The sequence below is a fragment of the Fluviicola sp. genome, assembly GCF_029266855.1.
Lineage (GTDB): Bacteria > Bacteroidota > Bacteroidia > Flavobacteriales_D > Crocinitomicaceae > Fluviicola.
In genome coordinates, this window is the sequence record NZ_JAQSWB010000005.1 from 173,014 (window position 1) to 230,684 (window position 57,671).

General features: G+C 40.7%; 49 protein-coding genes and 1 tRNA gene (2 of these 50 only partly in view). 33 read left to right on the forward strand and 17 right to left on the reverse strand.

All coding sequences use genetic code 11. The features are described from left to right. Nucleotides 1–846: the 5' end (the start) of a methionine--tRNA ligase gene (metG, locus tag K0S23_RS12410; protein WP_300357830.1), read on the reverse strand. The gene continues 1,218 nt to the left of window position 1, outside the view; only the first 846 of its 2,064 coding nucleotides appear in the window; its start codon is at nucleotides 844–846; the stop codon falls past the left edge of the window. 213 nt (nucleotides 847–1,059) lie between these two features. Between metG and K0S23_RS12415 the strand changes: the two genes are divergently transcribed. The 12 genes from K0S23_RS12415 to K0S23_RS12465 all read left to right on the forward strand — a co-directional run bounded on the left by K0S23_RS12415 (nucleotide 1,060) and on the right by K0S23_RS12465 (nucleotide 12,752). After that, on the forward strand, nucleotides 1,060–1,782 hold the full coding sequence (locus K0S23_RS12415) for a hypothetical protein (protein ID WP_300357832.1): 723 nt from the start codon (nucleotides 1,060–1,062) through the stop codon (nucleotides 1,780–1,782). A gap of 72 nt (nucleotides 1,783–1,854) precedes the next feature. Further along, the gene (locus tag K0S23_RS12420) at nucleotides 1,855–2,253 is read left to right on the forward strand and encodes a hypothetical protein (protein ID WP_300357834.1); all 399 of its coding nucleotides are present in this window, start codon (nucleotides 1,855–1,857) and stop codon (nucleotides 2,251–2,253) included. A 12-nt stretch (nucleotides 2,254–2,265) separates the two neighbouring features. Further along, nucleotides 2,266–2,727, forward strand: coding sequence for a hypothetical protein (locus K0S23_RS12425; protein WP_300357836.1), 462 nt, complete (start codon nucleotides 2,266–2,268; stop codon nucleotides 2,725–2,727). Between the two features lie 112 nt (nucleotides 2,728–2,839). Further along, nucleotides 2,840–3,856 (forward strand): hypothetical protein, encoded by a 1,017-nt coding sequence (locus tag K0S23_RS12430; protein WP_300357839.1) that lies wholly within the window; start codon nucleotides 2,840–2,842, stop codon nucleotides 3,854–3,856. A 78-nt stretch (nucleotides 3,857–3,934) separates the two neighbouring features. Beyond that, nucleotides 3,935–5,365: an exodeoxyribonuclease VII large subunit gene (xseA, locus tag K0S23_RS12435; RefSeq protein WP_300357841.1), complete on the forward strand. Its 1,431-nt coding sequence runs from the start codon at nucleotides 3,935–3,937 to the stop codon at nucleotides 5,363–5,365. Between the two features lie 156 nt (nucleotides 5,366–5,521). Then, nucleotides 5,522–5,728, forward strand: a complete 207-nt coding sequence (xseB, locus tag K0S23_RS12440) for an exodeoxyribonuclease VII small subunit (protein WP_300357843.1) — start codon at nucleotides 5,522–5,524, stop codon at nucleotides 5,726–5,728. An 85-nt stretch (nucleotides 5,729–5,813) separates the two neighbouring features. Beyond that, nucleotides 5,814–6,032 (forward strand): FeoA family protein, encoded by a 219-nt coding sequence (locus K0S23_RS12445; RefSeq protein WP_300357845.1) that lies wholly within the window; start codon nucleotides 5,814–5,816, stop codon nucleotides 6,030–6,032. After that, nucleotides 6,033–7,976: a ferrous iron transport protein B gene (feoB, locus tag K0S23_RS12450; RefSeq protein WP_300357848.1), complete on the forward strand. Its 1,944-nt coding sequence runs from the start codon at nucleotides 6,033–6,035 to the stop codon at nucleotides 7,974–7,976. Further along, complete coding sequence (locus tag K0S23_RS18560) at nucleotides 7,976–8,098, forward strand: FeoB-associated Cys-rich membrane protein (protein ID WP_366944313.1); 123 nt, start codon at nucleotides 7,976–7,978, stop codon at nucleotides 8,096–8,098. The genes feoB and K0S23_RS18560 overlap by 1 nt, the downstream gene beginning before the upstream one ends. Nucleotides 8,099–8,142: 44 nt before the next feature. Beyond that, nucleotides 8,143–8,655 carry a LemA family protein gene (locus tag K0S23_RS12455; protein ID WP_300357850.1) on the forward strand — a complete coding sequence of 171 codons (513 nt, stop codon included), beginning with the start codon at nucleotides 8,143–8,145 and terminating at the stop codon, nucleotides 8,653–8,655. Further along, on the forward strand, nucleotides 8,652–10,346 hold the full coding sequence (locus tag K0S23_RS12460) for a DUF2207 domain-containing protein (protein WP_300357853.1): 1,695 nt from the start codon (nucleotides 8,652–8,654) through the stop codon (nucleotides 10,344–10,346). The genes K0S23_RS12455 and K0S23_RS12460 overlap by 4 nt, the downstream gene beginning before the upstream one ends. A gap of 147 nt (nucleotides 10,347–10,493) precedes the next feature. Continuing rightward, entirely contained in the window at nucleotides 10,494–12,752 is a 2,259-nt protein-coding gene (locus tag K0S23_RS12465; RefSeq protein WP_300357856.1) for a VWA domain-containing protein, read from the forward strand. Between the two features lie 63 nt (nucleotides 12,753–12,815). On the opposite strand, the gene K0S23_RS12470 is transcribed toward K0S23_RS12465, so the two are convergent. Genes K0S23_RS12470 through K0S23_RS12480 form a run of 3 tightly spaced genes read right to left on the reverse strand, consistent with a single transcriptional unit; the run spans nucleotide 12,816 to nucleotide 15,269 of the window. Beyond that, the gene (locus K0S23_RS12470) at nucleotides 12,816–14,510 is read right to left on the reverse strand and encodes a carbamoyltransferase C-terminal domain-containing protein (RefSeq protein ID WP_300357858.1); all 1,695 of its coding nucleotides are present in this window, start codon (nucleotides 14,508–14,510) and stop codon (nucleotides 12,816–12,818) included. A gap of 26 nt (nucleotides 14,511–14,536) precedes the next feature. Beyond that, nucleotides 14,537–14,935 (reverse strand): RNA-binding S4 domain-containing protein, encoded by a 399-nt coding sequence (locus K0S23_RS12475; protein ID WP_300357860.1) that lies wholly within the window; start codon nucleotides 14,933–14,935, stop codon nucleotides 14,537–14,539. Then, nucleotides 14,919–15,269, reverse strand: a complete 351-nt coding sequence (locus K0S23_RS12480) for an MmcQ/YjbR family DNA-binding protein (protein WP_300357863.1) — start codon at nucleotides 15,267–15,269, stop codon at nucleotides 14,919–14,921. The genes K0S23_RS12475 and K0S23_RS12480 overlap by 17 nt, the downstream gene beginning before the upstream one ends. Nucleotides 15,270–15,305: 36 nt before the next feature. Between K0S23_RS12480 and K0S23_RS12485 the strand changes: the two genes are divergently transcribed. From K0S23_RS12485 to ispG, 3 genes are all read left to right on the forward strand, one after another. Continuing rightward, the gene (locus K0S23_RS12485; RefSeq protein WP_300357865.1) at nucleotides 15,306–16,241 is read left to right on the forward strand and encodes a zinc-dependent peptidase; all 936 of its coding nucleotides are present in this window, start codon (nucleotides 15,306–15,308) and stop codon (nucleotides 16,239–16,241) included. A 146-nt stretch (nucleotides 16,242–16,387) separates the two neighbouring features. Beyond that, nucleotides 16,388–16,690: a helix-turn-helix transcriptional regulator gene (locus K0S23_RS12490; protein WP_300357867.1), complete on the forward strand. Its 303-nt coding sequence runs from the start codon at nucleotides 16,388–16,390 to the stop codon at nucleotides 16,688–16,690. Between the two features lie 38 nt (nucleotides 16,691–16,728). Further along, nucleotides 16,729–18,639, forward strand: coding sequence for a (E)-4-hydroxy-3-methylbut-2-enyl-diphosphate synthase (gene ispG, locus K0S23_RS12495; RefSeq protein WP_300357870.1), 1,911 nt, complete (start codon nucleotides 16,729–16,731; stop codon nucleotides 18,637–18,639). A 161-nt stretch (nucleotides 18,640–18,800) separates the two neighbouring features. On the opposite strand, the gene K0S23_RS12500 is transcribed toward ispG, so the two are convergent. Genes K0S23_RS12500 through K0S23_RS12520 form a run of 5 tightly spaced genes read right to left on the reverse strand, consistent with a single transcriptional unit; the run spans nucleotide 18,801 to nucleotide 25,813 of the window. After that, on the reverse strand, nucleotides 18,801–19,676 hold the full coding sequence (locus K0S23_RS12500) for a class I SAM-dependent methyltransferase (RefSeq protein WP_300357873.1): 876 nt from the start codon (nucleotides 19,674–19,676) through the stop codon (nucleotides 18,801–18,803). 6 nt (nucleotides 19,677–19,682) lie between these two features. Beyond that, the gene (gene mnmG, locus K0S23_RS12505; RefSeq protein ID WP_300357875.1) at nucleotides 19,683–21,554 is read right to left on the reverse strand and encodes a tRNA uridine-5-carboxymethylaminomethyl(34) synthesis enzyme MnmG; all 1,872 of its coding nucleotides are present in this window, start codon (nucleotides 21,552–21,554) and stop codon (nucleotides 19,683–19,685) included. A 43-nt stretch (nucleotides 21,555–21,597) separates the two neighbouring features. Then, a complete protein-coding gene (gene ybeY, locus K0S23_RS12510) occupies nucleotides 21,598–22,038 on the reverse strand; it encodes an rRNA maturation RNase YbeY (RefSeq protein WP_300357877.1) in 441 nt (146 codons plus the stop codon). Beyond that, nucleotides 22,038–22,451 carry an ATP-binding protein gene (locus K0S23_RS12515; protein ID WP_300357879.1) on the reverse strand — a complete coding sequence of 138 codons (414 nt, stop codon included), beginning with the start codon at nucleotides 22,449–22,451 and terminating at the stop codon, nucleotides 22,038–22,040. Before K0S23_RS12515 ends, ybeY begins: the two co-directional genes overlap by 1 nt. Before the next feature lie 26 nt (nucleotides 22,452–22,477). Then, a complete protein-coding gene (locus K0S23_RS12520) occupies nucleotides 22,478–25,813 on the reverse strand; it encodes a hypothetical protein (protein WP_300357881.1) in 3,336 nt (1,111 codons plus the stop codon). 230 nt (nucleotides 25,814–26,043) lie between these two features. On the opposite strand from K0S23_RS12520, the gene gltX reads away from it, so the two are divergent. From gltX to K0S23_RS12535, 3 genes are all read left to right on the forward strand, one after another. Next, on the forward strand, nucleotides 26,044–27,555 hold the full coding sequence (gene gltX, locus K0S23_RS12525; protein WP_300357884.1) for a glutamate--tRNA ligase: 1,512 nt from the start codon (nucleotides 26,044–26,046) through the stop codon (nucleotides 27,553–27,555). After that, nucleotides 27,552–27,914 carry a dihydroneopterin aldolase gene (folB, locus tag K0S23_RS12530; protein ID WP_300357886.1) on the forward strand — a complete coding sequence of 121 codons (363 nt, stop codon included), beginning with the start codon at nucleotides 27,552–27,554 and terminating at the stop codon, nucleotides 27,912–27,914. Before gltX ends, folB begins: the two co-directional genes overlap by 4 nt. A gap of 38 nt (nucleotides 27,915–27,952) precedes the next feature. Further along, nucleotides 27,953–28,023 (forward strand) — tRNA-Cys (locus K0S23_RS12535). Nucleotides 28,024–28,248: 225 nt separating this feature from the next. Here the strand turns inward: K0S23_RS12535 and K0S23_RS12540 are convergent. Together K0S23_RS12540 and K0S23_RS12545 are read right to left on the reverse strand one after the other, a co-directional pair. Further along, nucleotides 28,249–29,901: a S8 family peptidase gene (locus K0S23_RS12540; RefSeq protein ID WP_300357888.1), complete on the reverse strand. Its 1,653-nt coding sequence runs from the start codon at nucleotides 29,899–29,901 to the stop codon at nucleotides 28,249–28,251. A gap of 120 nt (nucleotides 29,902–30,021) precedes the next feature. After that, nucleotides 30,022–30,783 carry a response regulator gene (locus K0S23_RS12545; RefSeq protein WP_300357891.1) on the reverse strand — a complete coding sequence of 254 codons (762 nt, stop codon included), beginning with the start codon at nucleotides 30,781–30,783 and terminating at the stop codon, nucleotides 30,022–30,024. A 660-nt stretch (nucleotides 30,784–31,443) separates the two neighbouring features. Between K0S23_RS12545 and rpiB the strand changes: the two genes are divergently transcribed. Beyond that, nucleotides 31,444–31,878, forward strand: a complete 435-nt coding sequence (gene rpiB, locus K0S23_RS12550) for a ribose 5-phosphate isomerase B (RefSeq protein WP_300357894.1) — start codon at nucleotides 31,444–31,446, stop codon at nucleotides 31,876–31,878. A gap of 90 nt (nucleotides 31,879–31,968) precedes the next feature. After that, complete coding sequence (locus K0S23_RS12555) at nucleotides 31,969–33,423, forward strand: M28 family peptidase (protein ID WP_300357896.1); 1,455 nt, start codon at nucleotides 31,969–31,971, stop codon at nucleotides 33,421–33,423. Here K0S23_RS12555 and K0S23_RS12560 read toward each other — a convergent pair. Continuing rightward, the gene (locus K0S23_RS12560; RefSeq protein ID WP_300357898.1) at nucleotides 33,407–34,636 is read right to left on the reverse strand and encodes a peroxiredoxin; all 1,230 of its coding nucleotides are present in this window, start codon (nucleotides 34,634–34,636) and stop codon (nucleotides 33,407–33,409) included. The two genes, K0S23_RS12555 and K0S23_RS12560, sit on opposite strands and share 17 nt — an antisense overlap. 99 nt (nucleotides 34,637–34,735) lie before the next feature. Between K0S23_RS12560 and K0S23_RS12565 the strand changes: the two genes are divergently transcribed. The 6 genes from K0S23_RS12565 to K0S23_RS12590 all read left to right on the forward strand — a co-directional run bounded on the left by K0S23_RS12565 (nucleotide 34,736) and on the right by K0S23_RS12590 (nucleotide 39,798). Further along, complete coding sequence (locus K0S23_RS12565; RefSeq protein WP_300357900.1) at nucleotides 34,736–35,269, forward strand: RNA polymerase sigma factor; 534 nt, start codon at nucleotides 34,736–34,738, stop codon at nucleotides 35,267–35,269. Next, nucleotides 35,262–36,194: a gliding motility-associated C-terminal domain-containing protein gene (locus K0S23_RS12570; protein WP_300357903.1), complete on the forward strand. Its 933-nt coding sequence runs from the start codon at nucleotides 35,262–35,264 to the stop codon at nucleotides 36,192–36,194. The genes K0S23_RS12565 and K0S23_RS12570 overlap by 8 nt, the downstream gene beginning before the upstream one ends. Before the next feature lie 169 nt (nucleotides 36,195–36,363). Then, nucleotides 36,364–36,768, forward strand: a complete 405-nt coding sequence (locus tag K0S23_RS12575) for a GNAT family N-acetyltransferase (protein WP_300357905.1) — start codon at nucleotides 36,364–36,366, stop codon at nucleotides 36,766–36,768. A gap of 8 nt (nucleotides 36,769–36,776) precedes the next feature. Continuing rightward, nucleotides 36,777–36,935: a hypothetical protein gene (locus tag K0S23_RS12580; protein WP_300357908.1), complete on the forward strand. Its 159-nt coding sequence runs from the start codon at nucleotides 36,777–36,779 to the stop codon at nucleotides 36,933–36,935. 95 nt (nucleotides 36,936–37,030) lie between these two features. Further along, entirely contained in the window at nucleotides 37,031–38,356 is a 1,326-nt protein-coding gene (locus K0S23_RS12585) for a tetratricopeptide repeat protein (protein WP_300357911.1), read from the forward strand. Nucleotides 38,357–38,583: 227 nt separating this feature from the next. Continuing rightward, the gene (locus K0S23_RS12590; protein ID WP_300357913.1) at nucleotides 38,584–39,798 is read left to right on the forward strand and encodes a hypothetical protein; all 1,215 of its coding nucleotides are present in this window, start codon (nucleotides 38,584–38,586) and stop codon (nucleotides 39,796–39,798) included. A 412-nt stretch (nucleotides 39,799–40,210) separates the two neighbouring features. On the opposite strand, the gene rnr is transcribed toward K0S23_RS12590, so the two are convergent. Further along, nucleotides 40,211–42,367, reverse strand: coding sequence for a ribonuclease R (rnr, locus tag K0S23_RS12595; protein ID WP_300357916.1), 2,157 nt, complete (start codon nucleotides 42,365–42,367; stop codon nucleotides 40,211–40,213). A 102-nt stretch (nucleotides 42,368–42,469) separates the two neighbouring features. Between rnr and K0S23_RS12600 the strand changes: the two genes are divergently transcribed. From K0S23_RS12600 to K0S23_RS12610, 3 genes are all read left to right on the forward strand, one after another. Continuing rightward, entirely contained in the window at nucleotides 42,470–42,994 is a 525-nt protein-coding gene (locus K0S23_RS12600) for a ferritin (RefSeq protein WP_300357918.1), read from the forward strand. Between the two features lie 61 nt (nucleotides 42,995–43,055). Beyond that, complete coding sequence (locus tag K0S23_RS12605) at nucleotides 43,056–46,964, forward strand: adenylate/guanylate cyclase domain-containing protein (protein WP_300357920.1); 3,909 nt, start codon at nucleotides 43,056–43,058, stop codon at nucleotides 46,962–46,964. 62 nt (nucleotides 46,965–47,026) lie between these two features. Next, nucleotides 47,027–47,416 (forward strand): hypothetical protein, encoded by a 390-nt coding sequence (locus K0S23_RS12610; RefSeq protein ID WP_300357922.1) that lies wholly within the window; start codon nucleotides 47,027–47,029, stop codon nucleotides 47,414–47,416. 55 nt (nucleotides 47,417–47,471) lie between these two features. Here K0S23_RS12610 and K0S23_RS12615 read toward each other — a convergent pair whose 3' ends face one another. Next, a complete protein-coding gene (locus tag K0S23_RS12615; protein WP_300357925.1) occupies nucleotides 47,472–48,290 on the reverse strand; it encodes a universal stress protein in 819 nt (272 codons plus the stop codon). A gap of 156 nt (nucleotides 48,291–48,446) precedes the next feature. On the opposite strand from K0S23_RS12615, the gene K0S23_RS12620 reads away from it, so the two are divergent. Continuing rightward, a complete protein-coding gene (locus tag K0S23_RS12620) occupies nucleotides 48,447–49,964 on the forward strand; it encodes a GH3 auxin-responsive promoter family protein (protein ID WP_300357927.1) in 1,518 nt (505 codons plus the stop codon). 70 nt (nucleotides 49,965–50,034) lie between these two features. Here K0S23_RS12620 and K0S23_RS12625 read toward each other — a convergent pair whose 3' ends face one another. Further along, entirely contained in the window at nucleotides 50,035–50,940 is a 906-nt protein-coding gene (locus tag K0S23_RS12625; RefSeq protein ID WP_300357929.1) for a DMT family transporter, read from the reverse strand. A 152-nt stretch (nucleotides 50,941–51,092) separates the two neighbouring features. Next, nucleotides 51,093–51,902: a T9SS type A sorting domain-containing protein gene (locus K0S23_RS12630; protein WP_300357931.1), complete on the reverse strand. Its 810-nt coding sequence runs from the start codon at nucleotides 51,900–51,902 to the stop codon at nucleotides 51,093–51,095. A 188-nt stretch (nucleotides 51,903–52,090) separates the two neighbouring features. Between K0S23_RS12630 and fbp the strand changes: the two genes are divergently transcribed. The 3 genes from fbp to K0S23_RS12645 all read left to right on the forward strand — a co-directional run bounded on the left by fbp (nucleotide 52,091) and on the right by K0S23_RS12645 (nucleotide 57,090). Beyond that, complete coding sequence (gene fbp / locus K0S23_RS12635) at nucleotides 52,091–53,107, forward strand: class 1 fructose-bisphosphatase (RefSeq protein ID WP_300357933.1); 1,017 nt, start codon at nucleotides 52,091–52,093, stop codon at nucleotides 53,105–53,107. Next, nucleotides 53,108–53,458: a hypothetical protein gene (locus tag K0S23_RS12640; protein WP_300357936.1), complete on the forward strand. Its 351-nt coding sequence runs from the start codon at nucleotides 53,108–53,110 to the stop codon at nucleotides 53,456–53,458. It begins immediately after the preceding gene. 125 nt (nucleotides 53,459–53,583) lie between these two features. Beyond that, a complete protein-coding gene (locus K0S23_RS12645; RefSeq protein WP_300357938.1) occupies nucleotides 53,584–57,090 on the forward strand; it encodes a T9SS type A sorting domain-containing protein in 3,507 nt (1,168 codons plus the stop codon). A gap of 56 nt (nucleotides 57,091–57,146) precedes the next feature. Here K0S23_RS12645 and K0S23_RS12650 read toward each other — a convergent pair whose 3' ends face one another. After that, nucleotides 57,147–57,671 carry the 3' portion of a hypothetical protein gene (locus K0S23_RS12650; RefSeq protein ID WP_300357941.1) on the reverse strand. 81 nt of this gene lie beyond the right edge of the window, so only the last 525 of its 606 coding nucleotides appear in the window; the start codon falls outside the window, past its right edge — the gene reads right to left on this strand; its stop codon occupies nucleotides 57,147–57,149.

Sequence of the window (57,671 nt, forward strand, 5' to 3'; positions counted from 1 at the left end):
ATCCAAAGCCCATTGCTTGGTCGCAGAAATATACCCGATCGGAGCATCAAGCCATACGTACAATACTTTTCCGTCAGCTCCCGGAAGCGGAACTGGAACTCCCCAATCCAGGTCTCGGGTCATTGCACGCGGGTGCAGACCACCATCGATCCAGGACATACACTGCCCGATTACCTGGTTTCTCCAAGCCTTCGGATCGTGCTGTTGTTTGCCGTCCAAAATTCCTTCTTTGATCCACGGACGTAACCACTCTTCGTGACGATCCATTGGCAGGAACCAGTGCGAAGTGCTTTTCAATACTGGTTTCAATCCGCTCAAAGTGGAAACCGGATTCTTCAGGTCCGTAGGACTCAAAGCTGAACCGCATTTCTCACACTGATCACCATAAGCACCCGGATTTCCGCAGTTCGGGCACTCCCCTGTTATGTATCTGTCAGCAAGGAATTGCTGGTATTCTTCGTCGTAATATTGTTCGGTCGTCTCCTCGATAAACTTTCCGTTCTTCTCCAGGACTTTGAAGAATTCCTGCGCAGTTTCAATGTGGATCTGCTCCGAAGTACGGTGGAAAATATCGAACGAGATATTGAATTGTTTGAATGAATCACCGATCATTTTGTTGTACTTATCCACGATCTCGCGGGGAGTGATCCCTTCTTTCTTAGCGCGCAGCGTAATAGCGGCACCGTGTTCATCCGACCCGCAGATGAAAGCCACATCGTGACCGTTCGAACGCAGGAAACGCACAAAAATGTCAGCAGGCAGGTAAACACCGGCAACGTGTCCTAAATGAAGGGGTCCGTTCGCATATGGGAGCGCAGCTGTTACAGTAAATTTCGATTTATTCATAATGTAAAATTAGGAAAATTTTTAGCTCCCCCCCTTCGGAGGGGGAACAAGGGGGAGGAAATCCATATTTTTCTCCCGCAGATAGCGCTGATTTCGCAGATTAATGAGACCATGTAATCACATAGTGCTTAACACTTCAAAAAACCTGAAAGACTTCCGTGTTCATCTGTGGGAAAATAATAAATCGTATTTTTACTACTAAACTTCGCTGCCATGAAACTTCTTTCTTTCGCATTGCTGTTCGTTCTATACTCCTGCGGACCCTCCTCCTCCCAGAATGAGCGACTGAAAAACATTAAACCCGTAAACATCCAGTTCTTCGAGACCTACACCCTGAACGAGATTTCTGCTCAGTGGCTTGCAGCTTGTAAATTATCTGCAGCCGATACGCTTGCTGAACAGGGAGAAGTACCCCTTGATCAAATCGGTTTCAAGGGCTTGAGAGCATTGCTTCGTTATACAGAAAACAATGGTCCGTTGGGATTTGCATTGAAGGAAGACATGTTCAAAGTCGATTCGATCCTGGCAATCCCTGAAATTGCAAAACTCTTTCCAAAAGATTTGGAGTTCATGTGGGCGCTAAACCCGGAAAAAATGGGAGATGACCAGAGTTTCTATAACCTGTATGCCGTAAAAGTTCCTGCAGGTAAAAAAGCACGGGTGGATGGAAGACATATTGTGGAAGCCGTTCCGAAAACAGACAAGGTAAATGGAGGCATAATCATTAGTATTTCTATGACTAAAGACGGAACAGATGCATGGAAATTAATGACGGAGCAAAATCTCAATCGCTGCATTGCAATTACGATGGATAAAAAAGTGATTTCCTGTCCGCTAGTTATGACGGTCATAAGTGGTGGAGATACACAGATCTCCGGAAACTTTTCCATGGAAGAAGCGGGAAATTTATCGGATCAGATCAATGCAGGGAAATGATTCAGGTAAGCAATTATTCACACGTGTTTTCGTCCTAATCGCTAAATTCAATCTAATACAACGAAATATCCAATGAACACCAAATTAAAATTCAGCATCTTACTCATTTTCCTGTTATCTGCGGTTTTTCCGGCTCGTGCAGATTTCACTGGTCCTCCCATGGAAGCTGTTGTTGCTGTTTGGATTTTGGGATTGGTTGGCGGATTCTTTGCTTGTGCTTTAGCTGCGTGGATCGTTAAACGGATCGTTGAGCAATTTACCAAACGAAAACGCCGGCATATCTGGTTCCAAACAACTTTCATGTATTTGTTCCTGGCACTTTTTCTTTACCTGGAAGACTCCAAACACATCCTGGATAATTTCACTGATGAAACCCGGATGAACTTCTACTGGACTCTCTTCTTTCTGAGCCTCACACTTGGCTGCGTAATCGGCTACCTCATCACACCGAAGAAAAAGGAAATAAAATAATTGCTGATTCAAATGAAACACCAGAACATAAAGACTCCTTTTTACATCCTGATCTTATTCCTGATTTCTGCTTGCTTGGAAAAGAAAACTGAACTAAGTCAAAGCGAAAAAAATTACCTGGAAACCCAAGACAGTTTGATAAAATACAAATCCGATATCTTTCAGTTTTTAGATGAAGATTCGTTACAATCGAGTGTTTCTGATTACATCAAACTGGATTATCAACATTATAAAACCAAATACAGGCTTTCAGAAAAAGAAATGGATGCAACAAGAAAAGCATTCATTACAACGTATGAAATAGCTAAAACATTTAAAGAAATAGGAGAAAATACGTCGCGTTCCGATTCAAATTATTCCAGGGGTTCTATCAAAGGAACTTATTCCTTCGATCAGAAACTAAAACCGGCTAATGTCAGTAAGGATGAAGATACAGAAGTCAAAGTGCTCATGGAAGATTTTAAATCAAAATAACCAATTGATCTTGTTTTACGCAGGCGAGAATCGCTTAAATCCTCCTTGGAGAGTTGAACCTCTTTCCTAATCTTTTCCTATTTTTGAAAATCCGGTCCCTAATTCATTACATATGTACACCTTCCACAACTGTTTTTTGTTTTTCTCACTTCTATTCAGCACCTCTCTGTCAGCACAGCCTTTCCGGAATGAGTTGGATTCTGTCGTTAAAAAGAAAATGTCTCCACTGGGTTTACATCAGCTAACGATCAGCTGGAGTGAATATGAAAGCACTCCTTTGACTGATATTCAGCGCTTTGATAAAGACGGGAACCGAGTTGAACACCTTTCCTTTAACGGAAACCACTGGACACGTCACAAAGAAGAATTTGACGATAAGAACCGCCGAACAGCTTTTAGCTTTTTCGATGAAAAAGACACGTCTCTTTTAGTAACCAAGCATGTCTATACCTATATCGATTCCCTGAATTACAAAAGAGAAAGCTTCAATTTTGGAAGGGAGCTTAGCAAAACAACCCTTCATGAAACCAAGGTAGCCAAAGACACTTTTTGGGTAACCGAAACTGAAACCAATGCAAATGGCATTCAAATTAGTAAGTCGCTCTCGCGGTATACGCTAAAAGGAGATTCCTTGACGGTCTCAGAATTCGTGGACTTTGACAGAAGCGGAAAGATGAGTGATATAAAGGCATATTATCAACTCCGCAAAAAAGATAAAAACGGTAATACTGTTAGTACAAGTGGGATATATGAGGTAGTGGTAGATGAATCCCTTCAAAACAACCAGACTCTTTACATGGATGTAATGAAATACCCGGAGAAATACATTCAATACCAGCTAGACGGGAAATTTCCTTACACTTACGGAGAAGAAGTTAATTCCACTCATAGTTACAATTCGAAAGGGAAACTCATCAGCAGCTATGATTACGGTGACAAAAAAAAGTACTCCTATAATTCCCAAGGACAATTAATAAAAATAGAATTCGCTTCAAAACTCCCAGGTTTTAAAGAGGAAAAAGTATGTGATCAGACCTTTCAATATGACACACACGGTTTACCAATCAAAGTATTAGAGAGTAGGGTTCAATCCGGAAAGACAATAACTTATATTTTCGAATACAAGTAAGGGAATTCAATCCATAAATTGATAATCTAATTTGGATGTTTCATTGACCATCCCATCCTTTTTCCATACTTTTAAGTCATGGAAACCCCACAGCATTTTACCCTTAAACAGGTCGCAGAATCGATTCGCAAAACCATTGCGGAACGTTATTCGCGCACCTATTGGGTAACAGCTGAAATGCATAAGTTGAATCAAACCAGGAAGGGACATTGTTATCCGGAATTGGTTCAAAAAGAAGACGAATCGATCGTAGTGGAAATGCGTGGAACCATCTGGAAACAAAACTTCGACCGCATTCAGCAAAAATTCTTCGAGATTGTCAAAGAACCGCTCCACGACGGAATGGAGCTTTTATTCCACGTAAAGATTACTTATCATCCGCTTTACAATATCGGGCTGGAAATCATTGATATCGATCCCAACTACACCCTGGGTGCCTTACAGCGTGAACGCCAGGAAACCCTGGAGCGGCTGAATAAAGAAGGGATTTTGAATGCGAACCAGAACCTGGAAATGGCCTTGGTTCCCAAACGATTGGCTATCATATCACAGGCCGACAGCAAAGGTTACTCCGATTTTGTGACCCTGTTGAATGGCCATCCGAAGCGTTACCATTTCAATACTTTTTTATTTGAAGCTACCCTCCAGGGAGACGCGGCAATCACTTCGATTCAAAATCAGTTAAAACGCATTCAAAAAGTAAAACATCATTTCGATGCTGTCATAATCATTCGCGGCGGTGGCGGTGAAATCGGGATGCACTGTTACAACAATTATGAATTGGCAAAAGCGATCGCAACTTTTCCTCTCCCTGTCCTTACCGGAATCGGTCACTCTACCAATCTCACGGTGTGTGAAATGATCGCTTTCCGGAATGGGATCACTCCATCCGATATGGCCTATTTCCTCCTCAGTATTTTTGAGGAATTGGATGCTCCTTTGGATGAGATCTTAATAAGACTTCCCAAACAAATCCAGCACCTGTTCCAGGGAAATAAGAATCGCTTTGATCAGTTAACAAGAAATTTTCAGCAAACTGTGCGGGCCGTGCTGTCTGATGAAAAGCAATCTTTCATTAGAGCGGTAAAAGATTTTGAGTACGAAGTTAAACACCGTTTGTCCTTTTCAAATCAAACATTATTAGAAGTTCGTAATAAAATACGTTCTTCATCTGTTTACTTCCTCGAAAACCAAAAAGGCAAGCAACTGCATTTGATCAATATGATGGAAGTACATTCGAAATCGCTTGTAAACAGGAAATCACAGGGATTAATAAATCAAACGGAGCGGCTTATTCGCATTTCACCTGTGAAGATCAGGGAGGAACTTTTAAAACTCGACCAAACGGAAATGCAATTAAAACTGGTCGACCCTTTAAATGTACTAAGACGCGGTTATGCAATTGTTACAAATGAGAACGGGGTTCTTTCCGCCAAAAATCTCGCTGAGACAGGACAAGAATTGAAAATCACAACAGAGGCCCAGGAGTTAAAAGCAAAAGTGAATTGACCTTTTCCTCCTCTACAGTGGATTCGCCTCCCAACACGGCGTTTCAATAGCGAGACCGGTAGGCGAGCAATTAATCTGCGCATTTGTGGGAAATAATAGTTTGAGGGTTATCATGTTAATCTTCAAGTGAAGAATAATTTTCCGTAAATTCGTATAGTGAAAGAAGAAGAGGTAACATACGAAAAGGCATACGAAGAGTTGCAGCAAATCATCGCAGACATTGAATCCGGGGAAATTTCCGTGGACCTGTTGTCTGAAAAAGTAAAACGTGCTGCAGCATTGATCCAGGTTTGCAAGAATAAATTGACATCTACTGAAAACGATGTGCAGCAAATTCTGAATGACTTGAAATCGGATCAGTAACTATTTACCGTAAATCGGGTATTGGGACAATCCCTTACTTCCACTAATTTTGTAGCTCAAAACCTTCAGCAAAGATTCGGTTCCCATGAAAACACTTGCACAAATTCCATTGCATGAAAAGACCAAAGTGCTTGGCATTGTAGAAAGTGAGCTTAAACCTAAGCTGCTGGAAATGGGACTCTATCCCGGTAAAGAAGTTGAAGTATTGTTTAAAGCTCCTTTCGGAGACCCCATCGCTGTGGACATTTCAGGTTATACCCTGTCTATGCGTCTTTCTGAAGCAAACCTTGTTGAAGTCGAATAGATGAAAAAAATAGCTCTTTTTGGAAACCCAAATACGGGAAAAAGCTCCTTATTCAATCGTCTCACAGGCCTTCGACAACACGTAGGGAACTTTCCGGGGGTGACTGTTGACAAACATTCCGGATTCTTAAATATCGGGGGTAAAGAGCTGGAATTGATTGATTTTCCAGGAACCTACAGCATTTATCCCAGAAGCAGGGATGAAGAGGTTGTCTACAATGTCATCTCAGACCCTGGAAATGTAAATTTCCCGGAAAAGGCCATCGTTGTTTTGGATAGTACTAATCTAGAACGTAATCTTTTACTGTTTACCCAGATCTACGATTTAGGATTAGATACCGCTTTGGTGCTTAACATGATGGATGTTGCTGCGCGCAATGGTTTCAATATTCATATTCCGGCTTTGGAAGAAGCCTTTCCCAATGCCAAAATAATTCGCACCAATGCACGCATCGGAACCGGTTTGCCGGAACTGAAAGCATGGATGGCCGAAGATTCTGTTCCGCAGGAAATAAAACTGGAAACTTTAAAACCAAAAGAGGATACACAAGCTCAAATTGCTGATACAAACAAGCGCTTTGAACGGATCAAAAGCATCGTGAGTAAAGCTGTAAGCAGAAAAGCAAGCGAAGCTAATTTCTCCAATAAATTAGATAAATGGCTGATCCATCCGGTGTTTGGCTACCTCATCTTTTTGGTTATACTGATGCTCATCTTTCAAACCGTTTTCACTCTTGCTGCTTATCCGATGGATTGGATTGACATGGGAACCTCCTCGCTGGCAAAATGGCTGGGATCAGTCATGCCGGAAGGAATTTTCACCTCCCTGGTAGTCGATGGAATTATTCCCGGGATCGGAGGTGTTTTGATCTTTATTCCACAAATTGCGCTGCTCTTCTTCATGCTTTCCATTTTGGAAGAAACCGGTTATATGGCCCGGGTTGTGTTCATTACCGACAAACTTATGCGGCCTTTTGGTTTAAACGGGAAAAGTGTTGTACCGCTTCTTTCCAGTGCAGCTTGTGCTATTCCCGGAATTATGGCCACCCGAACGATCAGTTCCTGGCAAGAGCGTTTAACGACTATTCTCGTTGCTCCTTTGATCAGTTGTTCGGCTCGTTTACCGGTCTACACCTTACTCATAGCCCTCGTGATCCCATCAAAAATCGTAATGGGCTTCCTGAACCTGCAAGGATTGGTGCTATTTGCCCTGTATTTGCTCGGAGTTATTTCCGCATTGCTTGTAGCATGGGTAATCAAACAGTTTTTCAGGAATAAGGAACTCAGTGTTTTCCTTTTGGAAATGCCTGCCTACAAAAGTCCGCGCTGGGGAAATGTAGGAATTGAAGTGTTTGAAAAAGTGAAGATCTTCGTTTTCGATGCCGGTAAAATAATCCTCGCCATTTCAATTATTTTATGGGCCCTAGCCAGCTTTGGTCCGGGAGATGAAATGGAACGTTATTCGAAACTGGTACAAACCCCTGAAATTCAAACGGAAGAAGCTCTTGCTGATTATGAAAGCCAGGTAGCATCCGTAAAACTGGAACATTCGTACATGGGCCACATGGGAAAATTCATCGAACCTGTAATCAAACCCTTGGGTTATGACTGGAAAATGGGAATCTCGCTGCTAACTTCATTTGCGGCCCGCGAAGTTTTCGTAGGATCCCTCGCAACCATTTATTCCGTCCATGATGTCGATGATAATCCGAAACAACTGATCGACAAATTGAAATCCCAAAAGCGCGACGACGGAACACCAACTTACACTTTGGCAAGTGGTCTTTCCCTACTCGTTTTTTATGTTTTTGCCATGCAGTGTATGGCAACTTTAGCCGTTGTAAAACGTGAAACAAAATCGTGGAAATGGCCGATAATCCAACTAGGATATATGGGTGTTTTAGCGTATCTTGGAGCATACATAACGTTTAATATTTTCAAGTAGTGCAGACAGCTTTAGTCATCATAGCCATTTTAGCAGCAGCTTTCTATTTGGTTCGCAGGTTTTACCTGAGTTCCAAACGCAAGAAACAAGCGGGCTGCGAGAAATGCGGCTTAAGGGAATGAGCACTTAATTCAAATACAATGACTACTTTTCAGCAAAAAAATTCATGTTGTATCTCGGAATAGGCATTGCTTGTATTCTCATTGTTTGCATCATCTTTCTTCGAAACCGGATGATTGGTGCACGTAACCTGGTTGAAGCTTCTTTTGCAGATATTGATGCCCAGCTTTTAAAACGCTACGAATTGATTCCGAAACTGATCCGGATTGCCCAGGGATATGCCATTCACGAAGCAAAATTATTGGAAGAAATTGCTGAGAAACGAAATTCAATTTGGTCAGATGATGATCAATTTCCGCAAATATTAAACAAAATCAACGTTATTAAGGAGGCTCATCCTGACCTGAAGGCAGATCAGAGTTTTGAAAAACTGATGACACAAATCCGTGAAACGGAAGATCATTTATTGTACTCACGCCAATTCTATAACGGAACGGTAGAAGCCTATAACCGGATGATCTCACAGATTCCCTACAGTTTTTTCCGTGGTGTTTTCGGACACTCCGCCAAACAATACGTTCACGCAACGAACGAACAACAAGCAACACCCGTTTTATGATTAAATATCTTTTAGCCGCCCTTTCCATCCTGGTTTCCTGTGGAACATTTTCCCAGGATGTAGCACATATCATCCGTTTCGATGGAACCTATAAAATCAATAAAGATTGCTCGATGCTGATCACAGAGCGCATAACTGTTTATGCCGACGGGAACACGATCAATCATGGAATCTACCGCGAAATTCCTTTAAACTACGATTACGAAGGCGGTCAAACAACTGTTGACTTTTCCCTCGTTTCCCTTACCCGCGACGGAGAGAAAGAAGATTATCACACCGAAACAATGGACAATGGAATCCGCATCTATTTCGGAAACAAGAACATTAGCCTCACACCCGGCGATTACACCTACGATCTGACTTACAAGGTAAACCATGTATTACGTTTTTTGAAGAATACAGATGAATTGTATTGGAACACGAACGGAAACGGCTGGAACTTTACAATTGACACTTTGACAGCAAGGGTTCTGCTTCCACCCGGAATTCCATTCAAACAATTCATTGCATACACTGGCTCACAGGGAAGTGCAGGCAAAAATTACACCGTGGAACAAGTGAATCCGAATGAATTGCTGTTCAAGACTACAGAATCACTTTTTTACAAGGAAGGACTGACCTTTTCCGCTTCCTGGAATAAACATCAATTGATCTATCCTTCTGCTTCCGAGAATTTCATTTATTGGATAAAATCACATGCCCTGTGGGTCTTGCTCATCTTAATGGTAATCTTTTTGCTTACAAGAAACACCTTGCTTTGGTGGAAATATGGTCGCGACCCCAAACCCGGAACCATTATGCCGCAATACGATGCCCCGGAAGGATTTTCACCGGCAGAAGCTTATGCCATTATGAACCGGGGGAAGATGGCTCCCACTGCTTTCACCGGACAGTTGATTTCCATTGCCAGCAAAGGATGGATGAAGATTGCAAAGAAAAACAGTACCTACACTTTTACACGTGAAGGAACTGAAAAAACACCTTTGAGTAACCTGGAAAAACGTTTGTACAATGGACTTTTTTATAACCGGGATACAGTTCTTTTCGTAGAAAACAGCTACAATGCCTTATTGCGGAAAACAATGGAACAACTTGAAGAAGATGTTCAAAACACGCAGGGAGAAAATTATGTAAAGAGAAACAATCACTTAAATCTTCAGCAATATCTGATCCTGTTTGCGTTTGTCGGGCTGGGCTTCTTGCTTCGACACTTTTATGGAGGAAGTATTGTCCTGGTTATTTCAATGATTGCAATTGGTTTGGCAATTAATTTCCTGTTCGGGTATTTGTTTGAACAGCCCACTCCTGAAGGCCGGAAACTAATGGATCATTTCCTGGGACTAAAGCTTTTCATTGAATATGCCGATAACAAACGAATCGCTTTTAACAATCCTCCCGACCTGAATTTTGAAACCTTTGAACGCTTGCTTCCCTATGCAATTGTTCTGGGATTAGCTGATACATGGAAGAACAAGTTTGATCCGAAAGTATTGGAGGTTGGATACTCTTCCAATCATTTCTGGTATTACGGTTTAGGAATGTATGGTTTCGGACATTTCAATTTCGAAAGTCTGAGTTCCAGCATTAGTGCAGCATCCGTACCGCCAAGTTCTTCTTCGGGCGGATCTTTTTCAGGTGGTGGCGGATTCTCCGGTGGCGGAGGTGGTGGCGGTGGTGGCGGTGGCTGGTAAAATCACCTTTTGTTTCAGAACCAAAAGCACCGAATTCGGGATTAAAAACATTCCGCTGTTTACCCATTGCTTTTTTGTTTTATCCTTCGAAGTGTAACGAATTCGAAATCCGGAGTTTGAATAGTACAAACCCAATTGTTAAAACTTATGAAACCATTTCGCCTTCTATTGGCAGTGTTTTGCTGCATACCCATTGCCAATGCTCAAATCAATTACCACTTACAGGTAGTAAACAACCAGGATCAGCCCGCAGGGAATCTCTCTGTCCGATTCGTTGAATCAACAACCTTCGAACGTATCGAAAAGCATACCAATGCTTCAGGTGTTCTGGATATGGTATTCGATCATGGAGAACTCTGGATCGGATCAGTTGGCGAGATGACCAATTGCTTATGGATTGAAGGCGGGGGCAGAGGAAATGCAAGCAATCATTTAACTTATGACCTCGAAGAATGGGAGCGGGAAAATCGGATTTTGCCGGACAGATCTACTATTGTTTTCAAGAAAACACCTCAAAAAATTCCATCCATGACACCTCCTGATGCCTCTCACTGCTTGTTGAAAGTAGTACTGAAGGATCGGGAAGGAAAACCACAGGCAAACACTCCGGTCAACATGACCTGTTTTAAACTGGCAGAACAATTTACAGGAACCACCAACGCGCTCGGAGAATGCATTTTCATGGTTCCGAACAAAAACGATTACGAAATTGATGTTGCTGACATTCCATCCATGGACTGGGCCGATTTTGGAAGCGAGTCTGTTGCCAGAACATCATTTATTACATACGAAAAAAAGGCCTTTACCGAAACAAAAACCGGGAAATATACTGTTCAAACTATTCCTGCCGGCATCAAACCGAGCAGTTCACACGCACATGTCAGTTTAACCATTCGTAAAAACGGCGTGCCGATTGCCAATGAACCGGTCTATTTAAAAACAGTTGGCGGTCCGATTAAATACAAAGGAAAGACAGACCAGCAGGGAAAAGTTGTTTTTATGCTTCCCCTAAAGACAAAATACGTGGTCGATTTTACCTTTCAAAAAGATGCGGAAGCGCTAGATCTGAGCAGAATGAAAGGTTTTGCAACTATGGGCCGGACCATTCAATACACTCCGGATCCGCGACTTGAAAACATCGAATCTTTCATTCCCCGTGTGAAAGACCTGGTGGCTTTGAATGTAAATGATTTTGTAACAGCACAATATCCCTCAAGCGAGAATGAGGTTGACCTGTTTTTAAAATGGGGAAATAAGTTCAATGCTTCATCAAAAGAAGCGGTTTTAGAAGTTGGTTTTAAAGTAAATTCAAGAAACAAAAAAGCTTACGTTCCTAAAAACCTCTTGTTCGTGATCGACGTATCCGGTTCCATGTCGAATGACAACAGGCTGGAATTATTGAAAAAGACACTGATCGAATTGATCGGCCGACTGACTCCGCAAGACCGGATCGGAATTGTAGCATTCGATGACAATTTGTACAAAGTATTAGCATCTCAGCCAGTAACCAATAAAACTGCAATCTGTGATATTATCAGTGCATTGCAACCTCGCGGAGGGACAAATATTTCCATTGGTTTCGAAGAAGGACTCAAACAACTGGAAGCCAATAAGAAACCCAATATGGTAAACCGCCTCGTGTTATTATCAGACGGATATGGTGGCGACGAACCGGAGCTTTCGGTCAATCTGGCAAAAACCTATGCCGCAAAAGGATTGCAAATTTCAGCGATCGGAGTTGGTTACGACTACAATGCTGCTTTGCTCGAACAACTGGCAACTATTGGCGGAGGAACTATGCAAATGGCAGGCGATCCTTCTCACTACAGTCAGGCATTTCTCAAAACCTTCGAGGGTGCTATTGATCCGATTGGGACAGACGTGAAACTGGAAATCATATTCAATGACCAGATCGTTTACCGCCAGTTATTGGGCTATGAAAATGCGAAGGTCAACCCGGGCAACGTCACTGTGGACATTGATCATTTGTTCCCGGGATTACAGAAAATGGCCCTGGTGAAAATGGATGTTATTCATTCAACCCCGGCAATCGAACAACAAAAAGTTGTTGCGCGAATGACTTATACGGATCCGGTGAGTAAAAAGCAAAAAATCGTAGAAAAAGAACTGCACCCGGAATGGAGTACAGCGACCGGTTTGCTCGATATGACGCTGGATATGAACCATAAGCGCATGATGACAGTCGCCATTGTCAATCAAAGCATGAAATTAATGGCTGAAAGGTTTGCTGCAGGAGATAAAGCAGGGGCTGAAAAAGCAGCCAACAATGGGGTTGCACAAATTACCAAATTGTTTCCGCAAGCTATTCCGGCAGATTTGAAAGGCTTATTTGAAAAATTACAGGAATACGTTAGCGTATTTGAACAATTGCGTGCTGAGCCTTAAAAATCCACACAAGATTTGCTTTCATCCGGGGGAAACTTCGGATGAAAGTTTATAAAATCACTTTTATATTTTGCTGATTATTACGTGATTCAGCACCAAAACATCCAATGCCGATTCCTTAAACAAAGCAAGAGCTTGTTCAGGAGTTTCCACAATGGGCATTCCTTTCTTGTTAAAACTGGTATTAAGCAAAACCCCCATTCCTGTTTCCTTCTGAAAAGCCTGAATCAATTTGAAAAACAACTCATTCCACGTTTTGTCTACCGTTTGAACGCGAGCTGTTCCATTTACGTGAGTTACGTTTTGTAATTGTTCCACGTATTCAGCTTTGGTATCATCCACCAAAATCATATACGGGCTTTTTCTTCCGGACTTAAAATAAGTAGCAGCAAACTCAGGTAAAACTGCCGGGGCAAAGGGTCGAAAATCTTCCCTAAACTTAATATTCGCATTGATGTGATCTCCCAAACCCTTAATGCCGGGATGAGCCAGGATGCTTCTGTGTCCTAATGCGCGGGGTCCGAATTCGGAATGATCCTGGAACCAGCCGATGGTTTTCCCCTCAGCTAATTTCTTCGAAGTAAATGCAAGCAGCTCGGATGTTTCCAATCGCAGGATCTTCCAACTTTCAGACGCACTTGCCAAAGCAGATTCAATCTCCGAATCAGAATAGCTTCTGCCAAAACAGGTGTTTTCATCGGACTTAACTTTCGACCTGTTCAAAACTTCAAGCCAACCGTAATAGGCACATCCCAATGCGAGACCATTATCTCCTGCCGCAGGTTCGATGTAAAAATCAGAAACGACTCCTTCATTTAGTAAAAAAGCGTTCGCTACGGCATTTAAAGCCACGCCGCCGCTATAACACACCTTTTTACCCGGAAAACGCTCCAAACGGTTCTCAAAACACCAACGGACAGCTTTTTCAACTTGTTTCTGGGCCCAAAAAGCCACATCCGCATAATATTGAAAATGATCCTTGAAAAAGACATAACCCGTAAATGGTCTTGTGAAAACTTCCTGCCAATCGTCGCGGACCAGCAAGGATCCGTTTTCAAACTTGAAAGCTTCCTTTTCTATTCTTCCCGCTTTTCCATAAGGAGCCAAACCCATCAACTTCCCCACATCATCCATATTTCCAAAGACATATCGGCTGACTGCAGCATAAAATCCACCAATAGAATGTTTCGTTGCAGGTAATTTCAGATCATTTCCCGGATTCAGTTCAACCTCACTAAAATCCTTGAAAAGAGCATTCATTTTTTGTCCGTCAAAATGATAAAAACTATCCTTTTCACAATACATTCTCTCTCCCAACTCCAGGATTCTCTTACCCGGAATAATTGTGTTGTCGCTTATATCAGAGCACTGTTCATATGGGCTTCCACAGCCATCGATCACCATTACGAGACAATCGTCAAAATCACAGGTTCCCACCGCACTGTAAGCATGAGCCAAATGATGGGAAATACTGATCAATGGAGGTGCTTCTGTTCCGGAAAACAGTCGTTTCCCGTGAAACCTGTTTCGATCCGGAATCTCAAAATTAGCTGTTTGCACAACCAATTCAACATCTTCGAGTGTAATTCCCTCTGCATCCAGGCAATACTGAATGGCGTCCGTATCATTTCCTCCGTCGTGTTTGATCCTGGTAATGCGTTCTTTTTCAATTCCGACGCAAACATGCCCGTCTTTCAATAAGACTGCAGATCCGTTGTGAGAAAGTCCTGTTCCCAGAACATAAAGTGGTTTTGACATGAATAGTAGCTTAGTTCCAGTTTTTGTTAATCGTCTCCTTCATCCTCATCTTCAAGCCATTCAAAAAAGGAATCTAAATTATCACGATCCTTCCGGGAAGGGCGACCCGTTCCATATTCCCGGTACACACTTTGTGCTTCACGGTAAGTCTTGAATTTCTCCAATTCCAGAGGATCCGTAATATCGATCAGGTAATCTGCAACCAGTTTTGCACCTACTCTCCTGTCCAATAAATCCTTGATCTTATAACTGAATGTCGCGTTGTTCTTAATGATCGAGATCGTATCTCCTATTTTTACTTCTTTCGAAGGTTTAACCGGATTTTGGTTCAATTTTATTTTGTTCTTCTGAACCATCTCTGTTGCCAGAGTTCTTGTTTTAGCCAAGCGAACAAACCAAACATATTTATCAATTCTTAAGCTCATCTCTCAATTTTTTAGGCAAAGACGAAACAACCAGATCGTAAGAATGTACGATCAATTCTTTGATCATGGAATCATCAACTAATCCTTCCAAAGAGACAGTATTCCAATGTTTCTTACTCATATGATAACCCGGCTGAATACCATCGTAACGCTCCCGCAGTTCAATGGCTTTTTCGGGATCGCATTTAAGATTTATTGAAACAGGATTATCAACGTTCACCAAGGCAAACATTTTACCCTGGACTTTAATCACAAGCGTTCGCTTATCAAAAGGAAATGTTTCAGTCGCTCCCGGAAGCTGAAAGCAAAAATGGATCAATTCGTCGAAATGCATGCCGGAAAGTTACGAAAAAGTGCTAATCATCACATAATGCTAAGTTTTTCTATCTTCATCATTCAAACGGTAAATAATACGATGGTCACTATCATACTCTTTATTCTCATTGCTCTTCTATTGGGTTTGGGCTGGAATTCCTACAACAAAGTTGCCAATCCCAAATGGAAAGTTCCACAGGAAACGTTTCCACTTCAGTGGAGAGAATTGCTGAACCGGGAAGTCTTGTTTTATTACTCCCTTGACAGTGCTGAAAAAGCACGATTTGAATACAAGGTTCAGGAGTTCCTGCTTAACTGCAGAATCACCGGAGTAAAAACAGATGTGGATTTACGCGACAAATTATTGGTTGCTTCCAGTGCCATCATTCCTGTCTTTGGTTTTGACTCATGGAAATACAGTAATATTCGAGAAGTACTTTTATACCCCGCTATGTTCGATGAAAATTACCAGTTTGAAGGAGAATCAGACCGTATGATACTGGGAATGGTCGGAAATCAAAACATGGAAGGAATTATGATCCTGTCGAAAGAAGCACTCAGACTGGGATTCAAAAACGAATCGGATAAGCAAAATACAGCCATTCATGAGTTCGTTCATTTAATTGATAAATCGGATGGTGAAATAGATGGCGTCCCTAAATTATTAATGGAGAGACAATATGCCCTTCCATGGATTAACCTGATCACCAAAGAGATGGAACACATCTATGAGAGAAAATCCGATATTAATCCTTACGGAGGAACCAATCGCGCAGAATTTTTCTCTGTTGTGAGTGAATACTTTTTTGAGCGACCGAAACTTTTGGAAGAAAAACATCCGGAATTGTATACCTTACTGGAGAAAATTTTCAATCAGAAAATGTCAGACAGGCTGCTGACCAGTAAGAAAAACGTTATTGGGAGGAATGATCCCTGTGTTTGCAATAGCGGCGAGAAGTTTAAACATTGTTGTGGTAGTGTGCATTATTAGGAATTCATCCTATTTACCTATTTACCTATTTACCTATTTACCTATTTACCTATTTACCATATGGTGGAAGTGTCTAATTTTCAATATTTTAAATCACGATTTGCATTCTAACGAACTTTTTTCTTAACTTAAATAAGAAAGTAGTTATGGGAATCAGTAAAATTTATCCTTATTCGGAACAAACACTTCAATTAGCACGCATTGCTAAAGCATTAGGCCACCCTGCTCGTATAACAATCATGCAGTACCTTTTTGAAAATCAAAAGGCAAACAGTCCTACCTTCCAAAAACTTACGAAACTGAGCAAATCGGCGATCTCAAAACACACAAAAGAACTGATGTTTGCTGAATTGGTTTACACAGATTATAAAGAAAATGAAGGAAGCTATTATTTAAAGTCAGAAGCCGGTCTTCTCATTCAAATGCTTATCCAAGAGATAAACCAGTAAAATCATTGCGTATCTTTGTGATGCACAATTTTTTAAAAATGTCAGAACAAGATCATTTCTGTAAGGACTTATTTAACCGGGAACGATTTGAAACACGCGAGGTAAAGGTTGGCAACACAGTAATCGGAGGGAATAATCCAATCAGGGTCCAGTCGATGACTACTACTGATACCATGGATACGGAAGGCTCTGTGGAACAATCCATTCGAATGATTGATGCAGGATGTGAATTGGTTCGTCTGACAGCCCCTTCCAAAAAGGAAGCGGAAAACCTTAGTGTCATCAAAAAAGAACTCCTTAGAAGAGGTTACGACACTCCTTTGGTAGCAGATATTCACTTTACACCAAATGCCGCTGAAATCGCAGCAAAACTAATCGAGAAGGTGCGTGTAAATCCAGGGAACTATGCCGACAAAAAGAAATTCGAAGAAATAGATTATACCGAAGAAAGTTACCAGGCAGAACTCCTTCGAATCGAAGAGAAGTTTACTCCGCTTGTTTTGCTTTGCAAAGAACAGGGAACGGCTATGCGTATCGGGACGAATCACGGTTCGCTTTCTGACCGGATTTTGAGCAGATTCGGCGACACCCCGGAAGGAATGGTTCAATCTGCAATGGAGTTTATTCATATCTGCAGAAAAAATAATTATCACGAATTGATCATCTCGATGAAAGCAAGCAATACGCTTGTGATGGTTCAAGCCTATCGACTTTTGGTTCAGAGGATGAAAGAGCAGGGAATGAATTACCCGCTGCACCTCGGAGTTACCGAAGCAGGCGACGGTGAAGATGGAAGAATTAAATCCGCTGTTGGAATAGGTGCACTAATGGAAGACGGCTTAGGAGATACAATTCGTGTTTCACTTACTGAGGATCCCGAATTAGAAATTCCGGTTGCCCGGAAATTGATTCAAAAATTCGATAAAATAGAAGAATATAAACTAAATTATTCGTCCAATATTAAATTAGATTATTTCAATCACAACAAACGTATAACCAAATCTTTACTAAATATTGGCGGAAGCAATACTTCAATTGTTTTTGCAGATCTTTCAAAGAAGAATAAAATAGTTTCAACTAATTTTTTTGGATTCGGGTATTCCTATTCAGAGCAATTGGATAAATGGAACATTTTTGATCAGGCAGCCGACTTTGTTTACCTTGGGGATCAAACCATTGACTTCGAAATCCCGGGAACAATCCGTTTGGTTCAAAACTATCAAACCTGGGAAAAACACCGGCGATCAGATGCTTATCCTTTTTGCACACTCAAAGAATACAGGCAAAACAAACCTGGAGGAATCGTCTTTTTATATGTCGATTTAGATACCGAGTATTCTGCTTCTGATCTCCCGACAGAAGACACAGTATATGTCGTAGAAACCAAAAGACAGCAAAAAACACAGGTTATTCGCAAATTTCAATATGAATTGGCGGAATTGAACAACACTTCTCCAGTTATTCTTAAGCTCAATTATGAGCTGGAAGAACTCGAAAACCTCCAATTATATGCTAGTTCAGACGCTGGGATTCATTTTATTGACGGTTTTGGTGATGGACTATGGATCACAGCTCCCAGATCCCTGGTTGATTTGAACAGCTTATCCTTTGGAATACTTCAGGCCACACGTACACGGATTTCAAAAACAGAATACATCTCGTGCCCCTCATGCGGAAGAACTCTTTTTGACCTGCAAGAGACAACCGGAAAGATTCGCGAACGAACCTCACACTTAAAAGGAATCAAAATCGGGATCATGGGTTGCATTGTAAACGGTCCGGGAGAAATGGCGGATGCAGATTACGGATATGTTGGAACCGGTCCGGGAAAAATTAATTTGTACAAAGAAAAAACAGTGGTGCGGAAAAATGTTTCCGAGGCAGAAGCAGTTGATGCACTAATCGAACTGATTCGCGAAAATGGTGATTGGATCGAGCCAAATAAATAAAACCAATTCAATCGTAGGAAAGAAGAGGAATAAATTAGTTATATCGGCTTAAAAACACCCAAAAAAGTTAAAAATTTCACTTGATTTCCTGACAGATCTAGCCACACAAAAGGTGTTTCCCTTCCAAACACAAAAAAAGCCCCTCAGAGGGCTTAAAAACACTATTTCTTGCGGAAAATATAGATCTGAGAGCTTGACAATCCCTCTCTGGCTTTCTGATTGGACAAAAATCCAATTCTCATCGCTTTCAGCATTGAACCACCTTTATATTTTTCACTCAACATCGAAACATAATAACTGTCAAATTTCATTGGAAGCATTTTTTCAAATCTCAACCCTTTAGATTCAACTAATGGAATAATTGATTTCGGAGAGAAGTGATATAAATGTCGTGGAACATCATATGCCGCCCAATACTCTTTATAATATTGTGCATCGAAAGAAGTGTAATTTGGAACTGCAATAATTAAAACACCATCCTGGTTTACTAAAGAAACTATTTTCTCAAGATCAACCCGCAGATCATAAACGTGCTCTAAAACATGCCACATGGAAACAACATCAAAAGTCTCCTCCAAGCTATGAAGTAAACTAAGATCCTTTAACTCAATTCTATTTTCCGCCAAAGCCACTTTACGGGCATCTTCATCGGGTTCCAAACCTAAAACAACATATCCGGATTCTTTAGCCTTTGCTAAAAAATGTCCTGTTCCGGCACCAATATCCAAGAGTTTCCTTCCAGGAGTTAATTCCTTTAGTAAAGACATCTTTTTCTTTAAAGTATAAGATCGTACCCAATTGTAAACCTTATTGACTAAGCCTTTCTTCGTGGAACTATGAGACACATAATCTTCCGATTTATAGTATTCACCGATGCGATCCGGGGTTGGTCTTGGATTCGTAAAAAGCAAATTACATGAATTGCAAAGTTCGAGTTTGAAATCCTCCTTTGAAAGAAAGTGATCTTTAACTGTCAAATACGTACTAAATGATTCTGCTCCACAAGCGGGGCAAGCTGATTGATTTACATGTTCCACGTGAAACTACCTTCCTAAATGAATTAATAAAACTGAAATATCGCTAGGGGAAACTCCACTAACTCTTGATGCCTGACCAATAGTCACAGGCTTAATCTTACTCAACTTATCCCTTGCTTCCAGGGATATTGACTTCATAGAGTCATAATCAGTAGAAGGTGGAATAACAACAGACTCCAGACGCGACAACTTTAAAGCCACTTCCTCCTCACGGGCAATATAGCCTTCGTACTTTAACAGTATTTCAGCCTGCTCAACTGCATCCGAATGTTCCACGTGTAACTTCTCTGCTAAATCACGCACCTGCTCACTCATTTGAAGCACGTGCTCCATCGTAATATGTGGTCTTGTAATAACCGATGCTAACTTGATTTGTTGTGAAAGCGGAGAACTTCCAACACCTTCCAAAATTGGGTTTGCGATTTCCGGAGTTACACCTTCCTTCCTTAAAACTCCAATCAATTCCTTAGCAGCATTTACTTTTCTATTCACACGATCCAAAGCTTCCTGATCTTGCAACCCTAATTCAAAAGCAAGTGGTGTTAAACGAACGTCTGCATTATCCTGACGCAGCAAAATACGGTATTCTGCCCGCGAAGTAAACATACGGTATGGCTCCTGTGTTCCCTTTGTTATCAAATCATCAATCAAAACGCCAATATAAGCGTCGCTTCTGGATAGAATAAACGGAGTTTTCTCCTGGACTTTCAAAGCCGCATTGATTCCAGCCATCAGTCCCTGACATGCCGCCTCCTCATACCCGGTTGTTCCATTGATCTGTCCTGCGAAATACAAACCTTCAATCAACTTAGTTTCCAACGTATGTTTTAGTTGGGTAGGAGGGAAGTAATCGTACTCAATGGCATAACCTGGTCGAAACATCTTTGCTGCTTCAAATCCGGGGATAGAACGAAGCGCTTTTAACTGAACGTCCTCCGGCAAACTTGTTGAGAAACCATTCACATAGATCTCAACTGTCTTCCAGCCTTCCGGTTCAACAAAGATTTGGTGTCTGTCTCTATCTGCAAAGCGATTGATTTTATCTTCAATACTCGGACAATATCTCGGTCCGCTGCTTTTTATAGCACCATTAAACATAGGTGAGCGATCAAAACCTTCACGTAACAAATCGTGAGTCAGGGTAGAGGTATAAGTTATATGACAAGCACGCTGAATTTTCAAAGCTTCCGTATTTCCATATGAAAACTTGTTTGGGTTCTCGTCTCCTTCCTGAATCTCCATTTTGGAATAATCCAAAGAACGTCCATCAACCCGCGGAGGAGTTCCCGTCTTCATTCTTCCCGACTCAAAGCCTAAAGCCACCAAGTCTTCCGTGATCCCGGTTGCACCTTTCTCACCAATTCTTCCTCCACCAAATTGCTTTTCACCCAAATGAATCAAACCATTCAGAAAAGTTCCATTCGTAAGAACAACCGCTTTTCCGTATACAGGAATCCCCATTGAAGTGCGAACACCAACAACAGTTCCATTCTCAACGATCAATCCATTGCACATGTCCTGCCAAAAATCAACATTCGGATTTTGCTCCAAGAGCAAGCGCCATTCTTCTGCAAATTTCATCCGATCATTCTGTGTGCGCGGCGACCACATTGCCGGACCTTTTGAACGGTTCAACATGCGAAACTGAATCGCTGACAAATCCGAAACAATTCCGGATCCACCGCCAAGCGCGTCAATTTCACGAACAATTTGCCCTTTTGCCACACCACCCATCGCCGGGTTGCAACTCATTTGAGCAATGGTATTCATATTCATTGTAATCAACAATACCGAACTCCCCAGTTTTCCAGCCGCATTCGCAGCCTCACAACCGGCATGTCCGCCACCCACTACAATGACATCATAATTCTTCAACATACTATTTCATGTTTCACGTGGAACAAAATTACTACCATCAAACTTAAGCCTTCAAATGTTCCACGTGAAACTTACGCAACATTAACATTTCATTCTCTTTGGATCTCATCAATTCCTCGTCCTTTTCAGACTTATCCTTGTATCCACATAAGTGCAACAACCCATGAACACACACCCGGTGTAATTCATCCTGGAAAAGCGAATCAAACTCATTCGAATTGTCTTCAACCCGATCTACACTAATAAACAGATCCCCCGACACCAAATTGTCCTCGGTATAATCAAACGTAATTATGTCCGTGTAATAATCATGTTGCAGGTATTCCTTATTCATTTGAAGCAAGTGTTCATCAGAACAAAAGATGATTGAAACATCTCCCAAACTTTTATTCTCCACCTCACAAACATTTGAATACCATGCAAACAAAAATTCCGGATTAACACCCGGAACTTCTTCTATATCTTCAAAGAAAACTTCTACCATTACTTATTAAAAAAAACACTTACTTCATTCCCACTATCATTAAACATAACCTCGTCGGCCAGGTTTCTCATCAGGAAAATCCCACGTCCATTCTCCTTCTCAATATTCTCAGGAGCCGTGGGGTCGGGGAGATGAAGATGGTCAAAACCGGATCCCTCATCACAAATTCTAAAACCGAAACCATCATCAGTTTCATAAAACTCCAACTTCACTTCCTTAGCAACATGCATTGAGTTACCATGAATAATCGCATTGTTCACCGCCTCTGTCACCGCTATCAAAACATTACCGTACATGTCTTCATCTATACCAACAGTCTGACAAGCTTTGTCGATCATAGATTCAACAACAGGTAAATTATTCAATTCTGAAGGAATGCTTAACGAATCAATTAAAGTAAACCCTTCTTTCATTCTTTTAATTTAATGTTCTACGTATACTAGAACTGATTGAAGTATTTACCCGCCTTGTCTTTATAGTACTTTGTCAATAAAGGATCCACAGCACGCAACAACTCAACCTGTCCAAGCTTGTTACGCTTATACTCATCAAACCGAATAAGGTTACCATAATTCACATTTTTTCCGGAAGTCGATTCTCTTTTTTCCTCAAACCCTCTTTCCTTCAATGCTTTCTCACTTTCCAATAAGCGAGTTAAAATATCTTGTTGACGACGGATCATCTCAGGTGAGAATTGTTTATTGATTAACTGTTTCTCTTGTTCCTCTAATTCCTTGATCAATGGATTCAATTGATTTCCCTTTCCTTGTCCATCCTTGTTCATCTCATTGCGCAATTGTTCCAGTCGCTGACGGATTGCCGTCTGCTGAGCAGCCATCTTAGCAACTTCCTTATTCCCTAAGCCAGGCATTCCCTGACTCCCTTGTCCGGGCTTATCGCCAGGTTGCTTGCCTCCGGGATTTGGTCCTTTCTTCATTTGTTCGAGCTGCTTCTTTAGCATCTCCTTCATGTCTCCAGGCGACATTTGTCCGTCACTCGGCTTTTTTCCCGCACCTCCCGGATTATCGCAAGAGCCCGAACCCGGCTTTTGCTGTTGTGCCTGTTGTTGCATTGATTGCAAACTTTCATTTAACATCAGTGCCAAGTTGTTATAGCTGGTCATTACATATTGCTGATGCTGCAGCATTCCTCTTCGGTTATGCTCCCCAATCTCATTTGTGATCAATCCGAAATTGGAACGAATGTCTTTTAATTCTTTATCTATAAAAGGTGCAATCTTTGTTTGACGTTTTGCTAAAGCCATCAAACTATCCTCGATCAATTTATTGTCATCTATAATACTCCGCTGCTTTCTTCCCAGTTTATTATAATATGGATCCATATCCTTTACTTTTCCGAAGCGGTTCATTACATATTCCTGGTCAAAACTTAAAGACATCAAATTTTCCAGCAATAACCGAATCAAACTCATGTCTTCTTCATCCTGCTTCTTGTTGGCCGCTTCCTGCTGATTGTTCAACTGGTCAGAAAGTTCCTTCATTTTCTCAGCAGCCTTTTTCTGATTTTCTCCGGCTTTCCCTTTTTTACCCTGATCAAGTTTGCTCTTCGCGTCATTCATTTCATCAGAAATTTCCTGCTGCTCCTGGTCAAAAGAATCCATCGGCATCGGACGCTCCAATTCTTCATTCAACTTTTGAAGTTCTTTCATGTCTTTCTTCAGATCATCAAACTTCTTGTTCAACTCGTCCTGTTTCTTTGATGCGTCTTTTTCAGACACCTTTTCATCCTTGATATCCTTCTCCAATTTTTCCTGCTCCTCGGCCAACTGATCCAATTCCTTTTCCAAATCGTCAATCTTTTCATTCACCTGCAAACGCTTCAACATTTCCATCGTGCGATCCAATTGCTTTTTCATCTCATCACTGGAAGCATCCAATTTCTCCGTTTCATTCTTCATTTGAAGCTGATCATTCTTCTCCATCAACTTTTCAAGATCATCCAACAGTTTCTTAAGCTCGTCATCCATCACTTCCTTCAGCAATTCTTCAATCATTTCCTGCTGCTTCAAAAGTTCTTCGTCCTGTTCACTTAATTTGTTCTTTTCCTCGTTACTCGCGTTCAACTTTTCTTTGATCGCCTCCAATTCATCTTGTAAAGATTGTTGTTGCTGTTTCAAAGACTGAACCTGTTCCATGTTTTTAAAATCACTTTTCGATTTATTCATCAATGATTTTTGCAGCTTGTTTACATCCTTTTGAAATTGCTCAGTCTTCTTATAAACATCTGTCAACGCATTCTTCAATTCCTTTTGAACCTCGTCACGCTTCTCATTCAAATTGGTCAAAGAAGGTAATTCATACACGAAGTTTTGAGAGGAAGTGCTCTTGGATCCGTTCACACCATCATTATCAAATACCTGAAAGTGATAAGAGATCTTATCCTCCACATCGATATTGTCCCTGCTGAAATCTACAGCAAATGAAAACTTATCATTGGTAGAAGCGTACTTATCAACCAACATTTTTCGCTTCAGTTCCGGTCCGTTCTTCTTTTGAATAGTATACATGAAATAAAGCGCGGTCAATCCGTAATCATCCGAGATCAATCCTTCAAATAACCTTACAGAAGTTTTAATCGAATCAACACTCTCGGAAACCAAAATCGACGGATAAGCATCCTTGATGACATGCACCTGGATATTGGAAGTATCCAAAACATTCAAATCCTTATTCTTCAAAACGAAATTTACTGAACCATCTTCTTTGTATACAGATTGAAAGTTTCCATTTCCGCTATCAAATTGCTTTGAAAACCCTTTACTGAAAACTTTAAACCAACTTACATTTCGTGCCTCCACATTCCAATCGACCTTTGTTCCCTCCGGAATATCCAAATCAGCAATGTTCAATAAGCGCTCATCCTTTCTCTTCAGGTACTTCGGATAATGCAGGCTTGCGACAACTTTTCCCAAAGAAGAATTCCCAAGAATTTTTACCTGAAACTCCTTCGATTCATACCCTTCGCTTTCAAAGTGAAAAACAAAATCAGATTTCAAATTATCAATAGGGAAGGCCAGACGATTTTTGCGAACCTTATTCATCTTGTAGCGTCCGCGATTGGAAACTAAAAAAACATGTTCCGGCACATATATTCCGGTAATATCAACTTGAACATTATACGAGCTTCCTTCGCGTAATTTATCTCTCTTGTCTACCAGGTTGAAATCGAACGGTGCCTCCTGTGCCTGCGAGAAATTCACAACATTGGAAGAGCCTTTGGTGATCCACCCGGGAGCGAAAATTGCAATCGTTCCGAAAACAAGAATAATCGGGATAACATATTTCAAATACTTTTTTGATTCCTCATAGCGAACCGCTTCCTCGAATTTTACTGCCAACAGTTCATTCGACTTTTGTGAAACACTGGCACGGATCAACTCAAAGCTTCGATCGTCTTCATTGACAATTTCATTCAATTGAAGAGTATTTAATAAACGATCTGATACATTCGGAAAAAAGGAACCGATAATTCGTGCGGCCTGTGTCCTGTTAATCCGTCTTCCAAACGAATACAATCTCATAATCGGGAGAGCAAAATAACGAACAAGCAAATACCCGTTCATTCCAAGGAACAAAATCAATAATACAAGTCGAACCGAACTAGGGAAACGACCAAAATATTCCAGGACACTCACTGTTAACCAGGAGGCCAATAAAAAGCCAACTACGATTAAAACACCCTTCAAGATCTCACTCTTGTAATACTTGCGTATGAAGGCATCTATCTGTTCAATTAAGCGATCAAAAGCTGACATAAAAACTATTCTTATACGGATAACTTACTAAAGTAGAAAAGTTCATACAGAACATCTTCCTCAAATTCAGGATTCTGTACACTTAAGCCTTAAAAAAGGTTAATCTTTATCAAAGGATAGATAATTTCTATTCATTGACCGACAAAAAATTACTTGTACCCTTTGGGCAGATTAAGCAACATTGCTTAATCTGGGTTAATTAATGATTACTTTTGCTGAAAAAAATAAGCATGAGTTCGTCAGATGTACGTGTTCGCTTCGCACCATCCCCAACTGGACCTTTACACATGGGAGGTGTTCGAACAGCACTTTATAATTACCTTTTCGCAAAACACAATAATGGAACTTTCATTATTCGAATAGAAGACACCGATCAGACACGTTTTGTTCCTGGCGCCCAGGATTATATTATGGACTCGTTAAAGTGGTGCGGAATCATTCCGGATGAAGGTCCGGGAATAGGTGGAGAGTATGGTCCTTATGTTCAAAGTGAGCGAAAAGAAATGTATCATCCTTATGCAGTAGGCCTGGTCGAAAATGACAAAGCTTATTATGCTTTCGATACTCCTGAAGAATTAGAAGCTGTTCGTGAACAGGCAAAACAAATGGGGATGCCTAATTGGCAATACAACAGTGTTACGCGAACAAACCTGAAAAACTCTTTAACACTTCCGGCTGATGAAGTTAAACGTCGCCTGGAAGCAGGAGAACCTTATGTAATCCGCTTCAAAATGCCTAGAAATGAGGATGTTAGATTTGAAGATATTGTCAGAGGGTGGGTTGTTGTAAACACTAACAACCTGGATGACAAGGTTTTATTCAAAAGCGATGGAATGCCTACTTATCATTTGGCAAACATTGTTGACGATCACTTGATGAAGATTTCGCATGTAATCCGCGGAGAAGAGTGGCTTCCTTCCGCTCCGATGCACGTGATGCTTTACCAGGCTTTTGGATGGGATGCACCACAATTCGCACATTTGCCTTTGCTTTTGAGACCGGACGGAAATGGTAAACTCTCAAAAAGAGATGGCGATCGTCTAGGTTTCCCGGTATTTCCGGCAAACTGGACAACAGCCGAGGGTGAGTTGTATTCGGGATATCGCGAAAACGGGTACTTTCCCGGAGCTTTTATCAATATGCTTGCATTCTTGGGTTGGAATCCCGGAACAACACAGGAAATTTTTTCAATGGATGAATTGATCCAGGCATTTACGCTGGATAGAGTAGGGAAAGCAGGAGCAAAATTCGATCCTGAAAAAACGAAATGGTTCCAACAGCAATATCTGAAAAACACTTCTGAAAAAGAATTGGCTCGTTTGCTTAAAGAACAATTCAGCTTAACGGATTCTGAAGAACGTCTCGAAGCATTTTGCAAACTTATGAAAGAGCGCGCGACCTTTGTTAAAGATATGATGACAGAAGGTTCCTACCTGATCAATAAACCGGGAACGTACGATGAACAAACTGTTTCAAAGAAATGGAAAGAAGATTCTGCTGCTTTGATGACAGAATGGAAAAACCAATTAAACAGTCTTTCTTCCTTTGATCCTGCAACAATTGAAACTGCTTTTAAATCATTCCTTGAGCAGAAATCATTGGGAATCGGAGCGGTACTTCCATTATTCAGACTATTACTGACAGGAGCAGGTACAGGACCTTCTATGTTTGAAATAGCGGCTTACCTGGGTAAAGAAGAATGCTTGAATAGAATGAACGACGGATTGGCAAAACTGGGATGAAACATACCATTGAAGTAAACGGAATTAAACTCTATGCATTTCATGGCTGCCTGGAGGAAGAAGGAAAGATTGGTGGAAACTACATTGTAGACGTTCATATGAATACCAACTTTCAGGAAGCAGCCTTAAGTGATGAATTAAGTCAGACGATTGATTATGTACATATCAATGCAATTGTTGCACAGGAAATGGCTATTCGGTCCAAACTTATCGAGCATGCAGGTCAGCGCATTGTTTCACGTATTGAACAAGAAATCAAGGGCTTAGTCGGTTTACGGGTAAAAGTCACAAAAATCTGTCCTCCTATCAACGGAGATGTAGATAATGTAGCAATTATTATTGAGACCGGAACTTGGTAGTTTTATAAGAAAAATTACTATTTTTGCCACCACAATACGGTCTCGTGGCCGAGCGGTTAGGCAACGGTCTGCAAAACCGTCTACTCCGGTTCGAATCCGGACGAGACCTCAAAAAGCTCCACATAATGTGGAGCTTTTTTGTTTTATTCTTATTCCAAATATGTGCTACTCCGGTGTGTTCCAATAGCTTTCGCGAACCGGACGAGACCACTCAAAGTTCATCCCCTTTGCGTTCTTATACCATGCATAACGTCATTTCTGACTATGCTTCGTCTTCAAAAGCCTTGCTTTTTCTTCTTTGCGGTGAAAATATACGGCAGCACGTTTATAAAAATCAATTTATGATCTGAACCGGTTTTGTTACCACAGTTCCATCACTGTAAGTCAGCGACAAGTAATAAACTCCTGCTTCCAATTCAGTGTTTTTCAAGTCAAATCCCATTTCTGTTATTACTTCATTGATCTGTATTTCCTTTCCGGACAAATCTCTTAAATTCAATTGTTTAACAGCTCCACTCGGAACATAAACAGAAAAAGAGCCGGTACTCGGATTCGGATAAACAGAAAATGCGTTCTTATCATAAGCCTCCTGAATTCCTAACTGATCTATCAGGGAATTCGCTGCAGCAAACACATTCGGCAAAGGTCCTATTTTTTCGGAAAGTGGGAAAAGAACTCCTTCAACCTGTGGTTTTCCCGTATTTACCAGTAAATCCTTTATTTCATTCTTCGTCAGGGTGTTTCCCGTAAAATTCCTGTAAAGCGACTGTATCAATGTGACTGCTCCCACAACAATCGGGGAAGCACCTGAAGTTCCTCCAAAATTATCAGAATAGGATCGGTTTGGTCCCTCAGCTGCATAAGCAGATCCATAACCCGTAGTAACTACTCCTTCTCCGTTTCCCTGGAGATCAATCCGGCTTCCGTGATTTGAAAACCACAACCTTGATCTTGGCACATCGTCTATACCAACTGATCCGGCACCAACCATAATTGCCTCCGACCAGTTTTCTTCGAGAAAAGGATAATGACCGAAATTGTCAACACCAAACATCGGATCATCCAGATTCTTATTTCCATTTCCGGCTGCTTCCACTACGATCAATCCATTTCCGGAGATCAGTTGAATAGCATCATAATACGGTTCGTACCATTCTACCGGCGCATATCCTTCCTCAGGAGTTCCCGGAAAAGCCAGGGTTTGCTGTTCTATTAACACCACATCACCTTCCTCCAGCTGACTCAAAGTAACGATCAATGCTTCCTCCAGATAATACATATCCTCATAATAAGCTCCTGCAAAATACAATTGGCTTTCATATGCAATTCCTGTTGTACCAATTCCATCGTTGAGAGATGCTATTTCCCCCAGTACGGCCGTTCCATGGTTTGGTCCAAATCCCGGATCTTGTGGTTGCGGCCCGATAACAATCACCTCAGGAAGATCTTCGTGATCCGGATTAAAGTAATATTCAATATCACAGACCTTTACACCTGAACCAAAAACAGAATAAGCATTCCAAAACTCCTGCACATGAATTCCGGGATCCTGGTCAAACAAATAAACCTGGGATGGCTGTAAATTCGGAACAAGCGGTGTGCTCAATTTAGGGGGAATGCTCACATACTTTACGGAAGCAAGTGTTTGCAATTTATTTTGTACGGCTTTAAGGTCCTCTCCCGGATTCAGGTGAAATTCAAAAAGGGTTTTCGGATCCGAAAGATTCTTTCTAAGACGCTGTTTTGCTTTTAAGTAGTATGACTCCAATAATTCCGGTGAAATGGAGTAAAAAGGTTCCCAGTGCCCATACTGATCCAAATCGGATGCTTCGGGATATAAACCTTCTGCAGAAAATAATTTACCGGTTTGTGCATGCACATTTAATCCGTCCTGAAACTTTACATGTAAAATTCTTTTCTGTCCATCCTGGGCAGATGCTATTATAAAGAATGACAATGAGAATACGGAAAGTAATACAAGTTTCATAAGCATGTTATTTTAACCAATGCTAATGAATAATTCTATAACATTTCAAATTAAAATGTCTACGCAACAATCTATTGAGGGAAGGGTATTTAAAGAAAAGCGAATTGTTAATCCTGTGGATTAAAGCATCTTGATTCTATTGGTCAACTCATCTCTGTATGAGCCACCGATTGGAATCAGCTTACGGTCATTTTCCAATTGCAAATTCGGGAAATCGATTGATGCAATTTTATCCAAACGGACAATAAACGAACGGTGAACACGAATGAACTGATCGGTACCCAATTTTGTTTCGATATCCTTCATAGTGGAATGAATCGTATATCGTGTTTCATTGGTGTTGATAACCACATAATCTTTCAAAGCTTCAATGAAATAAATATCATTCATATTTAATTTCACCAATTTGCTGTTTGACTTTACAAAAATGAACTCATTCAATGAATCCTTTTCTTTGTTTTCAACAAGGGAATAAAGCATATCTCGCTCACGTTCCACTTCCTGTTCTTTTTTATGTTTGTAAAGAGCCATTTCGATCGAAGTGTGCAGATCGATTTCTTTAAAAGGTTTTAAGATATAACCGTAAGGTTCGGTAACTTTTGCCTTTGACAAAGTTGCTTCGTCGGCATAAGCGGTTAAATAAATAACCGGTATTGAATAGCGGTTTCGAACAATTTCAGCTGTTTCGATTCCATTCATTTCCCCCTTCAGCATGATGTCCATTAAGACAATATCCGGCTGATTTGCCTCTAATAATTCGAGTGCTTTTTCACCCGACGGAGCTGCGCCAACTACGTGGTATCCAAGCTTTTTCAAACTGGATTGGATATCCTTCGAAACAATGAATTCATCTTCTACAACTAATACATTAGCCTTCGTCATTCTTTACAGCTTTGGATTCAAAAGTAATTAAATTTGAGATTTAATCACCATGTGTTTTAATATTTCGTAGACACTTAACTTTCGTTCGTCTATTCGAATATAAACTTTAACTATGAATTGTGCAAATTAGTCTCAAAAAGGAATACAATCTAATAATAGAATAAAAAGATTTTATATAAAGAAATTTACTATATCTATTAGGGGTGTTAATTCGTGTAAAACTTTCGATCGAAAGATTCGTTTTTTAAACTTATGAGTTATTCCTTCCTACTTATTGACAATGATTCGGGTTCTTTTAGAGTTCTGTTACAAGAGTTTATGCAGATATGAACAAATTGAGCAGAATTGTTAATGTGGAAAAAATAGTTTCTTTTAACCCTGTTAATATGTGTTTAACATGATGATAAAAGAGCGATAACTCTGTCAAACTTTATAGTGCTTTATCCGAAAACTTGTACATATGTCTAAATAGTTCGAATATCCTAGAAATAGTTATGGATACTTTCTAACAGATATTGACAATTTAATCCTTGATCGTGTGTAAAACTCCTTTTTGGAATCCTATATAAACCAGGCCTTTCGGAGAAAGCTTTTTTTCTTATTGTTAATTGATTGTTCCATTTGTTGATAAGCCGTAACTTTGAGAAAACTTTCATTATTATGTCTCAAATCATTCCTATAGGAGCAGATCACGCAGGATTTCAATTGAAATCAGAAGTTATTAAACATTTAGAATCATTGGGTTACCAGGTTAAGGATTACGGATGTTATAGTGAAGACAGTATCGATTATGCAGATTTTGGACATCCGGTTGCGGATCACGTGGAGTCAAACGAGGGTTCAAAAGGAATTGTAATCTGCGGAAGCGGAAATGGTATCAACATGACTGTTAATAAACACCAGGGAATCCGCGGAGCACTTTGCTGGAAAAAAGAAATAGCTCAATTGGCCCGCGAACACAACGATGCAAACATCCTTACTTTACCCGCCCGCTTTGTTTCAGTAGAAGAAGCACTTGAAATGGTGGATATTTTCTGGAACACTCCATTCGAAGGAGGAAGACACCAGAAGCGGGTTGAGAAAATTCCTTTATAATAATGTAAAATTAATAATGGAGTCCCGATAATTATCGGGATGAAAAGATTGAAAACAATTCTACCATTTTACATTTTCAATTTAAAACTTATGAAGCACCTTTTCAGTATTTTATTTTCAGGCGCTGTGTGCGTTTGTTTCTCACAACAGCTTGATGCAGCAAAAAAATACAGCTCCTATATTAATGAAGAGGATCTGAAAAAGAATCTCACCATTTTAGCTTCCGATGAATATCTTGGAAGGGAAACAGGAAAACAAGGTCAGAAAATGACAGCTGAGTTCTTAACGGCCTATTTTAAGAAATTGGGCTGCGCCTTCGCTCCGGGAATGACAGCTTATGAACAGCATTTTGAAGTCATTGAAAACACCCCGGGCGGAACATTGTCACTGACCAATGTTTCACTGAACTTCAAAACCGACTTTATCTATTACGCCTGCAAGTCTAAAACAACCATAGAAAACTTACCGGTTTATAGTGTTGAACAATTACCGCTTGTTGAAGAAAAGCCATGTTATGTTATTCATAAATTGCAAAGCCTGGAGGTTCGCAAAGAGGTTTCTGTTTTAAAGAAGGAATTGCCGAAACATGTTAAAGGAATCATTCTTGTTTCTAAAGACTATGATACCTTATATGAATACATGGAACATTATGTAACTACAAAAAGTATGGTTCTGGCTGATGAGAAGAAGAAAGAAGAATTTCCGATCCTGTTTATAAAAGAATCGTCTCTGGCAAGCCTGAAGAAGAAGTCCAATGGATTTTTAAGCGGGAAAGGGAAGGTTCTCAAAACTTCCAAACCGGTTTTTACCTTAAATGCACAATTGAACACACAGGAAGAAAAACTGACAAGCTCCAATGTTCTGGCTTATATAGAAGGAAGCGATCCGGCTCTTTCAAAAGAGGTGGTGATCATTACAGCTCATTACGATCATATCGGAGTAGATCACGGAGTGGTGTATAACGGAGCAGATGATGATGGAACCGGAACAGTTGCGTTGCTGGAACTTGCGGAAGCTTTTATGGAAGCAAAAAAGAATGGTCAGGGACCAAAGCGTTCGATTTTGATCATGCCTGTTTCAGGTGAAGAAAAAGGATTGCTCGGGTCGGATTATTATTCTTCACATCCGGTTATTCCTCTTGAGAATACGGTAGCAGACTTAAACATTGATATGATCGGCCGAAACGATATCGGTCATGAAAAAGACACGAACTACATTTATATCATTGGTTCAAACATGCTAAGTAATGATCTTCATGAGGCGAATGAACGGATGAATGCAAAATACACGCAATTGAAATTGGATTATAAGTTCAACAGCTTATCCGATCCAAATCAGTTTTACTATCGCTCGGACCATTACAATTTTGCGAAGCATAATATTCCCGTTATATTTTACTTCAGCGGAGTTCATGAAGACTATCACCAGCCAACGGATGATGTGGAAAAAATACTATTCCCCAAAACAGAGAAAGTTGCCCGCTTGGTTTTCTTTACTGCCTGGGAAATTGCAGATGCTTCGAAGCGAATTACTTTGAACCGGTAATTCCAAGTAAAGATTCGATCAGCGAATTGGTTTTGTTAACATATTCAGTGTAAACATCCCCAGTTCCCGGACCATTGAATCCGGTGTGAATTCGTTTTACTTCACCATCCCTTCCTATATAAATGGAAGTAGGAAACGAGATAACTTCATTAAGCATTTTAAATTGTTCGGATGCAATTCCTTTGGAGGCTTTACCTCCTACCAAAAAAGTAAAATCCAGATTTTTACGCTGTTTTAAAGTAAGTATTTTCCTAGCCTGCTCTTCGAATGAATCTGCAGTTTCATATCCGATCGAAATGATTTCCAAACCTTTTGAATGGTATTTGTCGTATAGTTCTTTATAATAGTTGGTTTCATCCATACAATTCGGACACCAGGTACCCATTATTTGAATGATGACAACCTTTCCCCGTGTCTCGGCATTCGGAAAGTAATAAGCTGTACCGTCCAAAGCCTTTAAGTTAAAGCTGAAAACCGAATTATCCTTTTTCAAAACAGTTATTGAATCCGGATCCCGTAATTCATAATTCGGATTATAGGTGGCCACAAAATCCGTAGAATAATGCTTGCCGCTATAAAAATAACCTTGTACACGTTGATCCTTTAATGTACCGTTCAGCAGGAATGCATGTGAACCATCGAAAGCCGAAAGATAAAATTTAGATCCTTCAATTGTTCCTTCAAGAAAACGGTAATCGCCCGTTTCTGTTCTGAAAGTTCCGGTAAGGTGGTTTTGATTTTGAGAAATAATTCCCAGAGCATCTTCTTCTTCGTTAGTTTGAGGAGAAAAATGTGTTTCCCATTTCCCGTTTAAACTTCCAACCGGGGCATCTTTTTTTCGTGGTTTTTGATTAAAATTAGCGAAAAAAGGGATTTTATAGTTTGCACCTTTATTATAGTTGAACCAAAACCCACGAATTTCCTTCTTTTTGTCTGTTATAAATCTTAACTCGGAATCAAAGCTTGGGAACGGAAGAATAATCGTGTCTCCTTTTTTTATTCCATTCATTAATTCAATTCTTTCCTCCGCGTTATGAACAACAAGAAGAATTCGTTTTTGTTTTTTCTCTACCGTTAAATGAACCGGCAATTGGGTTGTTTCATTTAACTGAAGATAGGCAGAATAAGATCCGGGAAGAAGAGGAATCTTTTGGGAATGTACAGATGCTGCTGAGAAAACGGCCAATAATAAAGAGGTGAAACGTATTTTCATGGGGTGCTAAAGTACCACTAAATTAATTTTTTATTTTGAAGAAATCAGAGTCGTGCAACCTTTTTTGGTAGTTTAGAGTCTATTGATACAGCAAGTGCTATGGATGATTTAACATTGGTAAATGAATGCGCCAAAGGAAATTCAAAAGCACAGCGAGCGTTGTTTGATAAGTTTGCTCCCAAGATGCTGGCAGTTTGCCAGCGCTATCTGAGAAATAGCCAGGAAGCTGAAGATGTATTACAAGATGGTTTTGTAAAGGTTTTTCAGAAGATTGTGGATTTCAAGATGGAAGGATCTCTGGAAGGATGGATCAGAAGAATCGTTGTAAATACGGCTTTGGATACCATTCGAAAGAACAAAAAGCTATTGGATGACGTTCAGGTTGAAGAAGTTCAGTACAAAGTATCTTTTACAGACCATCAGTTTGATGGAATGGACCTGGCACAGTTAATGAAGTTAATTGACGGAATGCCTGACGGATATCGAATTGTATTTAACATGTTTGCAATAGAAGGTTATTCACATAAAGAAATAGCAGATACATTGGGGGTGACGGAGAATACCTCCAAATCTCAATACTCGCGTGCACGGGCTTTTCTACGCACTCAATTAGAACTATTAGAACGTGATTGAAAAAGATAATATACAAGAACTGTTTTCAAAGGCTTTTGAAAACCAGACCTCTGCGGTAAGGCCGGAGTTGTGGGCTGGTGTTCAGGCGAAGATGGCCGCTGCAGGTGTTGCTTCTACAGCAACAGTTGCAAGCAAGGGGCTTTCTGCTTTGACGAAATGGATCATTGGCTCAGCTGCAGTTGGAACTGTGGGCGTGGCTACTGTTGTTGCTTTGAATTCAGGTGGAGAAACAAATGAGAAGACAAATTCTCCAAAAGAGATCTCTCAGAATATGACTGTAAACGGTCCCGAAGAAAGCAAACCGGAACAATCGCTTAAGAAGGAAAACACATATTCTGCTAAACCGGAATCAGTGACGAATTCAAAAGAGACGTTTGAAGCTATTCAGCAAGAAGCAAATCCGTATAGTAAGGAATTTAAAGCAGATCCTATTCCGGCAGAAAAGGAAAATCAGCCTTCTGAGACGCTTAAAGAGGATAAAGGAAAAGTAGAAGAGAAAGTTACTTCAACGGATAACAGCAAAAAAGAATCGGGTGAAAAGACAGATTCCAAAAAGGTTGCTGACAAGAAAGAAGACACAAAAGAAACACCGGCAAAACATCCGGAAGATATAAAAGAACCTGTTTTTGTTAAGTTAGAAGCGAAGGTTACCAAGTTCCCTAGTATTTTTACTCCTAATGGGGACGGAAGTAATGATGTCTACTTTGTAAAAGCAGAGAACATTAATGATTTCCAATTACTTATTATTGACCAAAATAACCGTGAAATGTTCCGTTCAAATGCTCCTGGTGAACAGGAAGGCTGGAACGGAAGAGATAAATCCGGTGATGAAGCACCAAGTGGAAGCTATGCTGCAATCGTTACAGGGAAAGATCAAAACGGGAAAAACTTTAGGGACATTCAATTGTTCGAATTAAGACGCTAATAATTACACGTATACTGAAACATAAGAGAGTCCTGCACAATGCAGGACTTTTTTTGTTTTACCGCAAAGAAGCAAAGTACGCTGATCTTGAATTTTTCCTGCTTTGTATTATTTTCCTCTTTGCGGTTAATAGATATTGTGGTAAACTTGTTAGCGCTTAAACACAAGTATGGAAAATCTATCGATTACCTCCGACAAAAATCAACTCGATCTCGAATTCATCACAGCTTTTATCACTCAAAGCTATTGGGCAAAAGGTCGGACGTTGGAAACGATGCAAACGCTTATTGATAATTCCCTGAATTTCGGTGTGTTCTTAAACGATAAACAAATCGGTTTTGCGCGAGTTGTAACGGATTATGCTCAGTTTGCCTACCTCATGGATGTATTCATAGACAAGGTACACCAGGGCCGGGGCTATTCGAAGATCCTGATGAAACACATCCTGGAAAACGAAGCGCTGAAAAACGTAAAGGTGTGGCGGCTCGCAACCTCCGATGCACACGAATTATATCGGAAGTTCGGCTTCACCGGATTGTCGAAACCGGAGAATATGATGGAGTTATTTCGTTAATTTTACTTATGAAAGATACAACAACTTACAAAACTGAAGTTCAACAAATTTCCAGGGAAAAAGAAGCAAAAAAAGAAATGAAGGAAAGCGGTTTGGTTATGACCATCGCTTTTGTTGTAATGGTATTTATTTGGTTGATCAGAAAATATTTGGTTAAAAGTCAATAAGCCGTTGATTCTATTTTGGCCATCTTTTAATCAGAAATAGTACAACTCAACCCGTGCAAAAGACATAGATAAATCACCCAAATGAATGAACAGCTATGAAATTATTCGGATTCAACAAGAAATCAAAAGAGGATAAATTTCGACTACCCGAAAATGATCGGCTTTGGGTGGAGGAAAATTTCAATTGGTTAATCCAGGTTCTTGGATATCCTCACCCAAAAAGTGAGCAGATTTTATTAGCTGAAACATATTTTCCAATCACTTTCAGGGCAGCACAGGTGGAAGTTGAAAATATTCTCCGGGATTTATGTTACTTGCTTGAAATAGAGGAGAGCAAGATAGAATTTGAAATCCATGAAGATCTCCGGGATATTTATGGAATGCCGCTTACAATAGTGGGAAAAACGATGGAAACTGAATTGGAACAGGTCGAGGAAAATTACAAAATCCACATTGCCAACAATCTCAGAAAGCATCCGAAAAGATTGATTTACAACTTGATTTACGAATGTGTAAAAATCAGGCTTCTGGAGAATAAGGTTGAATTTGATTCCGGTGAAGATACGAGTATGTTTATTTACCTGGCCGGAATCTATTTTGGTTTTGGAGTAATTTTGACTCAGAACCTCACAGAATCAGGAAGCTCCAATGACGGAGCTTGGGAAACAAATTGGAGATTTACCTCTCAAATTCCGGATGAAACCATGAGCTATGGATTGGCATTCTTCTCCAAATTGACTGAATTTGAACCTTCGAATTGGAAAGATGACTTACCGAAAGAGAGGAAAACGCTGGTTGAAAAAGCGATTGACTTTTTAAATGAAAATCCGGATTCCACGTTTAATAAAGGTGAATTCCTTGCAAAACGACTTTTTGGAATAGCTCATATGCAATACAAAGGTTTTAATATCGAAGAAGCAATTTCAACCCTTGAAAAGAGTCTTCTGTTTACAAAAGATGAGTTACTTAAATCGGATATTTATAACAACCTGGGGTATTACTCCCTGAGATTAGGTGAATATGAAAAGAGCATTCCATACTTTCAGGAAGCCATCAAGCGTGATCCGGATTATGGTTACCCGAATGATAATTTAGGCTATGCCCTCATTCAGCTTGGAAAATTGGAAGAGGGAAAAACGTGGATCGAAAAAGCACAATTAACAGAAACCAACGATATCGCCTATTCTTTGCGAAATTTAGCTTTGTACCATCAGGCGAAAGGTGAAATGGAACTGGCAGGAGAAAACTTCCAAAAAGCATTCAGCGCAACTGAAGGTTCCGTTGATCTATTGGAATTCCATTTTGCTGAATTTCTCTTTAATCAGGGAAAAACCCAAGAAGCACTGAATTATTTAAAACAGGCTGTCGAAAAAGGAGAACCGGAAGCAATCAAGAAAATGAAAGAGTTGGGAAAAGCTTGACATCTAATTGGCTAAAAACATCAACGAATGGGGATATTATATTCAACAGAATAACCTCTCTATGTCCTTCAGCAGGAAATAAATCCACATTCATCCGCGCCCTCTGCGGGAAATTAAAATCTTCGTGTTCCTCGTGCGCTTCGTGGTTTAAAATTTACTCCGTCACCGAAACCAACTCCAGATTACATTCTTTTGAACGATTCTTCCTCTGGACTGTAAAATGATCTATGAAGTTAACACGTTCCTTAAGCCTGTTCATTTGTTTTGTGGCATTTAATTCCTATAGCCAACCCGGTCCGCCACCGCCGATGAATCTCAATGTCGGCCATGGTATTGGAGGAGGAATTATTATTGATTCTACAACAGATCTCCGCTTGATTGAAAACTTGAGAAATTATCATCAGTTTAGTAGCAGTCTGTATTTAATCATAAACTTACCCGACATTCCGGAAGAATTCCAGGGATTTACTGAAATTCAGGACCTTCGTCTTGTGTGTGGAAAAGAATTACGAAGCCTTGAAAAGTTAAATTATTTCCCGAACCTGCATTCTCTGTATATCGGGAATTTTACGGGTGAGCAATTGAATAAAGCCCCCTTCAAACTTGATTCCCTGTCATTGATTCGTATTTGGTCTTGCCGGAACCTGAAATCAATTGATGAGTTTAAAGAACTTCAAAAAGTAACAAAGATTGAGATTTTGGAGTGTCCGTCTCTTACCCACTTTCCAAAATGGGCAGAAGGTAATCAGATCCGTTATTTGGATTTAAATAATGGACAAGGCTTTCGACAGTGGGACAATAACTCCAAAGAAATAGCCCGTCTCGACATCAGTAACCTGAAACACCTCACAAAATTGGAAGAGTTCAGATTAATGAACTATTCCTGTTTTGACGAAGTTCCGGATTGTTTGCCTCAATCTGTGATCAAACTTTCGGTCATGGGAAAAGGATATCGGGAGGGATTGGATAATGTGATCTTGAAGAATATTCGCAATCTGAACTTGTATCCCAACCTGAAAGAAGTGGAGTTCTTTGGTTTGGCCATACGGGAAATAGGAGGGGATTTCAAAGGACTTTCTTTAAATCAACTGAGATTCCATTCCATTTTTGATTTGTCTGATATCTCCGATTTGTTTACTTATGACAGCCTTGGAATTTTACAAATAAATTATTGTCCGACCTTAAAATATGCGCAACCAACAGAAACAGATTGTATACTTAACAGGCTGGAAATGGAAAGTGTCAACCTGCAGGATATTTCGTTTTTATTTCAATGCACCGGAATCCGTGAATTAAGATTAACGGAAGGATTGATTGAAATGATTATACCGGATCCCGAAAGAATGAAGGCTATTCCAAACGTGCTCCTTTACAGCAATGGAGGCTATCACCTATACAAAGAGAATGGAGTTTGGTCGATCTGGAAAATGGAAAGAGAATAGATTAAGCACTCGATCCCACATCTATTCGGTTAAAAACGCTGCGTTCTCCGCGTCTTTGCGGTTCAATTCCATACATGTTTTACTGATTGGTCAATGACAGAAAACCGAGGGATATAACTACTATATTCCATAGTTAAAGCATATTTATAGCATGGATAAAGCATAGATACCCCACCTCGAGACGTAGCGACTGTAAAGTCTGCTACTGTCTCCTTTTAACCTACGAAGCTCGAAAGAGCGCTGAAAGCCTTGACCCTAGCGTCAATGGAAGCAGGGTTTCATACGAAGATTGAAGTAAAAACACCAAAAATCCGCGCTCATCCGCGCGCTCTGCGGGAAAATCTGTACCCTTTGCATCGCTCGAAGGAAAAGAACCCCCCTATATGACCTATGTGTTCAATGTGGTTCAACTTTACTCCGCCACCGAAACCAACTCCAAATCGATCTGTCTCTTCTTCGGGTGAACCTCTGAGATTTTCACACGGACATTATCTCCGAAATGGAAAGTTCTTCCGGTCTTCTGACCCACGATCGTCATTGTTTTTTCATCAAAAGTATAACGGTCTCCGGGAAGTTCCTGCAGCGCAACCATTCCTTCACACGCGTTTTCCGTCATGCGAACAAACAAACCGAAATCTGCTAATCCGGAAACGATTCCGTCAAATTCTTCTCCGATCTTGTCGTGAACATATACTACCTGGAAGTACTTGTTGGATTCGCGTTCTGCTTCCGTTGCTTTGCGCTCCGTACGTGAAATACGTTTACAGATATCTTCCAGTGCGGAATTGTATTTATGCGGCCGGTTCTCCAGGCATTCCAATAAAATACGGTGAACCATCAGATCGGCATAACGGCGAATGGGCGAAGTGAAATGCGTATAGTACTGGAAAGCCAAACCGTAGTGACCAATGTTGTCCGTATCATAGGTTGCTTTCGCCATACTTCTAATTGCCATCTGCTGAATGATGCTGAATTCGTTTTTCAGACGAATATCGCTTAGCAGTTTATTGATGCTCTGAGCTGCTTTTTCAGGACTTGTGAATTCCAGGGAATGACCGAATTTATCCAAAAATAAACTGAATAATGCGATTTTCTCCGGATCAGGTTTGTCGTGAACCCGGTAAACAAAAGGAACAGGATCTTTTCCTTTTTGAGGCATCCCAACGAACATCGCAACACGTTTATTTGCCAGAAGCATAAACTCTTCGATCAGTTGATGAGCGTCTTTTGAAACCTTCACAACCACATCAACCGGCTCTTTATTCTCATCCAGTTTAAAACGGATCTCTTCTGAGTTGATCATCAGGGCTCCTTGCTTAAACCGTTCTTTTCGATAGACTTTTGCGATTTTATCTAAAATATGAAGTTCTTCCTTGTACGGACCTTCTGCACCTTCCAAAATTTCCTGTGCGTCTTCATAAGCAAATCGATGGTCGGAATGAATGACTGTTTTACCAAACCACTCGTTGTAAATTTTTCCGTTTTCATCTAATTCGAAAACTGCCGAGAACGTAAACTTGTCTTCTTTCGGACGGAGGGAACAAACCATATTTGAAAGCTGTTCCGGCAGCATCGGGATTACGCGGTCAACCAGGTAAACGGAATTTCCGCGTTTGTAAGCTTCGTTGTCCATTGCGGAGCCGGGTTTCACATACTGACTTACATCTGCAATGTGAACTCCAATCTCCAGGTGTCCGTTTTCCAATTTTCGGATTGAGAGCGCATCATCGAAATCTTTTGCATCGACAGGGTCAATAGTGAAGGTTAAAATATCGCGAAAATCTCGTCGCTTCGCGACTTCCACCGGATCCAATTCAAGTGTCACTTGTTCGGCCTCGTTCATCACGTCAGCTTCAAATTCAATTGGAATTCCCTGGCTGATCAGGATCGAGATCATTTCGTTATCGTGGATCGAATTTCCGCCGAGTGTCTGAATAACTTCTCCGAAAGGAAATTCAGCCGACTTGGGCCAAACGGTGATTTTCACCAAAGCCTTATCCTTGTTTTTTGCCTTATTTAATTTTTCAAACGGAATATAGATCTTCACCCCGGTTTTCGTATTGTCCGGAATTAAAAAAGCGTGTTTGTCATACATGTGGATCGTACCCACAAATTGTGTTCGTTCGCGTGAAACCACCTCCAGGATCTTACCTTCAGGTCGTGTTCCGCTTTTCTTCATCAATGAAACCTTGACAATATCTCCGTGAATGGCCTGACCAAGATTGTGCGGCGCGATGAAGATATCTGCTTCATTTTTACCAACGTTCACAAAACCGGAACCACGCTGTGTGAGTTCCAGTTCACCTTCGATAGTGTCTGTCTCATTGGAAAAGATATACGTTTCATGTCCGCTTTTGCGAATGAATCCTTCTGTTTCCAGCTCACGAAGCAAAGCAACCACTAATTTCCGGGATTCGCTTTCGTGAACATGCAGTAAACTGCAAACTTGTTTATAGTTTAAAAGAGCCTCGGGATGTTGCTCAAATAATTTTCGAATGATGTGATACAGACCGGTCTTTAGTTTCTTGGTCGATTTATCTTTAATTTTTTTTGGTCCTTTTTTCCCCATAATTCGTCTTGTTACGTAAAAATACGATTTATTAGCTGGTAAGATGTTCAATTTTAAGCTTAAAATGGTAACTTTGAGTGAAACAGAACAAAAGTTATAAGAATGAATAAGCGAATTGAAGCGGCATTAAATGATCAAATTCAAAAAGAATCATCTTCCTCTCAATATTACCTGGCGATGGCCTCATGGGCTGAAACAAAAGGATTGAACGGTACAGCAAAATTTATGTACACACATTCAGATGAAGAGCGTTTCCACATGTTGAAACTGATCAAGTTCGTTAATGAGCGCGGAGGGGTAGCTGTTGTTCCTTCAATTCCGGAACCGCCAAGAGAATACGATTCTTTGGAGCGTGTTTTTGAATTACTATTGGAGCATGAAGTAGGTGTTTCGGAAAGTATTAACGAGGTCGTTGATGCCTGCCTGCAGGAAAAAGATTATTCCACACACAACTTCATGCAATGGTATGTTTCCGAACAATTGGAAGAAGAAGCACTGGGCAGAAGTATCCTGGATAAATTGCGTCTGATCGGCGGTGATAAAGGTGGTCTTTATTTATTTGACCGCGATATGGAAATGACCGCTGCTGCAGCTGCAAAGGGAGGAAATGCCGATCAGAAAGCTTAATGCTTTGAGAATGAAACTTTTTCAGTGAATTATTCGTTGAAATAAACGAAATAAATACTCTATGCTCGTTCGATTAATAGGAATTGGAGCTGTTGTTGCGTTTGCTACTACTAGCGCGGTAAGTCAAGTCTCGTATCGTTTTAGAAACTTTTCTATTAACGATGGACTCTCGCAGAGTTCAGTGACGACTATTGTACAAGATGAAGCCGGAACTTTGTGGCTTGGAACACAGGATGGTTTGAATCGATTTGACGGGCAGCAGTTTGAAGTCTTTACTTCGGATGATACTCCCGGGTTGGCAAGTTCCTATATTCATTGTGGTTTAAAAGATCAAGCCGGTGAATTGTGGTTCGGTACTGCAGACGGAATTTCCATTTACAATCCAAAAAAAGAAACCTTTCGATCGCTTCTGGCCTCAGACAATAAGAACCTGTCAATTGAAAGTATTTCGGAAGAACACAACGGAAATATTTGGTTGGGTTCTTCCACCCATGGTTTGGCAAAATATGACCGCAAAACCAAAAAAATCTCGTTCCTGACAGGTGCGATTCCCTCCAAGCGCATTCATTACATCAAATTTGTTACGGATGAACAGTTAATCGTATCGTTTGAAGATGCTGGCGTGTATGTTTACAATCTTCATACGAAAGCGTGGAAACAACTGACTCCGCCAAAAATTCAAAAGACCTGGCTTGTTTCTGATGTGGAAGCATTTACCGAAAACAGTTTTGTCCTTTCCAGCAATGAAGGTCTCTGGATTTTCGATGCACAAAACCACAAAATATTTCCCTTTCTGAAATTTATCGGAAAAGATTATGGGATCGAAGAGTTCTCGGATGTTTACGTGAAATCGACCAATGAATTTTACATTGCGACTGTTAACAATGGACTGATCAGTGTGAACAGCACCGGAGATGGTTATCGCGTTACAGTGAGTAAGAAAGATATTTTCCAGAAGAACGCAATTTTATTCAATGAATTGAATGAATTGTTTTGTGATGAAAACGGAACCATTTGGATCGGAACACTAAGAGGACTTAGTGGCTTTAATCCTAAAAATGATTCGTTCTTTGGTGTTGGGCCATCGTCCAATCTTAAAGTGGGGTTACCTTCTGAAAGTGTTTGGGGTTTTGCGGAATCAGACAATTTTTCAAAAGTATATATTGCAACGGATTTTGCTGTCTCCGAATTGGATAAAAAAACCGGGCAATTCAAACATTACTACATTGCAAAAACAGACGAATTCAATGAAAAAAGCATTGTTTCGATTCTTCATTTAACAGATCAGCACTTTTTAGTTGGCGCCAATGATGGCTTATACGAACTGAGAATCCGAAACGGAACCGGGAATTTTAAGAAGATCAACTACAAGGGGATTCCCAATCCTTCGGGTTTCCAGCGAGTTTATAAGATTACACCATACAAAGAATCCAGTTTCTTTATCGCCACGAAAGGCGGCGTATTGCTATACGACATTAAAACAGGAGAGTTTGAACCCTTTGTTTACGATCCGAAAAAACCAACAAAAACGATTGGTGCCGGGGTTTGCAGAGTTGCATACAAAGGATTGAATGACACGTATTATTTTGCAACAGGTGTTGGCGGGATCAATATTCTGACCTTTGATAAAAAGGGGAAAGAGCAGATTGTTCCATACCCGATGAACAAGTCGATTTTGAAAGCAAGCCGCGATGTGATCTCCAGCATTTACCAGGAGGATGAAACAACTTTGTGGCTGGGAACTTCCGGATCCGGATTACTCAAATTAAACCTGGAAACAGGAAAAGTTGTTGCTTATACACGAAAACAAGGCTTGCCCAACAATTTTGTTTACGGGATTCTACCCGATAAGCAAGGTAACCTATGGCTAAGCACCAATAAAGGTCTTTGCCGGTTCAACATCGCGCAGGAATATTGTACCAATTACTCGGAAGTAAATGGTTTGATGAGTAATGAGTTTAATACGGGTGCTTATCTGCTATCCGGAACAGGGGAAATGTATTTTGGTGGGATCGAAGGATACAATTTTTTCAATCCTGAAAACCTGCAGGAGTTGAAAGAAAGAGTATATGTAAACTTTTTAAAATTCCGTTTTGATGACCAATGGTTAAAGCCAGGTGATAAAGACGCTCCGTTTAAAGAAGCATTCTCTTATCAGCCAAACATCAAGTTAGGATATAACGAGCGTAGCTTTACCATTCGCTTTCTGCCCACAGACCTGATCAACCGTGACCTACTCCAATTTAAATACGAATTGGAAGGCCTGGACGAAGGTTCTGTGTTTTTAGGTTCTTCCAGTGAAATTCACTTTACATCTTTAACACCGGGTAACTACGTGCTCAAAGTTTATGTAAAAAGAATTGACGGAAACTGGGTTCAGGCTAGTTCCCAAATGGAGATTGAAATTGAAGCGCCTTTTTGGTGGAAATGGTGGTTCTGGGTGATTGTTCTGATCGTCCTGACCCTTTTGATCCTGACTTTCATTCGCTCAAGAATCAACCTTGCCCGAAGAGACCAGGTGCGTTTGGAAATGAAGATCGTAGAGCGGACGAAGGAAATTCGGGCTCAAAACATGAAGATCGAATCTCAGAAGAAGGTCATTGAAGAAGAGAAACACAAGGTTGAAGAACAAAAAAGATTACTTCAAATTGAAAAAGATAAAACGGAGACACTCCTCCGAAACATTATACCGGAGTCAATACAGGAAGAGTTAAAAACAAAAGGAAGAGCATCCGCCCGTGCTTATAAGACGGTTTCTGTATTGTTTACGGACTTTGTTGGTTTTACCAAGATTGCCGAAAACATGAAACCAACAGACCTGGTTAACAAACTGGATGTTTATTTTAGAAAGTTTGACGATATTATCGTAAAAAATAACCTTGAAAAGATTAAAACTATTGGCGACGCATACATGTGTGCAGGCGGAGTGCCGGTTCGCAATAACACCAACCCGATTGATGCTGTTTTAGCAGCGCTTCAGATCCAGGATTACATGAATACCCTGAAAAGCAACGGCTTAAAAACGGGTGAAGAGTTTTGGGAACTGCGGCTTGGAATTAATACCGGGGAAGTTACCGCCGGAGTAATCGGGTCGGAAAGACTTGCGTATGATATTTGGGGAGCGACTGTAAACCAGGCGCAACGCATGGAAATGATGGGTGAACCCGGAAGGGTTACAATTTCCGGATCTACCTTTAAACTCATTGAACCTTATTTTGAATGCACGTATCGTGGAAAGGTCAAAACAAAGAGTAAAGGACTGATTGAAATGTTTACAGTTGAGCGGATCAAACCGGAGTTGTCAATAAATGGAGAAGGACTTTACCCGAACGACCGCTTCCAGCAGATTGTAAACCTGCATTTATATAGTAGTATTAATTACTACAAGGCAGAACGTCACATTATTAAAGTCCTGGAGAAAGGATTGTCTCCAATGCTTCACTATCATAGTATAGAACACACCAAGGATGTTGTGCGTGCCGTTGAACGCTATGCCTTATTGGAAGGTGTAACCGATGAAGGCTTATTCCTCTTGAAATCCGCAGCGACCTATCACGATGCAGGGTTTGTGGAGAACTACGAAAAGAATGAACCGATCGGAGCAAGGATGGCAGAAGAAATTCTTCCGAAATACGGATACTCGGATCATCACATTGCCCAGATCAAAGAATTGATTTTCGTTACTCAAATACCACATCAACCGAAAAACAAACTCGAGCAGATTATTTGTGATGCGGATCTGGATTACCTGGGCAGAGATGACTTCCATGAAATCGCTGATCGATTGAGAAGAGAGTTGCGCGAACACGGAAAGATTGATAGCGACAGACAATGGGATCAAATGCAGGTTGCCTTCCTGAATATGCATAAATACTTTACTCCGACAGCCATAGCAAGCAGGCAGGCTAAAAAAATGCAAAATCTCAGGGAAGTGGAAGAAAGACTGGCAAGGAACGAGTATAAAGATTAAGTGAATGATTATTTGATTAGGTGGAGTAAAAAAACAAGCCTATTTTTGAAAAAAAATTAACGATGAAATTTGGTGTTTTTGGAATATTAGTAGTACTGTTTTGTAGTTGTGCAAAAGATAATGCAGAACCATCCAATAATATTGAAGGTACCTGGAAATGGATTTCTACCACACAGGATACAACTTTTTATGAAGACACAGCAACATCTTCAAACACTCAGATCCTGAATATCATTGATACTAAGCATATTGATTGGAAACGAAATGATACGGTGTTTTACAATGGAACCTACACATATGCTCCGAAAACATCCGTTACTTTAGGTGTAACGAAACTAATGATGAAACTTACTGGAATTCCTTATGAATTTATGCTGAATCATCCTGGAGACACCTTATGGCTTCAGGAAGACAAAGTGAGTGGAAGAACTTACAGGTTTGTAAAAGTCTAAAAAACAAAAAGCCCGGACAATCATCGTCCGGGCTTTTTATATATATCGATTAATTCTAGCTGAATAAAATACTGCTTCCGTATTTCCCGGCAACAGGATTAACAATCAGGGTAGGAATTTGTGCTTCATTTGTTAGAATGTACTGTTCGTGATTTGCAGTAATAACTCCCAACATATTGTTTCGGTTCAAATTCATAATAGCGATCAAATCTGCGTCCAAAGAAACAGCGTGTTTTACAACCTCCTTATCGAATCCGCTGGTCGGAACAACCTTTGTGGTTACATCAATTCCTCTTTCGTGGAAAAAACGCACGGCAAACTGGATATTCGCTTTTACCTGGTGACGTAAAAACTCATCCGATTCATCCGGAGTAATAACGTGAACACGGGACTTAAAGTAAGTAGCAATGTTTGCAACGTATGCTAATTTTTGTTTTGTTTCCTTATTCAGATCCAGGGGAACCACGATATCATCATAACCCGTTTCTCTGATCGGTTTTTCCTGCACAACAATAAAAGGTACTGTTGAATGCGTAATTACTTTCAAAGCATGGCTTCCTGTAATGTGCTGCCACCCGGTTTGTCCATGGGTACCCATAAAAATAAGTTCGGCATGATTCTCAGATGCAAAATCACCGATATCATCAAAAATATTTCCAACGCGGATAAAAGGAGTAATCTTTATGTGTTCATTGTGTTGTTGAACAACAGCATTTAATTTTTCTTCAGCTTCGCCAACTGCTTTTTCTTTTGCTACAACATGTAATAGTAAGATTTCAGCACCAGTCCTTTTAGCGGTATTAATAGCATGATTCAGAGCATTTTCAGCAACAGGCGTAAAATCATGGGGAACAATAATGGTCTTTTTTTCCATAAGGAGCTTTTCTGGGTTTTATATAGTAGTACAAATGTAATCAAAGCATTATAAGCTGGAATCCATTTCACCATTCAATATTAAAAATAAGACGTTAATAAAACAATAAGTCGTTGTTTTTTCTCACTTTTGTGGTTACTAAAAATTTTAGAAGAAATGCCAATCATCGGGAAATTACTTAAAAAGACTACCGAGTTTTCGGCGCGGAGAAATGCGTTGAAGGGACTTGATTTTAAAGATCAGATTAAAGTTCTCTCAAAGATTTTGAAATTTGCTCAAGAAACAAAATTTGGCTATCACTATGATTTTCAATCTATTTTGGATTCGGAAAACATGGTTGAAGAATTTCAAAACGCAATCCCAATCCGTGATTACGATCAGTTTTATCAAACATGGTTGCACCGTTGCCTCGATGATGAAGCAGATGTCATCTGGCCCGGAACGATTAAATATTTTGCCCTTTCCTCCGGAACAACCGGATCACCGAGCAAACGAATTCCAGTGACAAAACAAATGATCCGCTCGTTTCAGCGAAATACGATCAAACAATTTACCTCAACGGCGGATTTTAATCTTTCAGATGGATTCTACCAAAAATCACTAATTGCGGTAGGCGGTTCTTCCAAACCTGAAAAAAAAGGAAAGCATTATGAAGGAGACCTCTCGGGAATTCTCAAAAAACATACTTCAGTAGTATTGCTTCCGCTCACCAAACCAGATGCAGAAACAGCAGCTATCAAGGACTGGAACGCAAAGTTGGACCGCATGGTGGAAAAAGCACCGGAATGGGACATTAGCACGATTGCGGGAATTCCAAGCTGGTGTATTATGCTGATGGAACGCATCATCGAGAAATACGATGTAGATTCCATTCACGATATCTGGCCGAATTTGGAATTGTACTTATCCGGAGGGGTTTATGTAGAACCTTATCTCAAACGCTTTGAGAAAGTGTGTGGAAAAAAGGTACAGATTATGAACACTTACCTGGCCTCCGAAGGGTATTTCGCGTACCAGAAAAGAGCAGAAAGCAATGGAATGCAGCTGCTACTGAAATCCGGTATTTTCTTCGAATTCGTTCCGTTCAACCGCGATAATTTTGATGAATACGGGAATTTGAAACCGGAAGCAAAGGCATTGACCGTTGATGAGGTTATTATCGGAGAAGATTATGCGCTTGTTATTTCAACCAATGCCGGATTGTGGCGTTACCTGGTTGGAGACCTGGTTCAGTTTGTGGATTTGGAGCGTCGTGAAATACGCATCACCGGTCGGATCAAACAATACCTGAGTTTGGTGGGTGAACATTTATCACTCGACAATATCAATATGGCCATCGTGAAAACCGCAGAAAAACTCAATGTTGAAATTCCGGAGTTCTGTTTATATGCAAATTCCCAGGAACAAAGACATTACTGGTGTTTCGGAACGGACAAACCAATTGACAATGAATTGGTAATGAAAACAGTTGACGGGTTCCTGTCTGAACTGAATGACGATTATGCTTCTGCCCGTAAATACGACACGTTGAAAACACCGGCATCTTATCTAACGGATGTAAAGAATTTCTACAAGTTCATGGAAGAAAGAGGCAAGTTGGGATCTCAGAATAAATTTCCTCGTGTGATGAATGAGCATCAGGCCAAAGAGTGGAGATTATTCCTGGGAGTTTAGCCAGAAATCCACAACGCTGAAGCTCTTAACCTTCGCGTAACCGCTATGGTGGAGCAAGCCCTTCTGAGGATTATGAATGAAGTTTTTTCAACGTGCGCTCGCGCTGTTTTGATTTGTAGATTGCGTTGGCAATAACTACCAAGATGATCATGGCTGACCCGGCATAGAAATTTCCATTCAGTAATTCATCCTCGTGCAGGATCGGAATCGCCAAAAGTATGGTGTAAACGGGCTCCAGGTTAATGCTTAAGGAAACAGTGAATGCGCCTAGTTTTTTCATCACCTCAATAGTAGCGATGAAAGCAAAGGAAGTACAGCAAATACCAAGGAATAAAAGCCAGGCAAAATCGCTGCCCGTCATTTTGAACAGGTTTTCATCCAGTTTCCCATTATATAAAAGCATTCCCGAAAGAAACACCAGCCCGATTCCCATCTCATAAAGTGTAATGGCTGAAGAAGGAACTTCCTCTGCAAGTTTGGCATTGAAGACAGAAAAGAGTCCTGCACATAGAGCGGAGGTCAAGCCAAGTGCCAGAGCCAGGTATTGTTTTTCATCAAAATCCGAAGAAACAAAGTAGATACCAAAAATGACCAAAGCCCCGAATAAAAATTCGATCCAGGAAAATTTCTTTTTGAAAACGAGCGGTTCGATCCAGGTCACATGCAAAGTCGCAGTTGACAAACATAAAATTCCCAGGGAAGCAGTTGAAAGTTTTATTGCACTGTAAAACGTGATCCAATGCAGGGCCACAATAATCCCGGTTCCAAAAACCTTCAGCATGGCCTTCCGGCTGTGAATGCGCATTGGCATTTTCAATAAGTACAAGCCGATTAATAAAGAAATGAAGGCGATCAGAATACGGTGCCACACCAAATATTGGGCTTCAATGTGGATGAGTTTGCCTAAAATACCGGTAAATCCCCACATGAAAATAATGAGGTGCATCAAAATATAATACCGGAATTTTTGAAACATAATGTAAAAGTAGCCGGATTTTGGATCTGAGCCTCGTTTCTTTGAGACAAATCCCCGGGAATATTCATTTTAGCCGATATACCGGGGATTTATAAATATAAGAAATTAAGGGCAGAGGGATGGAGAAAACCCTCTTACCCTTATGGTCCCCTTTACTCTACGATGAGTCTTCTTACTTCTGTACCTGCGTGCACCAGGTACGTTCCGGAAGAAAGGGTGGAAATATCGATAGTTGTAATTCCGGCAGCTGCATTACTGCTAAGAACCTGCTTCCCTGACGGATCGGTAATAAGGATGGAGTTCACCTTGCCCTGGAACGAAATGCTTATTTGTTCGGCTGCCGGGTTAGGCCAAACCGTGAATGAATCCATTGAATTTTGTGTTATACCGAGCGAAATCGGTGGATATTCGATAATGAAATAAAGCTCATCGGTAATGAATACATCGTTCCATTGTCCTGCTTGTCCGAGAGGCCAGTCTGTAAGTGCCATGGCTAATCCATCCTGGTTATTCCAGTTATCCGGCTCGTTCCCCCAATTCTCATAACTTCCGTTTACAGCTGATCCGTTAGCGGTTCCGATCCAGAATGGAGAAGATTGAGAATCATTATTCCCATTCCAGACCCAGTTTCCTTCCGACCCGGAATCATTGCTTCCCAACCATAAGTAAGATGCTCCTCCTCCGTCCCAGGCAACAGTGTTGGCCGGATCAATGAATGCAGTGGAAATTTCCTGGAATACAGCATTCTGTTCTTCCTGTGAGTTGATCTCGGCAAGTTTTCCTCCTCTTGATGCTGCACAAGTTGCGGCAGCTTGCCAGCTGCGGTTCTCTAGTATGATTTCGTAATTGGAACCGTTGAATTCAAAGCTTCGGATAAGAAAGGGGTTGATATCGCATTGGGCGAAAGCAGGTTGAATAACGCAAAGTCCAACCGCCAGTAAAAAAGTATGGAAAGTTTTCATGGTATAAAAATTTAATGCTGCCAACCATTTGGCAATTTCAAAGTTAGAGCATGCCCTTTCCGGAAGAGTTATGAAAAAGAGGCGTTTACTTATTAATTTCCGTAATAGGTATAATTTCATCCGGATTGTGAATAATTGGAAAAGATCGTTTTTAATTATTCCGTACCTTTGCTAATAAATTTTTATCTATGTCACATATCATTACGTTGAGCGATTTTATTATGGAGCGTCAAGCGGAATTCCCGGGTTCTTCAGGTGAGTTGTCGCGAATCTTAAATGATATTTCAATTGCATCAAAAATTGTGGCAAGAGATGTTCGCAGAGCAGGATTGGTAGATCATATCCTTGGAGCCCATGGAGACATGAATATCCAGGGTGAAGAACAACAAAAGCTGGATGTTATTGCAGATACACAATTCATTAAAGTATTTGAATCCAGTGGCGAAATCTGCGGAATTGCTTCAGAGGAAAACGATGATTTTCTTGCCTTCACATCAGAGCGGGCTCAAAGCGGAAAATACATTGTATTGTTTGACCCGCTGGACGGTTCATCCAATATTGATTGCAATGTTTCCATAGGAACGATTTTTTCTATCTATAAACGGGTTTCTCCAAAAGGGTCGTTCGCAACTCTGGAGGATATGCTGCAAAAAGGAACACAGCAAATTGCAGCAGGTTATGTGCTTTATGGCTCATCAACCATGCTGGTATACACAACAGGGCATGGAGTAAACGGGTTTACCTTGGATCCTTCCATTGGTGAGTTTTGTTTATCGCATCCGAATATGCGTATGCCGGAAACGGGCCGCATTTATGCGATGAACGAAGGAAACATCCACGAATGTGAACAAGGAGTAAAGGATTATATTTCATTTTGCCAGCAGGTTCAGGAAGACGGAAGACCTTACTCGGGGAGATACATTGGTTCCCTGGTTGCGGATTTTCATAGAAACCTGATCAAAGGAGGAATTTATATTTATCCTGTTACAAACCAAAGTCCGAAAGGTAAATTGCGATTATTGTATGAATGTAATCCATTGGCGTTTGTTGCAGAGCAGGCTGGTGGAATGGCAACCAACGGAACAGATCGTATTTTGGACCTCGAACCACATCAATTGCATGAGCGCTGCGGATTCTTCACAGGTTCGAAACAAATGATGGAAAAAGCAATTGAGTGTCTGGAAAAAGCAAGAGCGAAGGCTTAAATGTTTTTAGATTTCCGGAAAATAGAAAATCTACACATTTTATTATGGCTTCTCAAAGATATCTGTTGGGCAGCTGATCTGAAATGGCTGGGGACGTTTATGATCATTCCGACTATTTCCGTTGCGTTATGGTTGACTTGGAAAATGAGAAAATCCTATTCGGAACTGATGCACAATCTGGCAGTAATTGCCTGGATCCTAGCTAACTCCACCTGGATGATCGGTGAATTTTTCTTTGATGATGGAATCCGCCCACTCGCCCTTGTTTTCTTTGGAAGCGGATTGATCATCCTGTTCGTATTTTATGGGCAACAGCTTGTTTCGAAATTTCTTTCCAAAGGAAAACATTGATCCATTGGTACGCAAAAGAGCGGAAGATTGATTACGGAGACTTTAGATTCCAACAGTAGCATTCTTTTTATAACACAACTAAGTTCTTTTTAAACTAAGTTTGAGTTTCTTCTTATTCCAAAACCATGAAAAAACTGTTATTAGCAGCGGGCTTATTGTGTTGTAGTAGTTATTACAACCAGGCTCAGGAAAACCAACAAGCTTACAAAGTACAATCAAACGATCCGGAATGGGTGGTGAAAATGTACGCTCCCAATCCCAATTTGTTTGAATTGCGGACATTGTTTCACGCCTATTACCAAACACATGATTTTGTAAAAAACCGGCACACGCAGTACTTCAAACGCCTGATGAAAGAAAACTGGAGCTATGTCAATAACGAAGGATATATTGATCGCTCAATTGATTCCGAAGCGAATGAACAGGCATATTTGCAGGCAAAAGCAAACCTGGAAGCTCAAAAGTCGTCCAACTCGGCGTGGAGTGAAATGGGCCCTTGGGATTACGATCATGAACAGGCAATGCAATTCCAGGTTCAGTCTCCGGGATCAGCTCATGTTTATACAGTTGAACAAGATCCAACCAATGACCAGGTGCTTTTCGCAGGTACAGCAACTGCAGGTATTTGGAAAACCATCGATAAAGGTCACAATTGGACCTTAGCCTCTAAAAATTTATTAGTTAATGCAGTGTATTCGATAGCAATCGATCCTACTAATCCCAACCGCATTTTATTCGGTGAAGAAAACGGTAAAATCTGGCGTTCGGAAGATGCCGGAACTACCTGGAATTTAACAGGTGATGCTACGTTTCAGGGAGTGAATCGTTTTGTTCGGGATTTAAAATACATAGGTGTAAACACTCTTTTGGCAGCGACCAATACAGGTTTATACCGCAGTACAGACAATGGAGCTTCCTGGGCAATTGTACATGCAGGTGAGCATATGGAAATAGAAATTAATCCGGCGGATCTTCAAATTATTTATACTGTTTCCTTGTCCGGAAATGCAACACAATTTTATAAATCGTTAGACAATGGACTGACCTGGACGCAAAAAACTGCCGGTTGGCCTTTACCTCCAACTGGTGATGCACAGGAACGTACCGAAATTGGCGTTTCTGCCGCGGATCCGAATGTGGTATATGTATGGGCTGCCGGAGAGGTTGGACCTGACGGAGGTTTATACGGCGTTTACAAAAGTACGGATGCCGGTGAATCGTTCAGTTTTAGCTGTTGTGGAACCGGGCCTGGAGGCGCAAGTATCCAGGACCCTAATATGCTGGGTTATGCGGAAGAAGGTGACGAAGAAGGCGGTCAATATTATTACGATTTATGCATGGGGGTTTCTCCAACCAATGCCGACCGTGTTTTTGGTGCGGGGATCAATGTGTGGCGTTCTGAAAACGGTGGCGTTGATTGGGAACAAAACGCACACTGGGTTACATGGGTTGGACAGCATACCGCTTACCGTTATAACCATGCTGACGTGCACGATATAAAATTTTTCCAGCATGCAGGCGGAGTAGATATGTGGGTTTGCTCAGATGGCGGCTTGTATTATTCTTCCGATCAGGGAGACACCTTGGTGCCGCGAATGCACGGGATCCAGGGAACAGATTTCTGGGGTTTCCAGGCCGGATTTAAAGGTGGTGATATCATGGTGGGCGGAACATACCACAATGGAACATTACTCAAGTATAATGATATTTATCACGGTGGATTAACCACACCGACATCAGGCGGATGGTTAGCAGAACTTGGTGGAGATAACTTCAGGGGATTCGTAAATTTTGGCGACAATAACATTGGTTACAACGATAACGGATCATTCAATTTTTCGTCGGATCGCGAAACGCGTATTTCAGGAAGAAGTTTTGATGATTCGAAAAACTGCAACACTTCTTATATTGATGGCGAATATGGTAATTATGCGTTTTTGCCTTCCAATTATAACTCATTTTATTCTCCTGTGGAAACAAAACTGTATTTCACTGAAAACGGAGGACTTTCTTTTGATGAAGTTTACGATTTTGGCGGTGTAAGTGTGATCCAGGTGAAAGTAGCCTGGTCGAATCCGAATATCCTGTACGTTACACATAAGACTACCGGGTCCGCTACCAAAATTAAAAAATCAACTGATAAGGGCTTGACATGGACAGATATTACACCAACAGGGGCTCAGACGGGAAATAATCAAAACCGTTCGAAATATATTGAAGTGGACGATCAGGATCCGAATAAACTTTGGTGTATTCTAATGGGTTCTCAAAACGGAAACAAGGTATTCCAATCCATCGATGGCGGTGCAAGCTGGACGAATTTAACTACAAGTACGATTGCAGGTGAACGCGTTGTGTCCATAGTACATGCTTACGGAACCAATGATGGGATTTACATCGGAACCAAACGGGCAGTTTTTTATAAAAACGCAGCAATGGCTGATTGGGCTCTGTTTAACAACAACCTGCCTGCGAGTGTTTCCTGTGCATTTTTAGAGCCGTTTTACGGTGAAGGAAAAATTCGTACTGCTTCTCAGCGCGGGGTTTATGAATGTGATCTTTACGAAGATGCACCGCCGGTTGCAATGGCTGCAGCAGATATTCAAACCATTAATTTGGTTGCGGATTGTGATGGAGATTCCATTCACTTTGTCGATCACTCCACAGTAAGAATGGCTTCTGCTACCTGGGAATGGACCTTTGAGGGAGGAACACCGGCAACTTCAACAGTGATGAACCCGGTTGTTGCATACAATCAAACGGGGATGTTTGATGTAACGTTGATCGTAACGGATGCTTTTGGAACGGACACCGTTGTTCTGGCTGATTTCATTACCGTAAATACTCAAACGGCTAACCCACATATTACAGAAGGATTTGAAGGAGCTTTTCCTCCGGAAAACTGGAAATTAATTGTGGAAGGCGGGACATCATGGGAACAGGACTGGCCGGAAGACAATCCGAATAATAAAGTAGCGTCGTTTCCGAATTATTGGGAGGATGCTACGGGTGAAATTCATTTATTGGCGCTTCCTGCCCTGGATTTCAGCGGAGCAATCCAGCCAAGTATTTCGTTCGATTATACTTATCACAACAACGGAAACTATACAGACTCATTAGCACTTGTATATACTTTAAACGGACAAACCTGGCTTCCTGCCTGGAAAAGAGGAGGTTCTCAGTTGACTGTACCCGGTAATGACGTTTGGTTCTGGTATGATGCAACTCCAACTGTTGTTTGGGAAGAAGTGATAGTTGATTTGAGCTTTTTGGCCGGTGAGTCCTGTGTGCAGTTAGCTTTCCAAAACATAGGAACAGGTGGAAATCACATTTGGCTGGACAATGTGAATTTAGACGGAGAGTTTGCGTCAGTGGATGCGATTGATTCAGAGTGGGGGGTAAATGTTTATCCGAATCCATCAAGCGGGACAATTATCGTTAGCTGGAATAAAATGGTAGCCCCTGAAAAAATAGAATTGCTCAATACGATGGGTCAGTTGATTAATACATTTGAAAACCAACCAGGGAATAACCAAATGATATTGAATCTGAACAATGCATCAAATGGAGTTTATTTGCTTAAAATAATGAAAGGCGACCAAACAAAACTGGTTCGTATAACAAAACAATAATTAACATCAGTTGAAATTAATCTCCCGGTCTGTCGAATTAGAACGATCGGGAGAATTTATTTCATGGTATTTACAACTGTAACTGAAGGCAGGAAAGCTGTGGTTTGATCTTCCTTATAGGATTGACTTTTAGTTTCCAGCAGTTTTTCTGTCAGTTCCGGGTAAACAATCGTATTACCTGCTTCCAACATTCTTTTTTCTGTTTGCTGCAATGTATTTTGAACAAGGGTGATGGTATCGTGGATGATCCTGGAAGCAGAAATAAACGGCACTCTCTCAATAATGGTGTCATGGATGATCTGCATCGAAGAAGCCCCACCAGTTAATGAGATTTCCAAAGGATGTTCTGTAAAATGCCAGTTCAGGGAATAGCTTTTCCGGTTTCCGACAACAAAAAGCAGTACGAGACAAGCAGCGCCGATCAATGCCTTATAAAGTGGGATGGTTCTTTTCAAAAAAGGAGTATTCTTTTCCGGAAGATTTAAAGCAAGTGGTTCTTCGGAATCGTATTCCAAAGCTGCAGTTGCAGAAATCACTTTTCTTTGAAGACCGTATTCCATTTCTGTCAGGTGATTCAAGAC

What these genes read in the sequence shown, in the direction of transcription:
- K0S23_RS12645 (WP_300357938.1), top strand. Translation starts at nt 53,584, where the DNA reads ATGAAAAAACTGTTATTAGCAGCGGGCTTATTGTGTTGTAGTAGTTAT.
- K0S23_RS12540 (WP_300357888.1), bottom strand. Translation starts at nt 29,901, where the DNA reads ATGAAACTTGTATTACTTTCCGTATTCTCATTGTCATTCTTTATAATA.
- ispG (WP_300357870.1), top strand. Translation starts at nt 16,729, where the DNA reads ATGTCAGAACAAGATCATTTCTGTAAGGACTTATTTAACCGGGAACGA.
- feoB (WP_300357848.1), top strand. Translation starts at nt 6,033, where the DNA reads ATGAAAAAAATAGCTCTTTTTGGAAACCCAAATACGGGAAAAAGCTCC.
- rnr (WP_300357916.1), bottom strand. Translation starts at nt 42,367, where the DNA reads ATGGGGAAAAAAGGACCAAAAAAAATTAAAGATAAATCGACCAAGAAA.
- K0S23_RS12605 (WP_300357920.1), top strand. Translation starts at nt 43,056, where the DNA reads ATGCTCGTTCGATTAATAGGAATTGGAGCTGTTGTTGCGTTTGCTACT.
- K0S23_RS12420 (WP_300357834.1), top strand. Translation starts at nt 1,855, where the DNA reads ATGAACACCAAATTAAAATTCAGCATCTTACTCATTTTCCTGTTATCT.
- K0S23_RS12640 (WP_300357936.1), top strand. Translation starts at nt 53,108, where the DNA reads ATGTTTTTAGATTTCCGGAAAATAGAAAATCTACACATTTTATTATGG.
- K0S23_RS12430 (WP_300357839.1), top strand. Translation starts at nt 2,840, where the DNA reads ATGTACACCTTCCACAACTGTTTTTTGTTTTTCTCACTTCTATTCAGC.
- K0S23_RS12600 (WP_300357918.1), top strand. Translation starts at nt 42,470, where the DNA reads ATGAATAAGCGAATTGAAGCGGCATTAAATGATCAAATTCAAAAAGAA.
- K0S23_RS12445 (WP_300357845.1), top strand. Translation starts at nt 5,814, where the DNA reads ATGAAAACACTTGCACAAATTCCATTGCATGAAAAGACCAAAGTGCTT.
- K0S23_RS12490 (WP_300357867.1), top strand. Translation starts at nt 16,388, where the DNA reads ATGGGAATCAGTAAAATTTATCCTTATTCGGAACAAACACTTCAATTA.
- K0S23_RS12520 (WP_300357881.1), bottom strand. Translation starts at nt 25,813, where the DNA reads ATGTCAGCTTTTGATCGCTTAATTGAACAGATAGATGCCTTCATACGC.
- K0S23_RS12485 (WP_300357865.1), top strand. Translation starts at nt 15,306, where the DNA reads ATGCTAAGTTTTTCTATCTTCATCATTCAAACGGTAAATAATACGATG.
- folB (WP_300357886.1), top strand. Translation starts at nt 27,552, where the DNA reads ATGAAACATACCATTGAAGTAAACGGAATTAAACTCTATGCATTTCAT.
- xseA (WP_300357841.1), top strand. Translation starts at nt 3,935, where the DNA reads ATGGAAACCCCACAGCATTTTACCCTTAAACAGGTCGCAGAATCGATT.
- K0S23_RS12560 (WP_300357898.1), bottom strand. Translation starts at nt 34,636, where the DNA reads ATGAAAATACGTTTCACCTCTTTATTATTGGCCGTTTTCTCAGCAGCA.
- K0S23_RS12455 (WP_300357850.1), top strand. Translation starts at nt 8,143, where the DNA reads ATGTTGTATCTCGGAATAGGCATTGCTTGTATTCTCATTGTTTGCATC.
- K0S23_RS12460 (WP_300357853.1), top strand. Translation starts at nt 8,652, where the DNA reads ATGATTAAATATCTTTTAGCCGCCCTTTCCATCCTGGTTTCCTGTGGA.
- K0S23_RS12585 (WP_300357911.1), top strand. Translation starts at nt 37,031, where the DNA reads ATGAAATTATTCGGATTCAACAAGAAATCAAAAGAGGATAAATTTCGA.
- K0S23_RS12625 (WP_300357929.1), bottom strand. Translation starts at nt 50,940, where the DNA reads ATGTTTCAAAAATTCCGGTATTATATTTTGATGCACCTCATTATTTTC.
- K0S23_RS12465 (WP_300357856.1), top strand. Translation starts at nt 10,494, where the DNA reads ATGAAACCATTTCGCCTTCTATTGGCAGTGTTTTGCTGCATACCCATT.
- K0S23_RS12515 (WP_300357879.1), bottom strand. Translation starts at nt 22,451, where the DNA reads ATGAAAGAAGGGTTTACTTTAATTGATTCGTTAAGCATTCCTTCAGAA.
- K0S23_RS12615 (WP_300357925.1), bottom strand. Translation starts at nt 48,290, where the DNA reads ATGGAAAAAAAGACCATTATTGTTCCCCATGATTTTACGCCTGTTGCT.
- K0S23_RS12565 (WP_300357900.1), top strand. Translation starts at nt 34,736, where the DNA reads ATGGATGATTTAACATTGGTAAATGAATGCGCCAAAGGAAATTCAAAA.
- K0S23_RS12620 (WP_300357927.1), top strand. Translation starts at nt 48,447, where the DNA reads ATGCCAATCATCGGGAAATTACTTAAAAAGACTACCGAGTTTTCGGCG.
- K0S23_RS12480 (WP_300357863.1), bottom strand. Translation starts at nt 15,269, where the DNA reads ATGCATTTCGACGAATTGATCCATTTTTGCTTTCAGCTTCCGGGAGCG.
- K0S23_RS12425 (WP_300357836.1), top strand. Translation starts at nt 2,266, where the DNA reads ATGAAACACCAGAACATAAAGACTCCTTTTTACATCCTGATCTTATTC.
- K0S23_RS12630 (WP_300357931.1), bottom strand. Translation starts at nt 51,902, where the DNA reads ATGAAAACTTTCCATACTTTTTTACTGGCGGTTGGACTTTGCGTTATT.
- K0S23_RS12470 (WP_300357858.1), bottom strand. Translation starts at nt 14,510, where the DNA reads ATGTCAAAACCACTTTATGTTCTGGGAACAGGACTTTCTCACAACGGA.
- K0S23_RS12475 (WP_300357860.1), bottom strand. Translation starts at nt 14,935, where the DNA reads ATGAGCTTAAGAATTGATAAATATGTTTGGTTTGTTCGCTTGGCTAAA.
- K0S23_RS12415 (WP_300357832.1), top strand. Translation starts at nt 1,060, where the DNA reads ATGAAACTTCTTTCTTTCGCATTGCTGTTCGTTCTATACTCCTGCGGA.
- fbp (WP_300357933.1), top strand. Translation starts at nt 52,091, where the DNA reads ATGTCACATATCATTACGTTGAGCGATTTTATTATGGAGCGTCAAGCG.
- ybeY (WP_300357877.1), bottom strand. Translation starts at nt 22,038, where the DNA reads ATGGTAGAAGTTTTCTTTGAAGATATAGAAGAAGTTCCGGGTGTTAAT.
- K0S23_RS12580 (WP_300357908.1), top strand. Translation starts at nt 36,777, where the DNA reads ATGAAAGATACAACAACTTACAAAACTGAAGTTCAACAAATTTCCAGG.
- K0S23_RS12610 (WP_300357922.1), top strand. Translation starts at nt 47,027, where the DNA reads ATGAAATTTGGTGTTTTTGGAATATTAGTAGTACTGTTTTGTAGTTGT.
- K0S23_RS12555 (WP_300357896.1), top strand. Translation starts at nt 31,969, where the DNA reads ATGAAGCACCTTTTCAGTATTTTATTTTCAGGCGCTGTGTGCGTTTGT.
- gltX (WP_300357884.1), top strand. Translation starts at nt 26,044, where the DNA reads ATGAGTTCGTCAGATGTACGTGTTCGCTTCGCACCATCCCCAACTGGA.
- rpiB (WP_300357894.1), top strand. Translation starts at nt 31,444, where the DNA reads ATGTCTCAAATCATTCCTATAGGAGCAGATCACGCAGGATTTCAATTG.
- K0S23_RS12575 (WP_300357905.1), top strand. Translation starts at nt 36,364, where the DNA reads ATGGAAAATCTATCGATTACCTCCGACAAAAATCAACTCGATCTCGAA.
- K0S23_RS12545 (WP_300357891.1), bottom strand. Translation starts at nt 30,783, where the DNA reads ATGACGAAGGCTAATGTATTAGTTGTAGAAGATGAATTCATTGTTTCG.
- K0S23_RS12590 (WP_300357913.1), top strand. Translation starts at nt 38,584, where the DNA reads ATGAAGTTAACACGTTCCTTAAGCCTGTTCATTTGTTTTGTGGCATTT.
- mnmG (WP_300357875.1), bottom strand. Translation starts at nt 21,554, where the DNA reads ATGTTGAAGAATTATGATGTCATTGTAGTGGGTGGCGGACATGCCGGT.